Source organism: Streptomyces sp. NPDC003023 (assembly GCF_042888225.1).
GTDB lineage: Bacteria > Actinomycetota > Actinomycetes > Streptomycetales > Streptomycetaceae > Streptomyces.
On the sequence record NZ_JBIAPL010000002.1, the window covers coordinates 565,994 to 623,167 of the forward strand.

Sequence of the window (57,174 nt, forward strand, 5' to 3'; positions counted from 1 at the left end):
GCTGCTGGTTGTGCTGTTCGTCCCGGGTCAGCTGACGGGTTACTGGCAGACGGTTCTGATCGACCAGATCGCCGTCTACGCGCTTCTGGCCATCGGTCTGAACGTGGTGATCGGCTGGGCCGGTCTGCTGGACCTGGGCTTCGTGGCCTTCTTCGCGGTCGGTGCGTACAGCGCGGCGTTCTGGACGGGCAGTCTTCCGGTGGAGCCGCCGATCGTCCTGAACAACTTCCTGATCATTCCGGTGGCCGTGATCACCTGTCTGATCGCGGGCGTGCTGCTCGGTGCGCCGACGCTGCGGCTGCGTGGCGACTATCTGGCGATCGTGACGCTGGGCTTCCACGAGATCGTGTATCTGGTGGCGAAGAACGCGGACGGGGTCACTGGTGGTCCCGCCGGTGCCCGGCAGGTGCCGAAGTTCGAGGCGTTCGGATACCAGTGGACGCTGGAGAAGATGCCGTACTGGTATCTGCTGGTCGCCATCATCGTCGTTCTGATCATCTTCTTCGCGCGGCTGGAGCACTCCAGGGTGGGCCGTGCGTGGACGGCGATCCGCGAGGACGAGGTGGCTGCCGCGGCGAACGGTGTCGACACGGTCCGTTTCAAGCTGATGGCGTTCGCGATCGGTGCCTCGACCTCGGGTGTGGCCGGTGTCTTCTACGCGAGCAAGGTCGGGTACTTCAACCCGGAGAACTTCATCATCCTGAACTCCATCCTGGTGCTGGCCTACGTCATCTTCGGTGGCATGGGTTCCATCCCGGGTGTGCTGCTGGGTGCGGCGATCCTGGTGTGGCTGCCGGAGGTGCTCCGCGACTATGTGGACCCGGCGGACCGCTACATGTATCTGGGTGCGCTGCTGGTGGTCATGATGATCTACCGGCCGCAGGGTGTGTGGCCATCGCGCAGACGTCAACGGGAGTTGAAACTCGCGCAGGAAGGCGTCGGTGATGCCGATGCGATGACGGAGCCGGCGGGAGGTGCGGTCCGATGACGACGGATGTGACAAAGGGCGAGGCCGCGGTGGCCGGCGGTTCCGGGGCGGATGCGGACAATGTCCTCTCGGCTTCCGGTGTGACGCTGCGGTTCGGCGGTCTGACCTCGTTGGACAGTGTCGAGCTGGGGATGCGCCGCGGTGAGGTGCTGGCCGTGATCGGCCCGAACGGTGCGGGTAAGACCTCGCTGTTCAACTCGCTGACGGGTGTGTACAAGCCGCAGGAGGGACGGATCACGTTCCATCCGAGGGACGGCGACGACAAGGAGCTGCTGGGCAGCAAGCCCCACATCGTCAACCGGTTGGGTCTGGCGCGTACGTTCCAGAACATCCGGCTGTTCGCGGCGCTGACGGCGCTGGAGAACGTGAAGATCGCGGCGGAGACCCGGCTGAAGGCCGGTCCGGTGTCGATCATGCTTGGTCTTCCGAATGCCCGGAAGGCGGAGCGGGAGAGCGACGAGCGGGCGCACCGGCTGCTGAAGTTCGTTGGCCTGGAGAGCAAGCTCAACGAGATCGCGGGCAGTCTGTCCTACGGTGACCAGCGCAGTCTGGAGATCGCGAGGGCGCTGGCGACCGATCCGCAGGTGCTGCTGCTCGACGAGCCGGCGGCGGGTACGAACCCGACGGAGAAGCTGGAGCTGGAGCAGCTGATCCGCCGCATCAACACGGAGCTGGGCGTCAGTGTGCTGCTGATCGAGCACGACATGCGTCTGGTGATGTCGGTGGCGGACCGGGTGATGGTCCTCAACTTCGGCAAGAAGATCGCCGAGGGGACGCCGAGCGAGGTGCAGCAGCACCCGGCGGTCATCGAGGCGTACCTGGGCGTGTCGGCCACCGAGACGTCGGAGGCGTCGGAGGGGTCGGAGGTCTCGGAGGAGCCCGCGGAGCCGGCTGCGGCTGTGATCGCCGAGCAGAGCGGTCCGGTGGACGAGCCGGGTTCGGACGGTGAGTCCGGTTCGGACGCCGGGTCGGGTTCCGACGGTGAGTCCGGTTCGGACGCCGGGTCGGGTTCCGACGGTGAGTCCGGTTCGGACGAGGTGTCTTCGGACGAGGGGCCGTCTTCGGACGAGGCCGACTCGTCGGACGAGACGGCGCCGGGCGGTTCCGCGTCGGACGAGGAGAGCGGCAAGTGAGCACGACGACCGAACTCGAGAAGGGCGCCGGCGGTACCGGCGGCGCGCAGCAGACGCTCCTTGAACTCCGGGGTGTCCGGGTGTTCTACGGCGCCGTCGAGGCGATCAAGGGCATCGACCTGACCGTCCGCAAGGGTGAGATCGTCGCTCTGCTCGGCGGCAACGGAGCGGGCAAGACGACGACGCTGCGCACGATCTCCGGCATGCTTCAGCCGCGCCACGGCGAGGTGCTGCTGCACGACGAGCGCATCGACGGCATCAAGTCGCACGAGCTGGTGCGGTTCGGCATCAACCATGTGCCGGAGGGCCGCAGGGTCTTCGCGCGGATGACCGTGCGGGAGAACCTGGAGATGGGCGCCTACCGTTTCAAGTCGGCCGATGCGGCCGAGATGGATCGGGTGTTCACGCTCTTCCCGCGTCTGGCGGAGCGGCGGACCCAGCTCGCAGGCACTCTGTCGGGCGGTGAGCAGCAGATGCTGGCGATCGGCCGTGCCCTGATGGGCAAGCCGGAGCTGCTGCTGCTCGACGAGCCGTCGATGGGTCTGGCGCCGCTGATCGTGCAGCAGATCTTCGAGATCGTGGAGGAGATCAACAAGCAGGGCACGACGGTGCTGCTGGTGGAGCAGAACGCCACTCAGGCGCTGGCGCTGGCGAACCGCGGCTACGTCCTGGAGACCGGTGCGGTCGCGATGTCGGGTCCGTCGGCGGAGCTGCTGGCGGATTCCCGTATCCGGGAGGCGTACCTCGGTGAGGGCGCGGCCTGACGGTCGGTGAAGTCGGGCGGGGCCGGGAAGCGATGGCTTCCCGGCCCCGTGCCGTTTCCGCTCAGTCCCGGGGGACGTCGCGCAGCAGGCAGGTGAGCCGGGCGGTGCAGACGCGCTTGTCGTCCTCGTCGGTGATCACGATCTCGTACGTGGCGGTGGAGCGGCCGCGGTGGACGGGGGTGGCGACGCCGGTGACCTGGCCGGAGCGTACGCCGCGGTGGTGGGTGCAGTTCAGGTCGACGCCGACGGCGATCTTCGACGTGCCGCCGTGGAGCATCGAACCGACCGAGCCGAGGGTTTCCGCGAGCACCGCGGAGGCGCCGCCGTGCAGCAGGCCGTAGGGCTGGGTGTTGCCCTCGACGGGCATCGTTGCGACGACGCGGTCGGCGGAGGCCTCCGTGATCTGTACGCCCATCCGTTCGCCGAGGCTGCCGGCGGAGAACAGCGCGGGCAGGTCCACGCCGAGCGCTGCGTATTCGTCGATGACCTCTTGCGGGAACTTCACGGTGGTCTGCTCGCCCATGGGGCCGGCTCCGATCGTCGTACGGGGTGTCCCTAGTGCCTGAGCGAACGCTTAGGCGGTCGGTGATTGTTCCAGACGTACGATCACGGACTTGCTGGCGGGGGTGTTGCTGGTGTCCGCGGTGGAGTCCAGCGGGACCAGCACGTTGGTCTCCGGGTAGTACGCGGCGGCGCAGCCGCGGGCCGTGGGGTAGTGGACGACACGGAAGCCCGGGGCGCGGCGTTCGACGCCGTCCTTCCATTCGCCGACGAGGTCGGTGTAGGAGCCGTCGGCGAGTCCCAGTTCGCGGGCGTCCTCCGGGTTGACCAGGACGACCCTGCGACCGCCCTTGATGCCGCGGTAGCGGTCGTCGAGGCCGTAGATCGTGGTGTTGTACTGGTCGTGGGAGCGGAGCGTCTGCAGGAGCAGCCGGCCTTCGGGAATCTTCGGGTACTCGACGGGGGCGGCGGTGAAGTTGGCCTTGCCGGTGGTGGTGGGGAAGCTGCGTTCGTCGCGCGGGCCGTGGGGCAGGGTGAAGCCGCCGGGGCGGGCGATCTTCGCGTTGAAGTCTTCGAAGCCGGGCACGACGCGCGCGATGCGGTCGCGGATGGTGGCGTAGTCCTTCTCGAACTCCTCCCAGGGCGTGGCGGAGCCGGGGCCGAGCACGGCGCGGGCCAGGCGGGCGACGATGGCGGGTTCGGAGAGCAGATGGGGGCTCGCGGGCGGGAGGTTGCCGCGGGAGGCGTGGACCATGCCCATGGAGTCCTCGACGGTGACCACCTGACGGCCGCCGGCCTGGACGTCCTTGTCGGTGCGGCCCAGGGTGGGCAGGATGAGCGCGCGCCGGCCGGTGACGGCGTGCGAGCGGTTCAGCTTGGTGGACACGTGAACGGTCAGCCGGGCGCGGCGCATGGCGGCCTCGGTGACCGCGGTGTCGGGGCTCGCGGAGACGAAGTTGCCGCCCATGGCGAAGAACACCTTCGCCTTCCCGTCGCGCAGCGCCTCGATGGACCGGACGACGTCCAGACCGTGGTGGCGGGGCGGGGCGAAGCCGAACTCCTTCTCGAGGGCGTCGAGGAAGGCGGGGGCGGGCCGCTCGAAGATGCCCATGGTGCGGTCGCCCTGCACGTTGGAGTGGCCGCGTACGGGGCAGACACCGGAGCCGGGGCGGCCGATGTCGCCGCGCAGCAGGAGGAAGTTGACGATCTCGCGGATGGTGGCGACGGAGTGCTTGTGCTGGGTGAGGCCCATCGCCCAGCAGACGATGGTCCGCCGGGAGGCCAGAACCATGCGCAGGGCCTCTTCGATCTCGCCGCGGCCGAGTCCGGTCGCGGCGAGTGTCGTGTCCCAGTCGGCGGCCCGTGCGGCTGCCGCGTACTCCTCGTGGCCGTGGGTGTGTTCGCGTACGAACTGTTCGTCGACCGCGCCTTCGGTCTCGAGGATCAGCTTGCCCAGGAGCCGGAACAGTGCCTGGTCGCCGCCGATGCGGATCTGCAGGAACAGGTCGTTCAGTGCGGTGCCCTTGAGCATGCCCCGCGGGGTCTGCGGGTTCTTGAACCGCTCCATGCCCGCTTCGGGCAGCGGATTCACCGAGATGATCCGGGCGCCTGCTTCCTTGGCCTTCTCCAGGGCGCTGAGCATCCGCGGGTGGTTGGTGCCCGGGTTCTGCCCGGCGACGATGATCAGATCGGCCTGGTGCAGGTCGTCCAGTGAGACGCTGCCCTTGCCGATGCCGATGGTCTCCGTGAGCGCCGAGCCGGAGGACTCGTGGCACATGTTGGAGCAGTCGGGGAGATTGTTGGTGCCGAATTCGCGGGCGAACAGCTGAAGCAGGAACGCGGCCTCGTTGCTGGTGCGCCCGGAGGTGTAGAACAGCGCCTCGTCGGGGGAGTCGAGGGCGGTCAGTTCCTCCGCGAGGATCGCGAAGGCCCGTTCCCAGCTCACCGGCTCGTACCGGTCGGCGCCTTCCGGCAGGTACATGGGTCGGCTGATCCGGCCCTGCTGGCCCAGCCAGTAGCCGCTGCGGTTCGCGAGGTCGGACAGCGGGTGCGCGGCGAAGAACTCGGGGGTGACCCGGCGCAGGGTGGCTTCCTCGGCGACGGCCTTCGCGCCGTTCTCGCAGAACTCGGCCACGTGGCGCTTGTCGCCCTCGGGCCAGGCGCAGCCGGGACAGTCGAAGCCGTCCTTCTGGTTGACCTTGAGCAGGGTGCGGGCCGTGCGGCCCACGCCCATCTGCTGTTGGGCGACGCGCAAGGTGTGGCCGATGGCGGGCAGGCCGGCCGCCGCGTGCTGCGGGGCTGCGACCTGCGGGGCGTCCTGGACGGGATCCCCTGCGGGCGGCTTGCTGGCCATCGTGCTCTCCCTTGAGCCGTGCCTGTGCGATACGTCTGGTGCTGTGTGTCCGATCCTGTCACGCCCCTGCGACAGGTGCGGCGGCGAGGTCGCGACGGTCGGGAATGTCGGTGGTGCATGGCAGGATCGGGGGCGTGGCTGAGACGGCATCGAAGAAGACGGCAGACAACCGACCGCGCCTGCTCCTCATGGACGGGCACTCCCTGGCATACCGGGCGTTCTTCGCGCTGCCCGCGGAGAATTTCACGACCGCGAGCGGCCAGACGACCAATGCCGTCTACGGCTTCGCGTCGATGCTGGCGAACACCCTGCGTGACGAGGCGCCCACGCATTTCGCCGTGGCGTTCGACGTGTCCCGCAAGACCTGGCGGTCGGCCGACTTCCCGGAGTACAAGGCGAACCGTTCCAAGACCCCTGACGAGTTCAAGGGCCAGGTCGAGCTGATCGGTGAGCTGCTCGACACGATGAACGCGCGGCGGTTCGCCGTCGAGGGGTTCGAGGCGGACGACATCATCGCCACGCTCGCCACGCAGGCGGAGGCCGCCGGTTTCGAGGTCCTGATCGTCACCGGTGACCGGGATTCGTTCCAGCTGGTCAGCGAGCACACCACCGTGCTGTATCCGACGAAGGGCGTCTCGGAGCTCACCCGCTTCACCCCGGCGAAGGTGGAGGAGAAGTACGGCCTCACCCCGCGGCAGTACCCGGACTTCGCCGCGCTGCGCGGCGACCCGTCCGACAACCTGCCGGGCATTCCGGGTGTCGGTGAGAAGACGGCGACGAAGTGGATCAACCAGTTCGGTTCGTTCGCGGAGCTCGTCGAGCGGGCGGAGGAGGTCAAGGGCAAGGTCGGTCAGGCGCTGCGCGACCACTTGGAGGCCGTCAAGCTCAACCGCCACCTCACCGAGCTGGTGCGGGACGTGGAGCTGCCCGGCGGTGTGGCGGATCTCGAGCGTGCGCCCTACGACAGGACGGCGCTCAAGGGCTTCCTGGAGGTTCTGGAGATCCGTAATCCGAGCCTGCGGGAGCGGCTGCTCGCGGTCGACCCCGGTGCGGCGGAGGAGGAGCCCCCGGCTCCCGACGCCGGTGTGGAGCTCGACGGCAGCGTGATCGGCCCGGGTGAGCTGGCGTACTGGCTGGACCAGCACGGGCAGCAGCCGCTCGGTGTGGCCACCGTCTCGGCGTGGGCGCTGGGTGTCGGCAGCGTCAGTGAGATCGCGCTGGCCGCGGCCGGGGGCAAGGCCGCCTGGTTCGACACGACCCAGCTCGACGAGTCCGACGAGTCGGCGTTCGCCGCCTGGGCCCGCGACCCGTCCCGGCCGAAGGTCCTGCACAACGCGAAGGACGCCCTGCGGGTGTTCCCCGAGCACGGGTGGGAGATCGCCGGCATCACGATGGACACCGCGCTCGCCGCCTATCTGGTCAAGCCGGGGCGCCGGTCGTTCGCGCTCGACGCACTGTCCGTGGAGTACCTGCACCGGGAGCTGGCTCCGGCCGCCGCGGACGGACAGCTGGCCTTCGGCGCCGACGAGCAGGCTGAGGCCGACGCCCTGATGGCGCAGGCCCGTGCGGTCCTCGATCTCGGAGAGGCGTTCGACGAGAAGCTGCGAGAGGTCGGCGCGGCCGAGCTGCTGCACGATGTGGAACTGCCCACCTCTTTGCTGCTGGCCCGTATGGAGCGTCACGGCATCGCGGCGGACCGGGCCCATCTCGAGGCGATGGAGCTGCAGTTCGCGGGCGCCGTGCAGCAGGCGGTGAAGGAGGCGCACGCGGCGGTGGGCCACGAGTTCAACCTCGGCTCGCCGAAGCAGCTCCAGGAGGTCTTCTTCGGTGAGCTGAACCTGCCCAAGACGAAGAAGACGAAGACCGGTTACACGACGGACGCGGACGCGCTCGCGTGGCTGGCGGCGCAGACCGAGCACGAACTGCCGGTCATCATGCTGCGCCACCGTGAGCAGGCCAGGCTGCGTTCGACGGTCGAGGGTCTGATCAAGACCATCGCGGCCGACGGCCGTATCCACACCACCTTCAGTCAGACGGTCGCCGCGACGGGACGTCTGTCGTCCACCGATCCGAACCTGCAGAACGTGCCGGTCAGGACCGACGAGGGCCGTGCGATCCGCCGCGGGTTCGTGGTCGGCGACGGTTTCGAGTCGCTGATGACCGCGGACTACAGCCAGATCGAGCTGAGGGTGATGGCCCACCTGTCCGAGGACGAGGGCCTCATCGAGGCGTTCACCTCCGGGGAGGACCTGCACACCACCGTCGCCTCCCAGGTGTTCTCCGTGGAGCGGTCGGCCGTGGACGCGGAGATGCGGCGCAAGATCAAGGCGATGTCGTACGGGTTGGCCTACGGGCTTTCCGCGTTCGGGCTCTCCCAGCAGCTGAGCATCGAGCCGGCGGAGGCGCGGGTCCTGATGGACACGTACTTCGAGCGGTTCGGCGGTGTCCGGGACTACCTGCGGCGGGTCGTCGACGAGGCACGCGCGACGGGCTACACGGCGACGATGCTCGGCCGGCGGCGTTATCTGCCCGATCTGAACAGCGACAACCGGCAGCGGCGGGAGGCCGCCGAGCGGATGGCGCTCAACGCGCCGATCCAGGGCACCGCGGCGGACATCGTGAAGGTCGCGATGCTGAACGTGGACCGGGCGCTGACGGACGCGAAGCTCTCGTCCCGGCTGCTGCTCCAGGTCCACGACGAAATCGTGCTGGAGGTCTCGCCCGGGGAGCGTGAGGAGGTCGAGGCCCTGGTGCGCCGTGAGATGGCGTCGGCGGTGACGCTCAGGGCACCGCTGGACGTGTCGGTCGGCGCGGGCGCCGACTGGGAGTCGGCGGCGCACTGACCCCGTCTGTGCCCCGGGGCCGCGCCGTGCCTCAGTGCCGCGCTGTGCCCCGGTGCCCCGCCGTACCCCCGGGGTCGCGCCGTGCCCCGGGCCGGTCTGTGGCCCCGGCCGGGGCGCTTCCGGCCGGGGAGTTGCGCGCCCGGCGCGGGCGGGGCGCGTCACACGCCCGCGTGGTCCCGGTCGGTGGTGGCCGGCGCGGCCGGACGGCCGCGCTCCCGAAGGCGTACGGCCGTCGCGTACAGAACCAGTCCCGCCGCCAGCCCGGCACCCGCTCCGAAGCACGCGGTCGGGATGATGTCGAGCGGAGTCTCGATGCCGCCCCAGTACTGGTACCAGCGGACGCAGCGGTGCGCGACACCGGCCAGCACACAACCGGCCAGCAGCCCCGCCGCCGACATGCGCGCGCGGCGCGTGAGCGGCGGGAACGGCGGGGCGGCGGCCGGCATCGGCACCCGGCGCAGCGCGGTGACGGCGAACCACGTCAGCGCGACGAGCGCCACGGCCGAACTGCCGTACTGCGTGTACGTGTAGAGGGGGAAGCCCGCGACGACGTCGTCGAGCACCGGGAACATCCGCACGCCCCACCGGTCGAAGTGGGTGAACGCGTCCCATACGACGTGCGTGGCCGCCCCGGTCGCCGCGGAGACGTAGAACCACAGCGCCCGGGCCGGCGCCGCCCGGTCGGGTGCGGGCCGGCCGCGGAGGAGGGTGTGCACCCGTCCCTGCCACGCCGCCGGCAGGAGCGCCACCAACGGGTCGCGGACCAGCAGCCACAGGGCGACGAGAGCCGCGGTGATGGCGACGTCGACCGTGAGGACGCCCACGAGCCCGTGCGTCACGGTCCCGTACCGCATCGCGTCGGGAAGGACACTCGCCGCGAAGTACGTCGTGTCCGGCGCGAACGAGCCGAGGACGAGCGCCGAGGCGTACAGCGGACCGCGTGCCGTCCCGGTCCTGCGGATGCCGGGCAGAACCGCCGCGGCGTGGCTGAGTGTGAACGGCATGGCGTCGCCCCCGTGTGACCGTTGTTGATCAGTGGCGCCCAGTATGCGCGATGCCCGTGCCGCGGCACGGGACCGGAATCCTCGGCCGACGGGAGGTGGCGAAGTGGTGAAAACCGCTCTGGGCCCGGTGTTCCGACGTCTCAAGGTGCACTAGGGTCACGTGAGTCCGCGCTGGGGAGCGCGAGCAGTCGTCGATGGGGAGGGAACAGACGTATGGCAGCGCAATTCGGCCGCCGACTTCGCAGGGGTGCGACGACGACGGCCGTGGCCGCCGCGGCAGTGGCCGCACTGTCCGCGTCGCAGGCACCCGGTGTCGTGTCCGCCCCGTCCGGCACCGGCCAGGAAGCGGCGGACGCCACGCCGCCGCCCGGTACCCCGGTCACCGGCAACTCCCCTTACTACACGGACCTTCCGCCGCTGAACACTCCCGACAAACCGGGCACGTCGGTCGACCTTCCTGAACTTAGCGGGAGCGAGGCGGGGATACCCGCGTCCGTTCTGGCCGCCTACAAGCGGGCCGAGCAGACCATTGCCGCCTCCGACCCGGCGTGCCGGCTGCCCTGGCAGCTGCTCGCCGCGATCGGCAAGGTCGAGTCCGGCCAGGCCCGCGGCGGCAGGGTCGACGCCAACGGCACCACGCTCTCCCCGATCCGCGGCCCGGTCCTCAACGGCGTGGGCTTCGCGAACATTTCGGACACCGACAACGGTGCCTACGACGGCGACACGGTGTACGACCGTGCCGTCGGGCCGATGCAGTTCATCCCGCAGACGTGGGAGACGTGGGGCCAGGACGCCAACGCCGACGGCCGCAAGGACCCCAACAACATCTACGACGCGGCGCTGGCCGCGGGACGCTACCTCTGCGCCGGGGGCCGCGACCTCGGCAACAAGGCCGACCTGGACAGGGCGATCCTCGGCTACAACCATTCGCGGGAGTACCTGCGGACGGTGCTGTCCTGGTTCGAGTACTACAAGCGGGGCACGCACCAGGTTCCCGACGGTGCGGGTGTGCTGCCGGTGGGCGACGTTCCCGACAGTTCGGACCCGATGCCGACCCCGGCCCCTACGCCGAAGCCGAAGCCGAAGCCGAACGGTTCGAAGCCTGGTTCCCCCGCTCCGGACCGGGAGCCGTCGAAGCCGACGCCGCCTCCGTCGCAGCCCGACCCCGCGCCCACGCCGCCTCCGGCGACCAGGCCCCCCGCCCCCGTGTCGCGTATCGAGAACGCGGGCACCGGGCCGCTCACGGCCCGCACCGGCAGTGAGTTCACCGAGCGGGTCATGGTCCGTACGGAGAACGCCTACGGGGGTCCCGTCTCCAACACGGCGGTCAGATTCATGATCGTCGGCGAAACCGACACCCGCTTCGCCGACGACCGCACGGACGTCGTGGTGGCCACCGGCGACGACGGCACGGTCACCGCACCGGCGCTGTTCGCGGGGGAGCGGACCGGTCGTTTCACCGTGCGCGCCACGGTCGTCGAGCGGTCGCTGCCCGGCGTCGAGTTCACGGCGACGGTCACCGAGCGGGTGGCGGACAGCATCGTCAGGACCGACGAGAAGGCGCTCACGGCCACCACGGGCGGCGAGTTCGCGGACCTCATCCGCGTCAAGGCCGCCTGTGACGGTGTGGCCGCCTCCGGTGTCGCGCTCACCGCCACGATGATCTCCTCCAAGGAGGGCGGGGCGGAGAACGACAAGGGCCCGTACTTCAAGGGCGAGGGCGACACGGTCGTGCGTACGCTCACCGGACTCAGGACGGATGCCGACGGTCTGCTCGTGCTCCCCAGGGTCTACGCGGACGGCAACGCGGGCACCTTCCTGCTCCGGCTCACCGCGCCCGGCGGCGGCACCGTGGACATCGAGCTGACGGTGACCGCGCCGGCGAGCGAGGACCCGGCACCCTCGCCCTCTCCCACGCCTTCGCCTTCGTCGGCCGCCTGACGGCCTGACCGGAGCCCGTACGGTGCCGCCCCTGTCCCGTCCGGGACAGGGGCGGCACCGCGTGTTCTCTTCTTCCGGCCGCGTTGCTACGGTGCCCCAGATCTGACGCTCCATCAGCTCTGCGCACCGGGAGGCCGAAGCATGCGTGCCCTCGTCGCCGCCGCCGTCGGACTGGCCGCAGCGATCGCCCTCGGGCTCACCGTCACGGCGATCGGTACGCCCACCGGCGAGACCTCTCCGAAGCCCCTGCTGACCACCGTCCCCGGCCCGAAGAAGTAGGGGGCACCGTGCGCAGCAGAGCAGGACTCGTCCTCGTCGCCCTCGCCGTCTTCTTCGCCGCCCTCTCGCCGACGCTGCGCTGGTACGCCTTCCCGCGGCTCGCCAAGGTCCCTGCCGGCCAGTACCAGGAAATGGTGCTCGAGGCCCGGCCGGCGACCCTCCTCGACTACGGCACCCTCGAGGCGGAGCAGGTCGACAAGGTCACCATCGTCCAGACACTCAAGGGCAACGTCGAGGAGTCGGAGCGGATCGAACGCACGGCCGGCCGTGACATCGTCGTCTGGGACGCTCTCTCCTACGTCCAGGGCCCCGACGGCAGCATGGTGTCGCGGATCCCCGAGCGCTACATCTTCGACGCGCACACGCAGGAACCCGTGCACGCCACCGGCGAGTCGGTCGACGGCGACGCGGTGCGCCGCGAGGGCATCGAGTTCAAGTGGCCGTTCCTCACCGAGAAACGGGACTACGTCTACTTCGACGCCCAGGCCCGGACATCGGCGCCCATCCACTACAAGGGCACCCAGCGGTTCCGCGGCCTGGAGGTCTACTGCTTCGAGCAGACGATCCCCTGGACCAAGGTGCCGTACCCGAAGGAGATGCCCGTCCCGGGCATCGACGCGACCACGCTGGAGAAGCAGACGGGCACCACCCGCTGGTACACCACCAAGCGGATGTTCTGGGTGGAGCCCGTCACCGGAGCACCCGTGCGCGGGGAGGAGATCCACAAGGAGGAACTGCGCGGCGGAACCCTCCTCGGCGGCCGGGACAAGGTCACCGCCTTCGCCGGGCACGTCAGGATGCGCCCCGACTACATCGACTCGACCGTCGAACTCGTCACGTCCCAGCGCCGTCTCGTGCTGTTGCTGACCGCCTACCTGCCGTGGGGCTTCCTGGTCCTCGGCGGCACTCTCCTCGGGCTCGCCCTGTGGCTCGAGGCACGCGCCCGCCGACCCCGAACGGCGGCCGGCGGGGGTGCTCCCGAGCCGGCCGGGTCCTGAGCCGGCCGGGTCCTGAGCCGGTCGGGTCCTGAGCCGGTCGGGTCCTGAGCCGGTCGGGGCCCGAGCCGGTCGGGGCCTGAGCCCGCCGCGGGCGCGACCCGGGGCCTGCACGACCCGGTCCCGTCACGGCCTGGTTCTGGCCTTCGCGTACCGCGTGGGCTCGGCCGTGGAGGGGTCCTCCGGCCACGGGTGCCTCGGATAGCGGCCGCGCAACTCGGCGCGCACCGCCCGGTACCCCTCCCGCCAGAACGACGCCAGGTCCGCGGTGACAGCCGCGGGCCGCCCGGCGGGGGAGAGAAGGTGCACCAGCACGGGCACACCGGCCACCTCCGGCGACTCCCGCAGCCCGAACATCTCCTGCAGCTTCACCGCCAGCACCGGCTGCTCCCCGCCGTACTCGACGCGTATCCGGGAGCCGCTCGGCACCTCGATCCGCTCCGGTGCGAGCTCGTCCAGCCTGCCCGCGTCCCCGGTCGCCCACGGCAGCAGCCGCTGCAGCGCCCGGCCCGCCGGTATCCGGCCGAGGTCCGCACGCCGCCGTGCCCGTGAGAGCTCCGGCTCCAGCCACTCGTCGGCCGCCTCCAGCAACTCCGCGTCCGACACACCGGGCCACGGCGGGCCGAGCACGCGGTGCAGGAACGCCAGCCGCTCGCGCAGCCCCCGCGCCTCGCTCGTCCAGTGCAGGAGCCCGGGGCCCTCCCGCCGCAGGCCCTCGAGCAGAGCCCGGCGCACGAGCGCCGCGTCGGGATCACGCAGCGGCCGTACGGACAGTTCGACGGCACCCAGGCGCTCCACCCGCCGGGCGACGACGTCCCCGTCCTCCCAGTGGACCTCCTCACCGACGGCCAGGAGGCGGGAGGCGGCGTCGCGGGCGCCCTCCTCGTCGAGGACGGCTGCGAGCCGTACACGCGCCGACGCGGCGGTGGCCGGGCGGTCGGCGACGGCGACCGCGAGCCAGGGCGCGTCGCGCAGGCCCGACCCCGCGTCGAGAGCGCCGCCGGTACCCGAGACCATCAGATACGCCCCGTCCCCGCGGCGACGCGCCACCCGCTCGGGAAACGCGAGAGCCGTGACGAGCCCGGCCACCGCGTCGTCCCCGGACGGCCCCTCCGTGCGTGCCACGCTTCCCAGGGATGCCTCCAGACGGCGTGTCTCCGTCCGCCACCGCGCGCCGTACGCGTCGCCGCCGCGGCGGGCCGCGCGCCATGCACCGGTCAGGTCGTCCCCGTAATCGCGCGGCGGCTCGTCGCTCAGCAGCGCGACGACCTCGGCGGCGCGGCGGGAGCCCACCAGCCGGGCGCCGTCCAGGAGCGCGCGGGCCAGCCGGGGGTGGACGCCGAGCCGGGACATCCGGGCGCCTCGGTCCGTGGACCGGCCCGATCCGTCGACGGCGCCGATCGCGGTCAGCACGGAACGAGCGGCGGACATCGCCCCCGGCGGCGGTGCGTCCAGCAGCGCGAGGCCGGTCGCCTCCGGGTCGCCCCAGCAGGCGGCATGGAGGGCGAACGCCGTCAGGTCCGCCACCTTGATCTCCGGTGCCGGGAAACGGGGCAGCCGGGTGTGCTCCGCCTCCGTCCAGCAGCGGTACACGGTGCCGGGTCCCTCGCGGCCGGCCCGCCCCGCCCGCTGCCTCCCCGACGCCTGCGACGCCCGTACGGTCGTCAGCGCGCTCAGGCCCCGGGCGTGATCGGTGCGCGGCTCGCGCGCCAGCCCCGAGTCGACGACGACCCGCACGCCCGGCACCGTCAGCGACGACTCGGCGACCGAGGTCGCCAGGATCACCCGGCGGCCCTCACCGCCGGCGAGGACCGCGTCCTGGACCGCCGCGGGCGCCCGGCCGTGCACCTGGAGCACGTCCGCGTCCACCCCGGTGAGCTGCCCCGCCACCCGGCCGATCTCGCCGACACCCGGCAGGAAGCACAGGACGTCGCCGTCGCGTTCCGCGAGCGCCCTGCGCACCACCGACGCCACATGCGTCAGCTGCGCCGGGTCTACCCGCATCCCGTGCGGCGGCCGCACGGGGCGCACCGGCGGGGCCCAGACCACCTCGACCGGATGCGCGACGCCCTCGGCCCGCACCACGGGCGCGTCGCCGAGCAGTTCTGCCCAGCCCTCGGCGTCCGTGGTCGCGGACGCCGCCACGAGCCGCAGCTCGGGCCGCAGGGCCGCCCGTACGTCGAGCAGGAAGGCGGCGACGGTGTCGGCGTCCAGATGGCGCTCGTGGCACTCGTCGAGCATCACGACATCGACGCCCGCCAGCTCCTGGTCGCGCTGGAGCCTCTGCAGCAGCACGCCCGTCGTGACGACCTCGACCACTGTCTCCGGGCCGACCGCGCGCTCGCCGCGGACCGTGAAGCCGACTCGTCGCCCGACCTTCTCGCCGAGCAGCCACGCCATCCGGCGTGCCGCCGCCCGTGCCGCGATACGTCGCGGCTCCGCGACCACGACCCGTGCGCCTCCCTCGGCGAGCACCAGGGGCACCAGGGTCGTCTTGCCCGTGCCGGGCGGCGCGCACAGCACCGCCGTCCCGTGCCCGTCGAGCGCCGCCCGCAGTGCCGGCAGGGCGGCGCGTACGGGAAGGCCCAGTGCCTCGTCCCGTATCACGCCCGCTCGCAGACGAAGATCGCCGTCCCCGGGATCAGGTTGCCGCGCAGCGGCGACCAGCCTCCCCACTCCTGGCTGTTCCAGGCGGGCCACTCGGGCTCGACCAGGTCGATCAGCCGGAAGCCGCCGGCCACCACGTCGCGCACGCGGTCGCCGAGCGTCCTGTGGTGCTCCACATAGACCGCGCGACCCTTTTCGTCCTGCTCCACGTACGGGGTGCGGTCGAAGTACGAGGCGGCCACCGACAGTCCTTCTGGACCCGGCTCGTCGGGGAACGCCCAGCGGATCGGGTGCGTGACGGAGAAGACCCACCGTCCGCCTGGCCGCAGCACCCGCCCCACCTCGCGGAACACCGCGACCGGGTCCGCGACGAAGGGGACCGCCCCGTACGCCGAGCACGCCAGGTCGAAGGAGCCGTCCCGGAAGGGCAGCACGCCCGCGTCCGCCTGGACCAGCGGCACGTCTCCGCCGATGCGCAGCGCGTGCTGCAGCTGGCGGTGGGAGAGGTCCAGCGCCACGGGACGGGCGCCCTGGGCGGCGAGCCAGCGAGAGCACTGGGCGGCACCCGCACCGATCTCGAGGACGTCCTTGCCCTTCAGTGAGCCGGCCGGGCCGAGCAGCGCGGCATCCGCCTCGTCGAGCCCCTCGGGCCCCCACACGAACCGGTCGTCGCCCAGGAACGCTCCGTGTTCGCGCTGGTACTCGTCGGCGTTACCGTCCCACCAGCCGCGGCTGGCCCGGCTGCTCTCCGCTTCTCCTGTGTCACGGCGGGTCGCTTCCGGTTCGAAATCTTGGCTCATCGTCACCGTCGTTGTAGTTTGCGTTCCAGCGCGTCGACGCCGGGCCCTGAGAAGGGTTCATCATGGCCTCGGCGGACAAGAGTTGTGCCGGGATTGTGGGTCTTCCGCCCCGGGTGTGCGCCTTCGCGCATTGACCCTGTCCGGCTGCCCCCGTATGCTACAAGTTGCGCTGCGGGCCTGCGTGCCTCGGACCGAGCAGGCCGCGCTCGCATCTGTATGTGTCCCTCGGTTCACGAGGCATCTCCAGGATCCTTCGGATCCACGGATCGGTGCTTCCTAGGCTGTCCGGCTTCTGCAGCTGCGATACAAGGCTCTCGGCGTAGCAGTACCTACGACTTCAATGTCCGCACCGGAGCCCTTTCCCACATGACGAGCAGCACCGAGACCACCGCCACCACCCCGCAGGTTGCGGTCAACGACATCGGTAACGAGGAAGCCTTCCTCGCCGCGATCGACGAGACGATCAAGTACTTCAACGACGGCGACATCGTCGACGGCGTCATCGTGAAGGTCGACCGGGACGAGGTCCTGCTCGACATCGGTTACAAGACCGAAGGTGTCATCCCGAGCCGCGAGCTCTCGATCAAGCACGACGTCGACCCGAACGAGGTCGTCAAGGTCGGCGACGAGATCGAGGCCCTTGTCCTTCAGAAGGAGGACAAGGAAGGCCGCCTGATCCTCTCGAAGAAGCGCGCCCAGTACGAGCGTGCCTGGGGCACCATCGAGAAGATCAAGGAAGAGGACGGCATCGTCACCGGCACCGTCATCGAGGTCGTCAAGGGTGGTCTCATCCTTGACATCGGCCTCCGTGGCTTCCTGCCGGCCTCCCTCGTCGAGATGCGCCGCGTCCGCGACCTCCAGCCCTACGTGGGCAAGGAGCTCGAGGCGAAGATCATCGAGCTGGACAAGAACCGCAACAACGTGGTCCTGTCCCGCCGTGCCTGGCTCGAGCAGACCCAGTCCGAGGTTCGCCAGACGTTCCTCACCACCCTGCAGAAGGGTCAGGTCCGCTCCGGCGTCGTCTCTTCGATCGTCAACTTCGGTGCGTTCGTGGACCTGGGCGGCGTCGACGGTCTCGTCCACGTCTCCGAGCTGTCCTGGAAGCACATCGACCACCCGTCCGAGGTTGTCGAGGTCGGCCAGGAAGTCACCGTCGAGGTTCTCGACGTCGACATGGACCGCGAGCGTGTCTCCCTGTCGCTGAAGGCGACGCAGGAGGACCCGTGGCAGCAGTTCGCCCGGACCCACCAGATCGGCCAGGTCGTCCCGGGTAAGGTCACCAAGCTCGTTCCGTTCGGTGCGTTCGTCCGCGTCGACGAGGGCATCGAGGGTCTGGTCCACATCTCCGAGCTGGCCGAGCGCCACGTGGAGATCCCGGAGCAGGTCGTCCAGGTCAACGACGAGATCTTCGTCAAGGTCATCGACATCGACCTCGAGCGTCGTCGCATCAGCCTCTCGCTGAAGCAGGCCAACGAGTCCTTCGGTGCCGACCCGGCCTCGGTCGAGTTCGACCCGACGCTGTACGGCATGGCCGCGTCGTACGACGACCAGGGCAACTACATCTACCCCGAGGGCTTCGACCCCGAGACCAACGACTGGCTCGAGGGCTTCGAGACCCAGCGCGAGGCGTGGGAGACGCAGTACGCCGAGGCGCAGCAGCGCTTCGAGCAGCACCAGGCCCAGGTCATCAAGTCCCGCGAGGCCGACGAGGCCGCCGCTGCCGAGGGCGGCACCGCTGCCCCGGCCGGCGCCCCCGCCGGTGCGACCGGTGGCTCCTACTCCTCGGAGTCGGACGACAACTCCGGCGCCCTGGCGTCGGACGAGGCGCTTGCCGCCCTGCGCGAGAAGCTCGCCGGCGGCCAGAGCTGACGCTCTGTCCCGGTAGCTGAACAGCTGAAGTAAGGCCCGCTCCCCCTGGGGGAGCGGGCCTTACCGCGTTCCGGACGGGTCACGGCTCAGGGGTCTCCGGGCCGTCACGGCTTCCGGCGGCTCTTTCGTGGGGATCAGACCGGATCGGGTCCCCTCACGCCCGCAGGGCGTAGGGGGTCTGGTGCCGTGCGTCGCGATGCGGAGGAGGGAGCCCACGCGGAGGGGGCGCCTCCCATGCCCGGAGGGCCGTGCGGGAGTCGGAGACCGTGGGGGTACCTCCCGCGCCGAATGCCGCGGGGGAGTGCGGTGCCAGGGCACGCGAGCCCGGCACGAGCCGAACGAGCAGCCTCAGGGCGTGACCGCGATGTTGGTCAGGCCCCGGCCTCCGGTGACGGTGTTGCTCGCGTAGACCGTCGTCCGGCAACTCGAGCTGTGGTTGGTGACGTTGATGGCGAGTTGCCTGGAACCGGTGGCGCCGCGCAGATCGGAGTCGTTGCCGCGGAAGACGGTGCCGCAGCCCCAGCCGCTCTGCTGTGTGTGCGTCTCGAAGCCGTTGTTCGTGGTGTTCCTGCCGGTGTTGTTCTCGACGAGGACGTTGTTGCCCTTCACATCGACCCAGGAGTCGTCGTAATTGGCGCCGGTCAGGCCGCGGCCGTCGAACGTGTTGCCGATGATCTTCGCGCCGGTCGTGCCCTCCTTGATGTCGACGGCCTCGCCGCCGACGTCCGGGCCGATGATGTTGTTCAGGATCTGCGCGTTGTCGCTCCGGTCGGAGGTGCCGCCGGCCGAACCGACATAGACGCCCTCTCCCATGCCCCTGCCGTCGTTGCCGGTGTCGTGGATCCGTGAGTTCTTGATGACGCCGTCGCGGCTGGACCTGCGGAAGTGGACGCCCTCCATGTCGAGGCCGTGGACGGTCACCGAGTCGATCACGACCCCGTCGGCGGTGTCCGTCACGATGCCCTTCTGCCCGCCGGTGACGGTGATGCCCTTGACGGTCCAGTACGAGGCGCCGTTGAGGTGGAGCCCGTAGCCGCCTCCGGCCTTGAGCACGGCGCGAGACGAGCCTGTCAGCGTGATCCGGGAGCCGGACGTGCCGTCCACGGTCGCTTTGAAGTTCCCGCTGTAGGTGCCGTCGGCCAGTTGGATCGTGTCGCCGGGCCGGGCCGCCGTGAGCGCCGCCTTCAGCTCGGAGGCGTTGTCCACGTCGATGACCGACGCGGCATCGGCCCGGGTGGCACCGGCCGGGGTGGCCAGCAGGGACAGCCCGCCCACGGCGAGAGCGGAGGCGAGCAGGGAAGGGAGGAGCTTGCTGGTGCGCATGGGGGGTGCCTTCCAGTCGGTCCGAAAGGAGTCGTTCCCGTACATGAACAACGGGTGTGTGTCTGAACGTGCGCGTTGCTCCGTGACGGTAGGGACGGGGTACAGGGGTGTCAAGGTCCGTACCAGAACGCCGACGGTGTGAGCAGGCGCCCCGAACTGCCTGTCGCAGAAGGAGTGTTCGACTCCGGGCGGCTTCACGTCGGCGCCGGAGGGCGCGGGAACGGGAATGCGCATGCGCCACCGCACGTTCTTGTCTTCGAACATGAGGAGGAGCGGTAACCGTGCTGGATCCGCAGGATTTGTACGAGTGGGAGCCGAAGGGCCTCGCGGTCGTCGACATGGCGCTCGCGCAGGAATCGGCCGGCCTGGTCATGCTGTACCACTTCGACGGCTACATCGACGCGGGAGAGACCGGCGAGCAGATCGTCGACAACCTCCTTGAGACGCTTCCCCACCAGGTTGTCGCGAGGTTCGATCACGACAGGCTCGTGGACTACCGGGCCCGCCGCCCGCTGCTGAACTTCCGGCGCGACCGCTGGGCCGGTTACGACACCCCCTCACTGGAGGTCCGTGTCGTCCAGGACGCCACCGGCGCACCGTTCCTGCTGCTCTCCGGTCCTGAACCGGACGTCGAGTGGGAGCGGTTCGCGGCCGCCGTCGGCCAGATCGTCGAGCGGCTGGGCGTGCGCCTGGCGGTGAACTTCCACGGCATCCCCATGGGCGTACCGCACACCCGTCCCGTCGGCATCACCCCGCACGGCAACCGCACGGACCTCACGCCCGGGCACCGCAGCCCGTTCGACGAGGCCCAGGTCCCGGGCAGTGCGGAGGCACTCGTCGAGTACCGCCTGATGCAGGCGGGTCACGACGTCCTCGGCGTCGCCGCGCATGTGCCGCACTACGTGGCCCGCTCGTCGTACCCGGACGCGGCACTGACCGCGCTGGAGACCATCACGGCCGCCACGGGCCTGGTCCTGCCGGCGGTGGCGCACTCGCTGCGGACGGAGGCGCACCGCACCCAGACCGAGATCGAGCGGCAGATCGGTGAGGGCGACGAAGAGCTCGTGGCCCTGGTGCAGGGGCTGGAGCACCAGTACGACGCGATGGCGGGTGCCGAGACCCGCGGCAGTCTTGTGGCGGAGGCGGTGGACCTGCCGTCGGCGGACGAGATCGGCAGGGAGTTCGAGCGCTTCCTGGCCGAACGCGAGGGCGACGCGTAGACGGCGGCCGGCTCCGGTGACGCCCTGGAGGCTCGCGTAGGCTGCGGGCCATGCTGACAGTGGGTCTGACCGGCGGTATCGGCGCCGGTAAGAGCGAAGTGTCCCGGCTGCTGGTCACCTACGGGGCGGTCCTCGTCGACGCCGACAGGATCGCCCGCGAGGTCGTCGAGCCCGGCACGCCGGGGCTCGCCGCCGTCGTCGAGGCCTTCGGCCCCGGGGTGCTCACCGCCGACGGCACCCTGGACCGTGCCGGGCTCGGTTCGATCGTGTTCGCCGACCCCGAGCGCCTCGCCACCCTGAACGGCATCGTCCACCCGCTGGTCGGTGCCCGTTCCCGCGAGTTGGAGCAGGCGGCCGGCCCCGACGACGTGGTCGTGCACGACGTACCGCTGCTCACGGAGAACAAGCTCGAGTCCCTCTACGATCTGGTGGTCGTCGTGGACGCCTCGCCCGGCACGCAGCTGGACCGGCTCGTGCGGCTGCGCGGGATGACGGAGAGCGAGGCGCGTTCGCGGATGGCCGCGCAGGCCACTCGCGAGCAGCGGCTGGCCGTCGCCGACCTCGTGATCGGCAACGACGGGCCGCTGGAGAAGCTGGAGCCGCAGGTCCGCCAGGTGTGGGCGGAGCTGGTCCGGCGTGCCGGGAGCCGCCGGAAGCGGCCGGAATAGCGCCGTCCCGCTCTGTGTTGGAAGGGCCGGGGCATGGGAAGGATGCGAGCGTGTCGAACAGGAACCCGGAAACCGACGTCATCGACTACCGCGCCGCCGAGCAGTTGCTCGCCGCGCGGGATCCGCGCGGGGCCGTCAAGCTGCTCGACTCGGTGATCGCGGCCCATCCGGAGAACACGGCGGCCCGGCTGCTGCGCGCCCGTGCCTTCTTCGCCGCTGCTCAACTGCGCCCCGCGGAGCTCGAGTTCGAGCTTGTCCTCGAGCGCGAGCCGGACAACGCGTTCGCCCACTTCGCCCTCGCCCGCACCTTCGAGCGGGCGGGCAGGCCGGAGCAGGCCAAGCGCCACTTCCGATTGGCGGCGGCCCTGGACCCGAATCCGGAGTATCTGAAGGCTGCCCGCTTCGACACCGAGTGAGTGCGGGCGGCATGCGAGTGGGCGGCACGAGTGCGCGCCGAGCGGGCGCGGAACGCGCCGCGTGACACGGGCGCGGGGCGCTCAGCCGCGGTCCGGATCGTAGGGCGGGACGTCGGGGCCCGGCTGATAGTGCGGGCCCTGCCGGATGTGGCGCACCACCATCACCAGGTCGACGGCCACGACGACGAGAAGCACCCCGCACGCGGCGGCCCAGCCGGGCCGCTCGGCGAGCGCGAACGCGACCGTGCCCCCCGCCGTCCACACGACGCCCCACACGGAGAGCCAGAACCGCAGCCGCAGGGGACTGCGCGCGGTCGTCGGTTCACTCCCAGTACGCGGCATCACATCTCCCCCTCCAGGATGCACCCGTCGGCGCCTCCGGGCAGCGGTGTGAAGGGGTGGGGCATGGCCTCGGAGGGCATAACGGTCATACCGTGGTATCAGAGACCGCCCCGGACGTGAGGGGGTGCCACGATGGTCGAGGAGCTGGCAGTGGCCGGCGTCACAGCGGCGACCGGCATTGCGGCCTACGTGATGGCCGCGGCGCGAGTCGTCAAGCAGTACGAGCGCGGTGTGGTCTTCCGGCTGGGACGCCTGCGCGAGAACGTGCGGCGACCCGGATTCACCATGATCGTTCCGGCCGTCGACCGGATGCGCAAGGTCAACATGCAGATCGTGACCATGCCCGTTCCGGCTCAGGAAGGCATCACCCGTGACAACGTCACGGTGCGCGTGGACGCGGTCGTCTACTTCCGTGTGATCGACGCGGCCAACGCCGTCATCGAGGTGGAGGACTACCGCTTCGCCGTGTCGCAGATGGCACAGACGTCCCTGCGCTCCATCATCGGCAAGAGCGATCTGGACGATCTGCTCTCCAACCGCGAAAAGCTCAACCAGGGCCTCGAGCTGATGATCGACAGCCCGGCCGTCGGCTGGGGCGTGCAGATCGACCGGGTCGAGATCAAGGACGTGTCGCTGCCGGAGGCCATGAAGCGCTCGATGGCGCGGCAGGCGGAGGCGGACCGTGAGCGGCGGGCGCGCGTCATCAACGCGGACGCGGAACTCCAGGCGTCGAAGAAGCTGGCCCAGGCTGCCGGCGAGATGTCCCAGCAGCCCGCCGCGCTCCAACTGCGCCTGCTGCAGACAGTGGTGGCGGTGGCGGCCGAGAAGAACTCGACGCTGGTGCTGCCGTTCCCGGTGGAGCTGCTCCGGTTCCTGGAACGTGCGGCGCAGCAGCCGTCCGGTACGGGGAGTGCGGAGGCGCCGCAGGCGCCGGGGACAGACGGCGCGCGACGGGAGGCAGACGATCCGCGACTCGAGGAGGGCGAGGCGCCACCGGAGGTGATCGGTCCGGGGTTCGAGGAGGGTGAGGTGCCACCGGAGGCGATCGGTCCGGGGCCGGACGAGGGCGAGGCGCCACCGGAGGTGATCGGTCCGCTGTCGGACCGCAGCGGCGCGCGCGGTGACAACGACGGGATGCCGCCCCTTGTCACCGGGCCGGGCACGACCGCGTAGCGGTCTTCCCCGCCGGACTGGCCCTGTAAGGGAAACGCCAGGTCACAGCGGGGCCGGGCCGCAATGTCAGACCCCGCCCGTAAGGTCATGAACGGACCGCGACCCCGCGGTTCGTCCGGACCTGGTGGGAGGGAGTGACCTGATGACGACCGTGACCGCGGCCGCCGCCGTCTTCCTGCCCGCCGCGGTGCCCCGGGAGGGCCGGATCGCGTTCTGGCACCCGGACGGACGCCCGCCGCAGGGAGCGAACGGCGAGATCAGCGTCGTCGACGCCCCCCAGGGCGAGGATCAGAGGGGCATCCGCAGCGTCACCGTCCCGGCCGTGCTCATGTCCGTGACCGACGCCGCCCCGCTCCTGATCACCGCCCGGCACGATCCCGCAGCCCACCCTGCCGCGGCCTGCTGGGGCGCGGCCGCGCTGCACGCCCTCAACCTCGTCGCGCGCGGCAGACTGCTGCCCGGGCTCACGCCCTCTGACCACGACGCCTGGCGGGCCGGCCCGCTCGACGCCGACGACATCGCGCAGCTGCGGGCCATCGCCGCCGCCATGCCGTACGAGGCGCACGCCTGCCCTGTCGAGGAGCCCCGGCCGTTGCGGCTCCCGGAGCCGGAGGCCCTGGTGCGCGCGTTCTTCGACGCCGTGGCCGACAGCCTGCCGCGCACACCTGCCGCCGAGTACGCGGCGGGTGCGCCCTTCGCGGCGGCCGCGCCGCAGCATCTTCCGGCAGCCCGCGAGTGGGCGGCAGAAGCCGCCGCCGGGATGGACGCGGGCGTGCGGGTCTCCCTGCGCCTCGACCTCTCCGCCTACGACCTCTTCGACACCCCCGCGGACGACGCAGCGGAGCGCAACGCCGGATCCGCACTCGTCCAGGTGCACAGCCTTGCCGACCCGACCCTCGTCATGGACGCGGCTCGGCTCTGGGAAGGGGTCGGCGACGATCGGTTCGGGCCGCGGGCCCGCATCGACACGGTGCTGGCGCTGCGCCGCGCCGCCCGTGTCTGGCCGCCGCTGGCCGGGCTGCTGGAGCGGGACGTGCCGGACGTCCTGCCGCTGACGGAGGACGAGCTGTACGAGCTGCTCGGACCGGGCGCCGCCCGGCTGGACGCGGCGGGAGTGGCCGTGCACTGGCCCAAGGAGCTCGCCCGTACGCTCACCGCCGCCGCGGTCGTCCGCTCGGCGCCCGGCTCCGCCACCGACGGCACGCCCTTCTTCGACAGCGCCGAACTGCTCAGGTTCGACTGGCAGCTGGCTCTCGACGGCGACCCGCTGAGCGAGCACGAGATGGACGCCCTCGCCGAGTCGCACCGCCCCATCGTGCGGCTGCGCGACCGGTGGGTCGTCGTGGACCCGGACCTCGTGCGCAAGGCGCGCAAGCGAGAGCTCGGCCTCCTGGAGCCGGTCGACGCCCTGGCGGTGGCTCTGACCGGTACGGCGGAGGTCGACGGCGAGACGGTCGAGGCCGTGCCCACGGGCGCGCTGGCCGCCCTGCGCGACCGTCTCACCGCGGCGACCGCGCCCGCCGAGGCACCTCAGGGACTGCGGGCCACGCTGCGCGACTACCAACTGCGGGGACTGGCCTGGCTGGACCTGATGACGTCCCTCGGCCTCGGCGGCTGCCTCGCCGACGACATGGGCCTCGGCAAGACCGTGACCGTGATCGCCCTGCATCTTCGCCGCGCCCGCAACGAGCCGACGCTGGTCGTGTGCCCGGCCTCGCTGCTCGGCAACTGGCAGCGGGAGATCGCCCGCTTCGCGCCGGGCGTTCCCGTACGGCGCTTCCACGGCACGGACCGCGCCCTCGGCACGCCGGACGGCGGGTTCGTCCTGACCACGTACGGCACCATGCGCGGCAGCGCGGAGGAACTGTCCGCGCACACCTGGGGGATGGTCGTCGCCGACGAGGCCCAGCATGTGAAGAACCCGTTCTCCGCGACCGCCAAAGCCCTGCGGACGATCCCCACCCCGGCCAGGGTCGCTCTCACCGGCACGCCCGTCGAGAACAACCTCTCCGAGCTGTGGGCGCTGCTGGACTGGACGACCCCCGGGCTGCTCGGCCCGCTCAAGGCGTTCCGCTCCCGCCACGCCCGCCTGGTGGAGAACGGCGAGGACGAGGACGCCGTGGAGCGGCTCTCCCGGCTCGTCCGCCCGTTCCTGCTGCGCCGCAAGAAGTCCGACCCGGGCATCGTGCCCGAGCTGCCGCCGAAGACGGAGTCGGACCACCCCGTGCCGCTCACCAGGGAGCAGGCATCCCTGTACGAGGCAGTGGTCCGGGAGACGATGGCGGCCATCGAGGCCGCGGAGGGCATCGCCCGCCGCGGCCTGGTGATGAAACTGCTCACGGCCCTCAAACAGATCTGCAACCACCCCGCCCAGTTCCTCAAGGAGTACGGCGCGGACCACGGCACGCCGTACGGGAGCGGTGCCGACGGCAGGAGAGGAGCCGACGGGGGGAGCGGGGCCCGCTCCGTCCGGCTGGCCGGGCGGTCCGGCAAGCTCGCGCTGCTCGACGAGCTTCTCGAGACGATCCTGGCGGAGGACGGCTCCGTGCTGGTCTTCACGCAGTACGTGTCCATGGCCCGTCTGCTCTCCGCGCATCTCTCGTCCCGCGCGATCCCCAGCCAGCTCCTCCACGGAGGGACGCCGGTCGCGGAGCGCGAGCGCATGGTCGACCGCTTCCAGTCCGGCGAGGTACCGGTGTTCATCCTCTCGCTCAAGGCGGCGGGCACCGGGCTGAACCTCACCAGGGCGGGCCACGTCGTCCATTACGACCGATGGTGGAACCCGGCGGTCGAGGAGCAGGCGACCGACCGCGCCTACCGCATCGGCCAGACCCAGCCGGTGCAGGTCCACCGCCTCGTCACCGAGGGGACGGTCGAGGACCGCATCGCCGAGATGCTGGCCGCCAAGCGAGCGCTGGCCGACGCCGTGCTGGGATCCGGCGAGGCGGCTCTGACCGAGCTCACCGACCGGGAACTGGCCGACCTGGTCTCCCTCCGGAGGGCGTCATGACCCCCCGGGCGGGCACCGGCCCGCGCCGCCGGCCGGGCCCGCCGGAGGGCCCCCAGCACGACGACCGGCGCCGTACGTTTCCCGCGCTTGACCCGCTCGCCGGGGAGGAGACCGCGGCGACGTGGTGGGGCAACGCCTGGGTGGAGGCACTCGAGGACACCGCCCTCGACCCGGCCCGCCTGGTGCGCGGCCGCGCCTACGCCGCCCGGGGGCACGTCGCCGCGATCACGGTGACGCCCGGCAGGGTCATGGCGTACGTACAGGGCAGCCGGCCCCGTCCGTACCGCACGGAGATCCGCCTGCGCACCCTCACCGACGACGACTGGGACGACTTCCTGAGCGCGGCGGCGGCCCGCCCCGACCACATCGCGGCACTCCTCGACAAGGACGTCCCGCAGGCGCTCGCGAGCGCCGCGGAGCTGCTGCCGACACCCGGCGACCTGATCCCCGACTGCTCCTGTCCGGACGACGGCTACCCCTGCAAGCACGCCGCGGCGCTCAGCTACCAGACCGCCAGGCTGCTCGACGAGGACCCGTTCGTGCTGTTCCTGATGCGCGGCCGCGGTGAACGCGAGATCCTCGCGGCGCTCTCCCGCCGCAACGCGACCCGCTCCGCGGCCGAGCACAGCGCGGCCGCGTCCGCGGCGCCGGTGGCCACCGTGCCCGCGAGTGAGGCCGTCGCCCCCAAGGCCGCGCTGCCGCCCCTGCCACCGCCGTTCCCCGTTCCGGCGCGCCCCGGCCGTCCACCGGCTTACCCGCACGCGCCCGGCGCGCCCGACCCGCTCGCCCTGGACCTGCTGGCCGGTGAGGCCGTCGGACGCGCCCACGCCCTCCTGACCACCGGCCGTGACCCCGTCGCCGCGCTCACCCGCTGGCAGGACGCGGTCCGGCTGGCCGCCGCCCACCCGGGTTCCGGCCTGACCGCCTCCACCCGTGCCCTGTACCGCGACCTCGCCACCGCGGCCGACCGCACGCCCACCGACCTGGCACGGGCCGTCGCGGCCTGGCGGCAGGGCGGACCGGCGGCCCTCTCCGTGCTGGAGGAGCCGTGGGACCCGCCCGCGGGCCCCTTCGACCGTGCCCGTCCCGCCCTGGCCGCCGCGGACTTCCCGGGCTTCAGGCCCTGGCGCAACCATCTCTCCGCCCGCTCGCTGCAACTGCGCCTCGGCCGCGACGGCCTCTGGTACGGGTACGAGTCGGACCCGGACCGCGAGGACTGGTGGCCGCGCGGCACGCCCGACACCGACCCGGTCGGGGCGCTCGCCGCGCTGCTCGGGAGGTGACGTCGGACCGGCCCCGGCAGCGCGGTAAAAGCGGCGGCCGGGAAGCCGGGACGGGGAGGCAGTGGCTGGCGTGGCCTCAGAAGTCCGCCAGAGTCGGTTCGTCCAGCCTGGCCACAGAGTCCTGCGCGTAGGCCTCGATGTAGGCGTCGCGGATCCGCTCGATCCTGCCGTCGCGCTCACGCGCCTCCCCGGCGGGATACAGGAGGATCAGCTCGTACGACCGTTCCCGCTCGATCACACCGTTGGAGTCGCGCCACTGGCCGCGGCCCTCCTGGACGGTCAGCCCGTCCGGGAAGCCGGGCGTGACGTGCCGGTCGATGAACGCCATGAACTGCCGGTCCGTCACATCGGGCCCACCGTCGGGCCGTTCGGTGCCGAAGAACAGGCGCGTCTCGATGTACGCCTCACCACGCGCCGCCGCCACGGCCGTTGCCGGGGGCCTGCCGGCCCGATCGTCGTCCAGGGTCGCCTGCGCGGCCGGCGCGCCCACGGCGAGCACCGCGACCGCGGCCCCGGCGACGGCGAGGAGGGCGCGCTGCCGCACCGGCCGCGGCGTGGTCGGGCGGCTGAACAGCTTCATCGGGGTCCGCACGTCGGGGTCCTTCCGTCAGGGCGAGCGCCCCGGCGTCCACCGGGGCGCGACCACTCTGGCGACCGTGACGGCCCCCTCGCCCGCGCGGACACCCGCTGGACCCGGAATCCACCCGCACGAGTGCCTCCGCGGAAGCGGAAGCCGAAGCGGAACCGGAAGCGGAACCGGACGGGGGAGGGCTCACTGTGCCCGGCGCCGGAGCCACCGCCCGGTGCGGATCGCGCACCCGATGGAGTGAATGCCGCATTCGGCAGAACCGATGGGGCCGCGCGGCGTTAATTCCGGTGCGGGCGAGTGTCCCGTGGAATTCCCTTCTGAAGGCAGGCAACCCATGAGGCAGGTTCACCGAAAGGGCCTGGCGACCGTGATGCTCACGGGCGGCGCACTGGCGATGGCGACCGGGTACGCCCAGGCGGACTCGGGTGCGCACGGCTCCGCCGTCGGGTCTCCCGGCGTGCTGTCCGGCAACGCGGTTCAGCTTCCCGTGCACGTCCCGGTGAACGTGTGCGGCAACACCGTCAACGTCGTCGGACTGCTCAACCCGGCCGCGGGCAACACCTGCGCCAACGTGTCGCACGGCGACAGCGGCCACGACGGCGACAGCGGCACCGGGCAGCACGACGGCGGCTCGCAGGGATCGGAAGGCGGCTCGGGCTCCGACACGGACGGCGGCTCCAACACCGGCGGCGGCGCCCACGCGGGCGGCACGGCGGAAGGCTCCCCGGGCGTCCTGTCGGGCAACGGTGTCCAGCTCCCCGTGGACGTGCCGGTCAACGTGAGCGGCAACTCCGTCAACGTCGTCGGCATCGGCAACCCCGCGGTCGGCAACACCTCGGTGAACGTCTCCGGCAAGCCGCCGGTCGAGGAGGCGCCCAGCACCCCGCCGAAGGCCGCGCCCGAGCAGCCGGCCCAGGACGAGGAGGCTCCGAAGCCGTCCGCGGGCTCGCTCGCCCACACGGGATCCGACGAGCTCGCCTTCGCGGTGCCCGCGGGCGCGACGATGATCCTCGGCGGCCTCGTGCTGTACCGCCGCTTCCGCCCCTCCCAGGAGTCCTGAAGCGCGTTGCGGAAGTCCCTTCCGCGGACTTCGTCCGATAGGTGCCCCGGGGCCCGCGACGCCCGGCGCGCACACTCGCCGCGTTGTCGGAGTCATCCAGGTACTCCAGTACGAGGATGACCCTCCGCCTTGCGATTGCGCGCACCAGAACCGCGGGCTCCGCCCTGCGGGCGGACGGCGCTGCTTTCGCGACACGCTTCAGTCCGCTTCCGTCCCGTCAGGGTGCGGCCGCCAGGACGCCAGCACGGCATCGATGCTTTCCGCCACGCGCCCCCGTGCCGTGTGGCGGGACATGCCCGACATCAGCAGCGCGTCGTAGTCGGTGTCGAGGTGCCGTACGGATGCCCGTACCGCGGCCGTGACCGCTCCCCTCTCCAGGGAGCGGCCCGCCGCGGTGCGGCCCACGCGTCCGCTGCCGCGCGCGGAGGCGTGCGCGGCGATCTCGGCGGCGCGCCCCCCGGGGCAGCCCGGGAACAGCCGCCGTATCTCCGCCGCCAGTTCGGCGGAGAACCGCACGTCCTCGACGGCCCGGCGCGCCGCGTCCCGCTCACGGCGCCGTGCCCTCGCCTCCGCGTCGGCAAGGCACGCCGATTCCGCGAGGGCGATCGCCGCCTCCTCGACGAGCAGGCCCTGGCGCTCGTACCGGCCGCGGCGGCGGTCGGGACGGAGTACGACCGCCCAGAGAGAACTCGCCTCCCTGGCCCGCCGTGTGAGCGCGGCGTCACCCCTCGGCAGGTACACCAGGTGCCCGAGATCGGCGCACTCCAGGCAGACCGGCCCGCCGTGCTCGAGAACATGCATCGGGAACGGGCCCCTGTGGCACTCCGGGCAGTGCCTGCCCTTGAGCGGTCGGATCACCACCAGGTCCATGTCAGGTACGTACCCACCGGATAGGCTCCGCTCCCATGACGCTCAACTGTGCCGTGCTCGACGACTACCAGGGTGCCGCGCTCACCATGGCGGACTGGTCCTCGCTCGCCGGCGCCGTCGAAGTGCGTTCGCTGCGGGACCACTTCGGGTCCGAGGAAGAGGTCGCCGCGGCGGTCGGCGACTGCGAGATCCTGGTGGTGATGCGGGAGCGGACGCCGTTCCCCGCATCGCTTCTCGACCGGCTGCCGCGGCTGCGGCTGCTGATCACCTCCGGCATGCGCAACGCGTCCATCGATCTCGAGGCCGCGGCGCGCAACGGGGTGACCGTGTGCGGTACCGCGAGCAACTCCGAGCCGCCCGCCGAACTGACCTGGGCGCTCATCCTGGGCCTGGCACGCCATGTCGTCCAGGAAGGCGGCGCCCTGCGCGACGGCGGGTCCTGGCAGTCCACGATCGGAACGGATCTGCACGGGCGGACGCTCGCGCTCCTCGGGCTCGGGAAGATCGGCGCGAAGGTCGCGGCGGTCGGCCGGGCGTTCGGCATGGACGTCATGGCGTGGAGCCGGAACCTCACCGACGCACGGGCCGCGGAGCACGGCGTCGTACGGGCCCGATCGCTCAATGAGCTCGTCGAGGCCGGGGACTTCGTCTCCGTGCATCTGCAGCTCGGCGAGAGCACCCGCGGTCTGATCGGCGCCGACGAGCTGAAGCGGATGCGCCGCACGGCCTACCTCGTCAACACCTCGCGGGCCGCGATCGTCGACCAGGAGGCGCTGGTGCGGGCGCTGCGCGAGGGCCAGATCGCCGGAGCGGGCGCCGACGTCTTCGACCAGGAGCCGCTGCCCGCCGACCACCCGCTGCGCACGGCCCCGAACTTCCTCGGGCTGCCGCACCTCGGTTACGTCACCCGCCGCAACTACGAGGGGTACTTCGGGCAGGCGGTCGAGGACATCTCCGCCTACCTGGCGGGCAGTCCGGTCCGTACGCTCGCCGCGCCGCCCGTGCACCCGTCCTAACGCACACTCGGCGCCGCGGCGCCGATGAACTCCGACAGCGTCTCCCGCGCCTGCTCGGAACGGAGCGAGCGGTCGGCTTCGTCAGGTGCCTCGTGCATGCAGTTGGTGATCTCGAACGCGGATGCCGCGAGCGCCAGCGTCTGCGGATCGTCACACACCAGCTGCACCCTGATGAGTGCCTGGTGGGCGCCCGACCGCAGCCGGTACGAGTCGATGCGCGACTCTTCGGCGAGGGCGCTGTCCGGGAAGTCCCGCGCACGGTGCCAGCGGTCGTTCTGGCCGCGCCGGTAGTCGACGAGTGCACCGGCGAAGGAGCTGTACGCGGAGATCCGTTCCTGGCGAAGCTGTTCCGCCCGGGCGAGTACGGCGCCGCGTTCGGCGCTCTGGCGCTGGAAGAAGTGGGTCGCCGCCGAACCGAGCAGGGTGCCGACGACCGCGATGACCGCTGTCCACATGTACTGCTCCCGGGCTTCGAACGTGATCCTGGTGTTGCCGCCGTGCCGTTGGCCGCACCGGAGTGCGCGGCAAGCTGCATCAGATCATCGCAGTGGAGATGCGCGTCAAGCCCGCGGGGGGACTACTGGCGGTAGCCGGCCAGGAATCGGCCGATGCGGCCGATCGCGGCGTCGAGGTCGTCGGCGTAGGGGAGCGTGAGGATGCGGAAGTGGTCCGGGCGTGGCCAGTTGAAGCCCGTGCCCTGTACCACCTGGATCTTCTCGCGCAGCAGCAGGTCGAGCACGAACCTCTCGTCGTCGTGGATGGGGTGCACCTTGGGGTCGATGCGGGGGAAGGCGTAGAGGGCGCCCTTCGGTTTCACGCACGAGACGCCGGGGATCTCGTTGAGCCGCTCCCAGGCGCGCTCGCGCTGCTCGTGGAGCCTGCCGCCGGGGGCGACGAGTTCCCGGACGGACTGCCGCCCGCCCAGCGCGGCCTGGATGGCGTACTGGGCCGGGGCGTTGGCGCACAGCCGCATCGAGGCGAGCATGGTCAGGCCCTCGATGTAGTCGCGGGCGTGCTGCCTCGGGCCGCTGACGACCAGCCAGCCCGAGCGGAAGCCGGCGACGCGGTACGTCTTGGAGAGGCCGCTGAAGGTGAGTACGACAAGGTCGGGAGCGAGCGCGGCGGCGGTGTGGTGGACGGCGTCGTCGTACACGATCTGGTCGTAGATCTCGTCGGCGAACACCATGAGCCGGTGGCGGCGGGCAAGGTCGAGAATCCCCTCGACGATCTCCCGCGGATAGACCGCGCCGGTCGGGTTGTTGGGGTTGATGATCACGACGGCCCGGGTGCGGTTGGTGATCTTCGACGCCATGTCGTCGAGGTCCGGGTACCAGTCCGACTCCTCGTCGCACAGGTAGTGCACCGCCTTGCCGCCGGCCAGCGTGGTCACCGCGGTCCACAGCGGGAAGTCGGGGGCAGGGATGAGGACTTCGTCGCCGTCCTCCAGCAGGGCCTGCACCGCCATGGAGACCAGTTCGGAGACACCGTTGCCGAGGAAGACGTCGTCGACGTCCACGTCGGTGAGACCGAGGGCCTGGTAGCGCTGGGCGACGGCGCGGCGGGCCGAGAGGATGCCGCGCGAGTCGGTGTAGCCGTGGGCCTGGGGGAGCATCCGGATCATGTCCTGGACGATCTCCTCCGGCGCCTCGAACCCGAAGAGCGCGGGGTTGCCGGTGTTGAGGCGCAGGACGCTGTGGCCGGCCTCCTCGAGTGCGTTGGCGTGCTCGATCACCGGGCCGCGGATCTCGTAGCAGACCTCGCTGAGCTTGCTCGACTGCCGGAATTCCATGCCGTGGCCCTCCCAGGACTGAATGCGTACTTGGTTTTACCAAGTTGGAGCTTGGAAAGTCCAACAACATGTCTAGACTGCGTCGCATGCCACCTCGTCAGACCCGCCGCCGGAGCTACGACCAGTACTGCGCCGCCGCCCGTGCCCTGGACGCCGTCGGCGACCGCTGGACCCTGCTCGTCGTCCGTGAACTGCTGGCCGGTCCCCGCCGTTACACGGACCTGCACGCCGATCTGCCCGGCGTGAGCACCGACGTCCTGGCGTCCCGGCTGAAGGACATGGAACGGGACGGGCTCGCCACCCGCCGCCGGCTGCCGCCGCCGTCCGCGGCGTACGTCTACGAACTGACCGGGCACGGCCGCGGTCTGCTGCCCGTGCTGACCGCGCTCTCCGAGTGGGGCGGCCCGGCCCTGGCCGAGCGGCGGCCCACCGACGCGGTGCGGGCCCACTGGTTCGCGATCCCGCTGCTGCGGGCGCTGCCGTCACCGCGCCGGACCGCCGTCGTCGAGGTCCGGCTGGACGAAGGCGTCTTCCACCTGCGGCTCGGCGACGACGCCCCCTTCCCCTACGGCGACGGTCCCGCCGACGCGCCCGACGTCCGCCTCACCCTCGACCCGGACACCTGCACCGCAATCGCCGCGGGCGAACTGACCCTCGCGGACGCGGTGGCCGCCGGGCGGGCCCTGGCGGAGGGCGACCCGGCAGTCGTCGGAGTCCACGGTGCTCCGGGTATTCCCTCCAAGATCACGCCGATCGGATAGCGTGAGACGGTTTGCCGGAGCGAGGACTCGAAGGGGACTGGCATGCGTGGTTTCAGGTTCAGGGGAAAGCGGTTCGACGCGCGTACGGCGCTGATATCCATAGGCTGCGTGGCGGCGCTGGCGGTCGTCCCGTCCGCGGCCGACGCCACACCCGGCAGCGGCGTCACGGGAACGGTCCTCGCGCAGGGGACGTCGGCGGGCAGCCTGAAGGTGAGCACCAAGGGCCGCACCGACGTCGTGGTCCGCACCCTCACCATCGCCCCCGGCGGCTCGACGGGCTGGCACCACCACCCCGGCCAGGTGCTCGCCGTCGTGAAGTCCGGCACCCTGACCCGGACCCTGGACGACTGCTCACTCGAGGTCACCGAGCCCGGCGGCGTGATCCTCGAGCCGGCCGGCGCCCTCCACCGCCACATCGGCCGCAACCTGGGCACGGAGCCGGTCGTGCTGTACGTGACGTACTTCATGCCCGCCGGCAGCCCCCTCTCGGTCGACGAGGACGCGCCGGCCTGCGAGGACGGCGCAGCGACGACCGGGCGATGATGGGTGCGTGCGACTAGAGGCGATCACCTGGGAGCGGTTGACGGAGGAGCTCGCCGAGCGCGCCCTGAGGACCGGGGCGGACGACGGCAGTCCCTGGCTGCGCATCGGAGTCGACGGCGCGCCCGCCGCGCGGCCCGGTGAACTCGCCGAGCGGGTCGGCGACGCGCTGCGGCTGCGCGGCAGGGAAGCGGCCGTCGTGGGCACGGGCGGTTTCCTGCGGCCGGCCTCGCTGCGGTTCGAGTACGGCCGCCACGACCCCGACACGTACTACAACGGCTGGTTCGACACGGGCGCCCTGTGGCGGGAGGTCTTCGGGCCGCTCGAGGCAGGCGGCACCGGACGCGTGCTGCCCGACCTGTGGGACCCCCGCACGGACCGGGCGACCCGCAGCGCCCACGTCGTACTGCCGCCCGGCGGGGTGCTGTTGCTGCACGGCCCGTTCCTGCTCGGGCAGTGGTTCCCGTTCGACCTGAGCGTGCACCTGCGGCTCTCGCCGGCCGCCCTGGAGCGCCGCACGGACGAGAGCGAGCGCTGGACGCTCCCGGCGTACGCGCGCTACGAGGAGGAGACCGGGCCCGGCGACGCGGCGGACGTCCTCGTACGGGCGGACGATCCGCGGCACCCGGCATGGTCCCGCCGATGACCCCGGGCCCCCGGCCTCGGCCCGCGTCACGCCCGGCCGGCCCTCACCGCCGCCGCCCGGCCGGCCGTCACCGCCCCGGCCCGGTCTGTCTCACGGCCGGCCGCCGGTCAGTGTGACCGCCTCCGCCCCGGCGCGGCAGCCCTCCTCGGCCGCCGCACGGGCGTCCGCACCCGCCAGCCGCGCGGCGAGGAACGCTCCCGTGAAGGCGTCGCCCGCGCCCGTCGTGTCCAACGCCTCTGCGGCACACGGCGGGACGCGGGCGCTCACCCGCCCGCCCTCTGCGACCAGTGCCCCGCGGGGCCCCAGCGTCACCACGGTCAGCGGAGCCAGGCGGCTGAGCTTCGCGGCCGCGTCGGCCGGGTCGGGAAGGCCGGTCAGCAGCCGTGCCTCGTCGGCGTTGGGGAGCAGTACGTCCACGCCGTCCAGGACCGACAGCATCCGCTCGACTCCCAGTTCGCCGATGAAGCCGGCGGAAGCGGGATCGACGCTCACCGTGACCCCTCGCTCCCGAGCGACGCCCATCGCCAGCAGTGCCGTCGCCCGGCTGGTGCCGGAGAACAACAGGTAGCCGGACAGGTGCAGATGGCCGACCCCGTCGAGCATCGCGGCGGACCAGTCCGCCGGACACAGGCGGAGCACGGCGCCGCTGTCACTGAGGAACGTCCGCTCCGCGGTGCGGTCGACGAGCGCGACGACCGTGGCGGTCGGGACCTCGTCGTCGGGCACCAGGAGCGGCCGTACGCCGGCGGCCCGTAGCCGGGTGGCGTGCCACTCCAGGTCGGCGACGCCCGCGCGGGCCAGCAGTCGCACATCGTGGCAGCCCCGGTGCGCCGCCCAGCACGCCACGTTGGACCCGGCCCCGCCGGGCAGGATGCTGATCCGCGCGGCCGTGTCCGTGCCGCGGGTGAGCGGCGCGCTGTGCCGGGCGACGACATCGGTGACGACGTCGCCCATGACGAGGAGCCCCGTCATGCGCGGGCCGCTGCGATCCGGGCCGCCAGCCCGACATTGCCGCGCACCGCGGCGAGGTTGGCCTCGAGCGACGCGCCGCCCGTGTACCGCGTCAGCCGTTCGAGGAGGAACGGCGTGACGGCCTGACCTGTGACGCCCTCTTCCCGTGCCTCGTCGAGCGCCCTGGCCAGCACGCGGTCGTGCAGAGCCGGATCAAGTTGCGCGGTCACCGGGACGGGATTGGCCACGATCAGTGCCGAGGACGGCTCCGCGACCTCGTCCATCGCCCGCATCACGGCGGCGACCTCGTCGGGGGAGTCGACCGTCCAGTCGACCGGTTCCCCGGAAGAGGACAGATAGAAGCCGGGGAAGTGGCCGGTCCGGTAACCGATCACCGTGACGCCGAGGGTCTCCAGCCGCTGCAGTGTGGCCGGGACGTCGAGGATCGACTTGACGCCCGCGCAGACCACGGTGATGCCGACCTGGGCGAGCAGCCGCAGATCGGCCGACTCGTCCTGTGTCTCCGTCCACCCCCGGTGCACGCCGCCGAGCCCGCCCGTCGCGAAGACGCGGATGCCGGCCCTGTTCGCGAGGCACGCCGTCGCGGAGACGGTCGTGGCGCCGCTCGCTCCTTTCGCCAGGGCCGGAGCGAGGTCGCGGTGGCCCAGCTTGCGTATGTCCTCGTCACCCGCGACCCGCTCCAACTCGGCCTTGGTCAGACCGATGCGGGCCCTGCCGTCGAGCACGGCGACGGTCGCAGGGACGGCTCCGCCGGAGCGGACGAGGGCCTCGAGTTCCTCCGCGACGGCCAGATTCCGCGGACGGGGCAGCCCGTGCGCGATGATCGTCGACTCCAGGGCGACGACGGGCGCGCCGGAGCCGAGCGCCTCCCGGACCTCTTCTGACACGGTGACGGCGTTGGTGAGTGCGTTGGTGCGTGCGTTGGTGAGTGCGGGCTTCGCCATGTCCCATCCCTGGCGCGGCGGCCACCGACGCAAACATCCGGCCGGGGAACTGGCTTCCGGTGCCCGCCACGGGCGCCGCTCACGCCCGGGCGAGCGCCCTTCGCACCGTCAGCCCCGCCATCGGCAGCAACAGGAGCACCCCCGCCACGTTCAGCCAGCCGTACCCGGCCTGCGCGACCACCAGACCCGCCGCCGCGCCGCCCACACCCGCCGCCGCGTTCGACGTCAGGTCGGAAAGGCCCTGGACCGCTGCCCGCGTGGGCTGCGGGACTGACTCGGTGAGCAGCGTGGAGCCGGAGACGAGCCCGGCCGACCAGCCCAGCCCCAGCAGGAACAGGCCCGCCGCGGTCTGCCCGTGGCTCGCGCCCGCCGTCCCGGCGAGCAGCGCGGCAGCGCACAGCAGGCCCGCCGCGAGTCCGATCACCGCGAGCCGGCCCAGACGGTCGGCGAGCCAGCCCATCACCGGTGAGAAGGCGTACATCCCGGCGATGTGGACGCTGATCACCAGCCCGATCAGCTCGATGCCCGCGCCGTGGTGGCTGAGTGCGACAGGGGTCATCGACATGATCGACACCATGGCGGTGTGCGACACGGCCACGGTCACCAGAGCCAGCCGGGCCATGGGGGAGTCGCGCACGGCCCGCAACCCCGCCTTCAGCGACCGGCTCTCGGGGGAGCGGTCGTCGGCGGACATCGCCCGCGCCGTGAGCAGAGGGTCGGGACGCAGCAGGACGAGGACGAGCGCCGCGGCGGCGACGAACACCCCGGCGGCCCAGAGGAACGGCCCCGCGGCCGCCGGAATGCCCAGTCCCGACACGCTCCGGCCGGCCGGGGAGGCGATGTTGGGTCCGAGTACCGCGCCGATCGTCGTCGCCCACACGACGGTGGAGATGGCCCGCGCCCGGCGCTCGGGCTCGGCGAGGTCTGCCGCGGCGAACCTGGCCTGCAGATTCGCCGAGGACGCGGCACCGAAGCCGGCCATGCCGGCAAGCAGCAGGGGGAAGTTGTCGACGACGGCGGCCACGACGACCACGCCGGCGCCGAGCGCCCCGATGAGATACGCCAGAACCAGTCCCGGACGGCGGCCCCGTGCGGTCATCAGCGCGGCGAGCGGCACGGACAGGAGCGCGGTACCGGCGACGGTCGCGGTCGGGGCGAGCCCGGACAGTGCCTCCGTACCGCTGACCTGCTCCGCGAGCACCGAGGCCAGTGCGATACCGGTGGCGACCCCGAGGCCGCCGAGGATCTGGCTCACGATCAGCACGGTGTTGACACGTCTGCGTATCGAGGGCAGGTCGATACGGGCGGAGGCGTCCTTGGGTATCTCGGGAATGTCAGGAGCGTCAGACGTCGTGGTCACTGACGCAGTGTGTCAGAACAGCGGCTGCGGCAGAACGCCCTCGAGTGCCAGCAGTTGCCGCTTGGTCTCCAGCCCGCCGCCGAAGCCCCCGAGACCGCCACCCGACTCGACCACCCGGTGGCACGGCACCACGACCGGCAGCGGATTCGACCCCATCGCCGCGCCCACGGCCTGAGCCGCGCCGGGCTGCCCGACACGGGCGGCGAGCTCCCCGTAGCCGACGACCGACCCGAACTCCACCCCAGCCAGCAGCTCCCGCAGCACCTGCCGGTTGAAGCCTGCCGTGAGCGACCAGTCAAGCGGCAGGTCGAAGCCGTGCGACGTACCCGCGAAGTAGGCCTCGAGCTGGCGTATCGGTTCGGCGAGCCGGCCCGTCGTCTCCTCGACGGGCTCGGCTCCCAGACGGCCGGCCAGCTGTCCCAGTGCCCGGTCGCGCACGGCCGGGCCGGCGTGGAAGGTCACGCAGACCAGGCCCTCGTCGGTCGCGGCGAGGAGCAGGGGACCGATGTCCGTGCCGAGTACCGCCCACTCGAAGGTCTTCCTGCCCGAGGTCGTCATACGGACAACGGTACGACCGGGCACTGACAGCCGGGCCGCCGAACGGCTCAGCCCACCGCGTCTCTGACGACGTCCGGCTTGTTGGTGATGATGCCGTCGACCCCGTAGCCGGCCACCCGCTCGGCCGCCGCCGCGTCGTTCACGGTCCATGTGCTGACCCGCAGCCGCTTGCCGTGCGCGCCCTTGAGCGCGTGCACAGCGGCGACGTACTCGCCGGTGAGGGTGGAGTACGGCGGGTTGATCTGGTCGGTGAACTCGGCGTACGACGGCAGCTCGGCCACCGAGGGCGTGCCGAGGAAGCCGGTCGTGACGTCGGGGCGCTGCTGGTGCACCGACCTGATGCTGTTCGCGCCGAAGCTCTGGATGACGAGCCGGCTGCGGACGTGGCGCCGGTCGAGCCAGCCCGCCTCCTCGAGCACCCGCAGCGTGTCCTTCTCGATGCCCGGGTAGAGCTCCGGCTTCTTGATCTCGAGCAGCAGCTTCTGGTGGTTGTCGTCCACACGGTCGAGGTACTGCTCCAGCGTCGGCACCCGCAGGCCCGCCCACCGGGGTCCGAACCAGCTGCCCGCGTCCAGGGTGGCGATCTCCGCGGCGGTGAAGTCCTTGACCTTCCACGGCGCGCGGTCGGGGAAGACCTGTTCCACGTCGGTGGTCCGTGCGAGTGAGTCGTCGTGCACGACGACGAGTTCGCCGTCCTTGGTGCGCTGGACGTCGTTCTCCACCCAGGCGAAGCCCATCTCGTCGGCGAGGTCGACCGCCTCGAGGGTGTTCTCCGGCGCGTAGGCGGACGCGCCGCGGTGGGCGATCACCTTCGGTCCGTCCTCGTGGTCCGCTGCGGTCAGTTCCGTGCCTCCGGCGGTCAGTTCCGCTCCCACGGCGGAACCGGGCAGGACCAGCGCGGTGAGTCCCAGAGTCGTGGCGGCCAATGCTGCGACGGTGCGTGCGTACACGGCGTTCATCCTCACGTCGTCGGATCCCGGACGGCCCGAGAGTGACAGTCCACGGCCAACGAAGCACAGGCGAAGTATGGCCACAACGTGAACGGCCGTACCTCGGGCACCACTCGGGGGAGAAGGGTCGACAAATCTCCTCCCAGGCGTTTGCCTGGACTTCCGCGAGCCGTACCCTCGCCCAGAACCAGACGTTCCATCAGAGATCGCGGGGTACGCAGGGGCGGCGGGGGACGGTACGGAACGAAGGGTGCAGGGGATGCAGGGCACGGTGGACGGATTCGGCTACGGCCTCGTCACCCCGGTGGCGGCGTATCTGATGGCATGCCTGGGAGGCGCCCTGGGGCTGCGGTGCACCGCCAGGGCGGTACGCGCGGAGGGCTCGTTCCGGCCGGGCTGGCTCGCGCTGGGCGCGACGGCGATAGGTTCCGGCATCTGGAGCATGCACTTCATCGCGATGATGGGTTTCAGCGTGGAGGAGGCGCCCATCGGCTACGACAGGGCGACGACGTTCGCCAGCCTGGCCGCCGCGATCCTGATGGTCGGTACCGGGATCTTCATCGTCGGGTACCGGGGTGCGACCCGGATGTCCCTGATCACCGGGGGCACGATCACCGGACTCGGCGTGGCGTCCATGCACTACCTGGGAATGGCCGGAATACGGCTTCCGGGCCACATCGAGTACGACACCGTGACCGTCGGGCTCTCGGTGGTGGTCGCCGTCGTCGCGGCCACCACAGCGCTGTGGGCGGCCGTGTCGGTGAGCGGATTCATGGCGAGCCTGGGCGCGAGTCTGGTGATGGGCCTCGCCGTGAGCGGTATGCACTACACGGGGATGGCCGCCGTGAGCGTCCGCCTCCACGAGGTGGTCGACGCGGCCGCGGTCACCGATCCGCCCGTCGGGGCTCTCGCCCCGGTGCTGGTCGGTCCCGCGGTGTTCCTGCTGCTCGCCGCGGTCGTGGTCATGTTCGACCCGCTGCTGGTGATGGGGGAGCCGGACGGGCGTCCTCATGGCGCCGGCCGGGCTCTGCGGCCCGACATGGCGGCCGTGACGCACCGGCGGCCCGCGGCCTGGGCCGCCGACCCGGGCCGCCGTGACCACCGGACGGGCGGCCGCCTCGGCGGCGACCGTCCCTGAGCCGGTCGGGCCGTCCCTGAGCCGGGCCCGTCCATCGGGCCCGCCGGGCGGCTCGTTGAACCGGCTGGTCCGGGCCGGGCCGCGCTCGTTCAGGACCCGACTGTCGGTGGCGGGTCGTACGGTGGTTGCATGCGGCCCGTTTCCAAGATCGAACGTACGGTGGCGCCCTTCGAGGTCGTCAGCCACTTCCAGCCCAGCGGCGACCAGCCGACGGCCATCGCAGAGCTGGACCGGCGCATCCGCGCCGGCGAGAAGGATGTCGTCCTGCTCGGCGCGACCGGCACGGGCAAGTCGGCCACCACCGCCTGGATGATCGAGAAGCTCCAGCGCCCCACCCTGGTCATGGCGCCGAACAAGACCCTGGCCGCCCAGCTGGCGAACGAGTTCCGCGAGCTCCTGCCGAACAACGCGGTGGAGTACTTCGTCTCGTACTACGACTACTACCAGCCCGAGGCGTACGTCCCGCAGTCGGACACGTACATCGAGAAGGACTCCTCGATCAACGAGGAGGTCGAGCGGCTGCGCCACTCCGCGACGAACTCGCTCCTCACCCGTCGCGACGTCGTCGTGGTCGCCTCCGTCTCCTGTATCTACGGCCTGGGCACCCCGCAGGAGTACGTGGACCGGATGGTCCAGCTCAAGGTCGGTGACGAGATCGACCGGGACCAGCTGCTGCGCCGCTTCGTCGACATCCAGTACGCCCGCAACGACCTGGCCTTCCAGCGCGGCACCTTCCGCGTCCGCGGCGACACCATCGAGATCTTCCCGGTCTACGAGGAGCTCGCCGTCCGTATCGAGATGTTCGGGGACGAGATCGAGGCGCTGTCCACCCTCCACCCGCTCACCGGCGAGATCCTCAGCGAGGACCAGTCGCTGTACGTGTTCCCCGCCACCCATTACGTGGCGGGACCCGAGCGGATGGAGAAGGCGGTCAACGGGATCGAGGCGGAGCTGGAGCAGCGCCTCGCCGAGCTGGACAAACAGGGCAAACTGCTGGAGTCCCAGCGGCTGCGCATGCGCACCACGTACGACATCGAGATGATGCGGCAGATCGGCTCCTGCTCCGGCATCGAGAACTACTCGATGCACTTCGACGACCGCGAGCCCGGCTCCCCGCCGAACACCCTCCTCGACTACTTCCCGGAGGACTTCCTTCTCGTCATCGACGAGTCGCACGTCACGGTCCCCCAGATCGGCGCGATGTACGAGGGCGACGCGTCCCGCAAGCGCACGCTCGTCGACCACGGCTTCCGGCTGCCGTCCGCGCTCGACAACCGTCCGCTGAAGTGGGAGGAGTTCAAGGAGCGCATCGGGCAGGCCGTCTACCTGTCGGCCACCCCCGGGGCGTACGAACTGTCCCGCGGCGACGGTTTCGTCGAGCAGATCATCCGCCCCACCGGCCTCGTCGACCCCCAGGTCGTCGTCAAGCCCACCGAGGGGCAGATCGACGACCTCGTGCACGAGATCCGCGAGCGCACGGAGAAGGACGAGCGTGTCCTGGTCACCACCCTGACCAAGAAGATGGCAGAGGACCTGACGGACTACTTCCTCGAGCTCGGCATCCAGGTCCGCTATCTGCACAGCGACGTGGACACCCTGCGCCGCGTCGAGCTGCTGCGGGAGCTGCGCGCCGGAGAGTACGACGTCCTGGTCGGCATCAACCTCCTCCGTGAGGGACTGGACCTGCCGGAGGTGTCGCTCGTGGCGATCCTCGACGCCGACAAGGAGGGCTTCCTGCGCTCCGGCACCTCCCTGATCCAGACCATCGGCCGCGCGGCGCGCAACGTCTCCGGCCAGGTCCATATGTACGCGGACAAGGTCACGGCGGCGATGGAGAAGGCCATCGAGGAGACGAACCGCCGTCGCGAGAAGCAGATCGCGTACAACAAAGAGAAGGGGATCGACCCGCAGCCGCTGCGCAAGAAGATCAACGACATCGTGGCGACCATCGCCCGCGAAGAGGTCGACACCGAGCAGCTGCTGGGCACGGGGTACCGCCAGGCGAAGGCCGACAAGCCCGGCAAGGGAGCCAAGGCGCCGGTCCCGGCCCTGGGTTCCGGCACGGCCGCCGGCCGCAAGGGCGCGGTGCTGAGTGACCGCCCCGCGACGGAACTGGCCGGAATCATCGAGGAGATGACCGACCGGATGCGGGCGGCCGCCGCGGAGCTCCAGTTCGAGGTGGCGGCCCGACTGCGCGACGAGGTGAGCGAGTTGAAGAAGGAGCTGCGCCAGATGAAGGAGGCGGGACTCGCCTGAGTGCCGTACTCTCCGGGCCCGCCGTGCGGGATGTGACGGCGCGCATGCCTGGTGTGTTGCAAGACCGACACAAAAACGGCCCTCCGCACCTCGCTGTCGGTGCGACTGCGTAGGGTGCTGGGACGACCGCACACATGGGCGGTGGCAAATCGCGAGAAGGGGACAGCGCGTGACGGTCAACATGACCAAGGGTCAGGCCATCAGCCTGCAGAAGAGTGACGGGGGCACCCTCACGGCGGTGCGGATGGGCCTCGGCTGGCAGGCAGCGCCCCGCCGCGGTCTGTTCGGCTCGCGCACCCGGGAGGTCGACCTGGACGCCTCCGCGGTGCTGTTCGCCGACAAGCAGCCGGTGGACGTGGTCTTCTTCCGCCACCTCGTCAGCGACGACGGTTCGGTCAAGCACACCGGTGACAACCTGGTCGGCGGCGCCGGTTCCGGCGGCGACGACGAGGCGATCCTCGTCGACCTGCAGCGGGTGCCGGTCCACATCGACCAGATCGTCTTCACGGTGAACTCCTTCACCGGCCAGACGTTCCAGGAGGTGCAGAACGCCTTCTGCCGCATCGTCGACGAGACCAACGGCCAGGAGCTCGCCCGTTACACGCTCGACGGCGGCGGCCAGTACACCGCGCAGATCATGGCGAAGGTGCACCGCGCCGGCGCCGGCTGGCAGATGACGGCCCTCGGCAACCCGGCCAACGGCCGTACGTTCCAGGACCTGATGCCCGCGATCCTGCCGCACCTGTAGGCAACGGGTTCCGAGTCGACCGCAGCTCCCGGAGGCACAGCCGCCGGGAGCTGCCCGCGTACCAACCGCACACAGCAGAAAACCGAGGGGACAGAGCGATGACGGCCGAGCTGGTCCGGGGGCAGAACCACCCCTTGCCCGACACCCGCCTGGAGATCCGGGTCTCGGCCGGTCATCCGGTCGTCGCCTGCGCCACCTGCTCCGACGGCCAGGGGGCGGTGCGCGAGGAGTGGGTGGCCCACCCCGGTGCCCCGGTCCTCGCCGGCGTGGAGGTACCGGAGCGCGTGGAGCAGTCACCCCGGTACGCCGTCGACCTGGCCGCGGTGCCCGACCAGGTGCAGCGGATCGACGTACTGCTCGCGCTCCCCGCGGGCACCGGCGGACCCGACCGCTTCGGCGCCACCGCGGCGCCCTTCGTCGCCGTCATGGGGACGGACGGCTCCGAGCTGGTCAACTTCACCATCACGGGCCTCGAAAGCGAGACGGCGCTCGTCGCGGTCGAGCTGTACCGCCGCCAGGGCGCGTGGAAGGTCCGTGCGATGGGCCAGGGGTACGCGGGTGGTCTCTCCCAACTGCTTTCCGACCAGGGCCTGCCCCAGGCCGAGCGGACAGCGGCGGCCATCCAGGAGGCCGCCGTGCCCCGGCCCGCCCGCGCGGAGCCGGTTCGGCTGCGCACGGCGGGCGAGGCCGCGGGCGCGGCGGCGTCCGGCCCGGACCAGCCGTCCGCCGCGGACGCCACGCTCGCCGAAGGCCGCACCGGGGCCCAGGCCGCCGCCGGCTCCGGACCGCAGCAGACGCCCGCCCCGGACGCCCCGCAGATGCCGGGCGGCCCCATCAACTACGCCCATCCGCGCAGGCAGTCGGCGCCTCCACCGCCGGCTCCCGCCGCGGCGCCGGCCGAACCCGGCCGCCCCGCCCCGCCCGTGGCGGGCGACGCGAGCGGCTGGTCCATGGAGGAGCGCCTCTACAACCAGGTCTGGGGGATGTTCGAGGACCTCGCCCGCACCGTCGCCGCGTACCGAAGTGCCGTCGAGTTCGCCGAGTCCCGCATGGACAAGGAGCTCGACCACGTCCTTTCCGACCCGCGCAGCCGTATCGGCAGCACCGGGGACGCCGCGAGGGCGGCGGCACGCGCGAAGTGCGAGCAGCTGACCGACCAGGCCCGTCAGGTCCTGGACCGTGACCTGGCCCAGCTGACCGCGGAGTCGGCGGTCGTCGAGCCGGCGCTGCCGCCGGCTCTCGCGCGCTGGGACAACCCCTGCTGGCACGCCTACCGGGTCCCCATGGAGAACCCGATGGCGCTGCGGATCGGCGACCTCCATCTGCCGGAGAGCCCCGAGCTGCGCATTCCGTGCCTGGTGCGGCTGCCGCTCGAGCGCGGCCTGTGGGTGGACAGCGGACGTTCGAGTTCCGACGCCGCGATGGCCATGGACGACACACAGTTGCGACGTCTCGCCGTCGACTCGGCGGTGGCTCTCGCCGCCCGCCTGCTCGCGGTACACGCACCCGGCGAGTTCACCGTCCACGCGATCGACCCGGCGGGCACGGCCGCCGCGTCGCTGGCGCCGCTGGTCGACTCGGGGGCCCTCGCGGGCCCGCCGGCCGCGGGTGCGCAGGGTGTGAGCTCGGTCCTCGCCAAGCTCACGGAGCGGGTCGACCTGGTGACGATGGCGGTCCGCGCCGGCGCCGCCGATTCGCTTCCACCGGACCTCGACACCGCCGAGCAGTTGCTGATCGTCAACGACTTCCCGCACGGTTTCGACGACCGGGCGGTCACCCAGCTGCGCTATCTGGCGGACGAGGGCCCGGCGGTCGGCGTCCACCTGATGATGATCGCGGACCGTGAGGACGCCACCGCCTACGGGCCGGTCCTCGACCCGCTGTGGCGTTCGTTGCTGCGCGTCACACCGGTCACCGACGATCACCTGGTCGACCCCTGGGTGCGCCACGCCTGGACGTACGAGCCGCTGACCGTGCCGGCAGGCAGCGATGTGCTGCGCCAGGTGCTGGCCAGGGTGGTGGAGGCCCGACGGTCCTGGCGCGGCTGATCGGGCCGTTGACCGAACAAGGCTTCTGACCTGGGGACTTGGGGTCGACTTTACCTTCTCCTTTACCTTTCCTTGGTCTTTCCTGTACTGTTCTTTACGCGGAGGGGAGTACTCCCGATCTTGCGGCGTGCCCGTCAATACGGACCGACAGAGAAGTCCCGGGGCGCCGGCCCGGCGGTGGTGACCGCCCGGGTGGAGGAGACCTCCGGCAGCGACGACGCTGATAAGTAGCCGTACGACGCCGGAGGCGCAGTGGACGTTTCAATGAACATCTGGGTGCTGACCATTCTCGGTCTCAGTGCCCTCATCGCCATCGACTTCTTCATCGGGCGCAAGCCCCACGACGTCTCGATCAAGGAAGCCGGCATCTGGACCGTGGTCTGGATCGTGCTGGCCGCGTTCTTCGGCCTCGGCCTGCTGTTCGCCGGCGAGAGCCAGGCGTCGGGCGAGTTCTTCGCGGGCTTCATCACCGAGAAGTCCCTGAGTGTCGACAACCTCTTCGTCTTCGTCCTGATCATGGCGAAGTTCTCTGTGCCCTCGCACCTCCAGCAGCGGGTGCTGCTGATCGGTGTGCTGATCGCGCTCGTGCTGCGAGCCGTGTTCATCGCCGCCGGTGCGGCGATCATCGCCAGCTTCTCCTGGGTCTTCTACATCTTCGGCGCGTTCCTGATCTACACCGCCTGGAAGCTCATCCAGGAGGCGCGCTCGGACGACGACGAGGACGAGTTCGAGGAGAACAGGCTCCTCAAGTCGATCGAGCACCGCTTCGGAGTCGCCGACAAGTACCACGGCACGAAGCTCTTCATCCGAAACAACGGCAAGCGCATCCTGACGCCGCTGATGGTGGTCATGCTCGCCATCGGCACCACCGATGTGCTCTTCGCGCTCGACTCCATCCCGGCGATCTTCGGCCTGACCCAGGACCCGTACATCGTCTTCACCGCCAACGCCTTCGCCCTCATGGGACTGCGGCAGCTGTACTTCCTGATCGGCGGACTGCTCAGGAAGCTGGTCCACCTCAGCTACGGGCTGTCGGTGATCCTCGGCTTCATCGGCGTGAAGCTGGTGCTGCACGCTTTGCACGAGAGCGGGGTGCACGTCCCGGAGATCTCCATCCCGGTCTCGCTGGCCGTCATCTGCGGTGTCCTCGTCCTCACGACGGTCACCAGCCTGATCGCGTCCAAGAAGCAGGCGGAGCGGGATGCCGCGGCAGCCGCCGAGAAGGACAGCGTCGAGGCCTGACGGCACAGCGGGCACCCGGTCCGCGCTCCACGCGCAGCACTCCATCGGCGGGTGCGGACGGCAGCGGCCGTCCGCACCCGCCGGTGCCTCTTCCGGCCGCGAAAGGCCACCAATCCACTGTCGCCACGGCTCCGAATACGGTTGCGTACGACAACTGCTGCCCGCCGGTCGGTTTTCCAGCCCCCGACGCCGACGCGCCGCCGAACCCGAGGACGTGATGGCCATCCCCATTCGTACAGGCGCGAAGGACCCCACGCCCGTGCCCGCGCTGCGCCTCGACCGGCCCGCCGGGCCCGCGAAGGCCGCCGTCCTGCTGCTGCACGGCGGCCGGGCCGACGCGCTGGGTCCGCCGCCCGCGGTGAACCTGCCCGCCGCGCGGATGCGGCCCTTCGCGCGTTCCATCGCCCGTGCCACGGCTGAGGACGGCGTGGCGCTGGGCCGGGTCCGCTACGGCCGTCGCGGCTGGAACGGCGACCGGGCAGACGCGGGCCGTGACGCGCTGCGGGCGCTCGACGAGCTGGAGGCCGTCGCCGGCGCAGTTCCCACGGTCCTGGTCGGCCACTCGATGGGCGGACGCGCCGCCCTCCATGCCGCCCGCCACCCGCTGGTGACGGCCGTGATCGGTCTCGCCCCCTGGTGTCCGGCGGAGGAGCCGGTCGCACACCTGGCCGGTACCCGCGTCGTGCTGCTGCACGGAGGCAGGGACCGGGTGACGGATCCCCGTGAGACCTGGGGTTTCGCCACCCGGGCACGGGCGGCGGGTGCGGAGGTCCACGCGCTGTCGGTGCCGGGCGGCGACCACGCGATGCTGCGCGGCGCCGCGAGGTGGCACATGCTCACCACGGAACTGGTCGTGGGCCTGCTGGAGCTCGGGACGTTCCCACCGGGCACCGGGCACGGGTTCGCACCCGTGGACTGCTGAGACGACCGGCCGCGGCCTCGCGGGCCGCGGCCGCAGCGGCTACCAGCCGCGTTCGCGCCACTGTGCGAGGTGGGGCCGCTCCTCGCCCAGGGTGGTGTCCTTGCCGTGGCCCGGGTAGACCCAGGTCTCGTCGGGGAGCACCGCGAAGAGCTTCTCCTCGACGCCGTCCAGCAGGCCGGTGAAGGCCTTCGGGTCCTGGTTCGTGTTGCCCACGCCGCCGGGGAAGAGACAGTCGCCGGTGAAGACGTGCGGGTGTCCGTGCGGGTCGTCGTACACGAGCACGATCGACCCCGGCGTGTGGCCCACGAGGTGCCGGGCCTTCAGCTCGACACGCCCCACGCTGATCGTGTCCCCGTCGTCCACCGGTACGTCGGTCGGGACGGGGATGCCCTCCGCGTCGTGCCGGCCGGCGTAGGTACGCGCGCCGGTCGCCCGGACCACGTCCCCGAGGGCCTGCCAGTGGTCGCCGTGGCGGTGGGTGGTGACGACGGAGGTGATGGAGTCGTCGCCGATCAGCCGCAGCAGTGTGTCCGGCTCGGCGGCGGCGTCGATCAGCAGCTGCTCGCCGGTGGTCCGGCAGCGCAGCAGATAGGCGTTGTTGTCCATCGGTCCGACCGCGACCTTGGAGATCATCAGGTCGGCGAGCTCGTGCACGTCCGCCGGGCCGCCGACCTTCACCGCTCCGCTGTATGTCATGCGTCTCAGCCTATAGCGCGGGCAGTACGGGCAGCGGGCCGCCTGCGCACTCCAGAAGGGCGCCGTCGCGGCGGCCCGACAGCCAGCCCAGCACGTCGGCGGGGGAGCCGGAGACGGTGACCGGGTCTCCGGCCGTTCCACCGGTGCTCCACTCGCCGCCGCCCGCGAGGACACGGGTCGGCACAACGTCCGGGCGGCCGCTCCAGCGGTCCGCGAGGAACGCCGTCTCCCGCTCGGTGAACTCCTTCGGCAGGTCCTCCAGCTCGTATCCGATGCCGAGGTCGACATGGTGCAGCTCGACCTCGACGAGGCGGCGGAAGGGGACGCGGGCTGCGCGATCGGTCACACCGTTGCGCAGTTCGACGGTGCGCTCCCAGTCGCCGGGGGCGGCGCACGCCTCCTGGAAACGGGCCGCCGTGGCCCGCAGGTCGTCGAGCTGCTCACCGAGCGGGCGCGGTGCGTCACGCTCGATGTCGGCGTCGCGGGCCTCGCCTGTGACATACATCGGCCGGCCCTCGAGAACATTTACGAGCGCGTCGGCGTTACGGGAGATGTGGGCAAGCACATGGCCGCGGGTCCAGCCCGGCAGCCGTGACGGCGAGGCGACGCCGGCGTTGTCCAGTCGGGCGGCCGCGGTGACGAGCCGGTCCGTCGCTTCACGTAGAGAGCGCAGGTCGCTCACGGGATCGATCATGAGGTCGACCCTAGCTCCGCCCACTCGATCGGGTGAAGGTATCGGCGCACGGTCATAAATCGAATGCGCGTGCTATACGCTCGATGGAGGCATCCTTGAAAGTCAGGCATCCATCTTCTGGCCGCCCCCGAAGGCCGAGTCTCGGTCCGGGACGGGGCTGTGCCCCCGCTTCTACTCAGAAAGGTGCGGACCGGCGTGGCCGACCGTCTCATCGTTCGTGGCGCTCGCGAGCACAACCTGAAAAACGTCTCGCTCGACCTCCCGCGTGACTCCCTCATCGTTTTCACCGGGCTTTCGGGGTCTGGCAAGTCGTCCCTCGCGTTCGACACGATCTTCGCCGAGGGGCAGCGTCGGTACGTCGAGTCGCTCTCCTCCTACGCCCGGCAGTTCCTCGGTCAGATGGACAAGCCGGACGTCGATTTCATCGAGGGGCTCTCTCCGGCCGTCTCGATCGACCAGAAGTCGACCTCGCGCAACCCGCGCTCCACGGTCGGCACGATCACCGAGGTCTACGACTATCTGCGCCTGCTGTTCGCGCGGATCGGCAAGCCGCACTGTCCGGAGTGCGGCAGGCCGATCTCTCGGCAGTCGCCGCAGGCCATCGTCGACAAGGTGCTGGAGCTGCCGGAGGGCAGCCGCTTCCAGGTGCTCTCCCCGCTGGTGCGCGAGCGCAAGGGCGAGTTCGTCGACCTCTTCTCCGACCTGCAGACCAAGGGCTACAGCCGGGCGCGCGTCGACGGGAAGACCGTCCAGCTCTCCGAGCCGCCCACGCTGAAGAAGCAGGAGAAGCACACCATCGAGGTGGTCGTCGACCGCCTGACGGTGAAGGACTCCGCCAAGCGCCGGCTGACCGACTCGGTGGAGACCGCGCTGGGGCTCTCCGGCGGCATGGTCGTGCTCGACTTCGTCGACCTCCCGGAGGACGACCCCGAGCGCGAGCGGATGTACTCGGAGCACCTGTACTGCCCGTACGACGATCTGTCCTTCGAGGAGCTCGAGCCGCGCTCGTTCTCCTTCAACTCGCCCTTCGGCGCCTGCCCCGACTGCACGGGCATCGGTACGCGCATGGAGGTCGACCCGGAGCTGGTCGTCCCCGACGAGGAGAAGTCCCTCGACGAGGGCGCGATCCACCCCTGGTCGCACGGCCACACCAAGGAGTACTTCGGGCGGCTGATCGGCGGACTCTCCCAGGCGCTCGGCTTCGCCACCGACATGCCCTGGGCAGGGCTGCCGCAGCGCGCCAAGAAGGCCCTCCTCCACGGCCACAAGACCCAGGTCGAGGTGCGCTACCGCAACCGTTACGGGCGGGAGCGCGCCTACACCACGCCCGCGTTCGAAGGCGCCGTGCAGTTCGTCAAGCGGCGGCACTCCGAGGCGGAGAGCGACTCCAGCAGGGAGCGCTTCGAGGGCTACATGCGTGAGGTGCCCTGCCCCACCTGCGAAGGCACCCGCCTCAAGCCGATCGTGCTCGCGGTCACCGTGATGGAGAAGTCCATCGCCGAGGTGTCCGCCATGTCGATCAGTGAGTGCGCCGAATTCCTCGGCAGGCTCAAGCTCAACGCCCGCGACAAGAAGATCGCCGAGCGGGTGCTCAAGGAGGTCAACGAGCGGCTTCGCTTCCTGGTCGACGTCGGCCTGGACTACCTGTCGCTCAACCGCGCCGCAGGCACCCTGTCGGGCGGCGAGGCCCAGCGCATCCGGCTCGCCACCCAGATCGGCTCCGGCCTCGTCGGCGTGCTCTACGTCCTCGACGAGCCGTCCATCGGCCTGCACCAGCGGGACAACCACCGGCTGATCGAGACCCTCGTCCGGCTGCGCGACATGGGCAACACCCTCATCGTCGTCGAGCACGACGAGGACACCATCAAGGTCGCCGACTGGGTCGTCGACATCGGCCCCGGCGCGGGCGAGCACGGCGGCAAGGTCGTGCACTCCGGCCCCTTGCGGCAGATGCTCACCAACAAGGAGTCGGTGACCGGACAGTACCTGTCCGGGAAGCGGTCCATCCCGACGCCGGAACTGCGCCGCCCCGTCGACCCGACGCGCCGGCTCACCGTGCACGGAGCGCGGGAGAACAACCTGCGGGACATCGACGTCTCGTTCCCGCTCGGCGTGCTCAGCGCCGTCACCGGCGTCTCCGGCTCCGGAAAGTCGACCCTGGTCAACGACATCCTCTACACCCACCTCGCCCGCGAGCTGAACGGCGCGAAGTCGGTGCCGGGGCGGCACACCCGTGTCGACGGCGACGATCTCGTCGACAAGGTGGTCCACGTCGACCAGTCGCCCATCGGCCGGACCCCGCGGTCGAACCCGGCGACGTACACAGGCGTCTTCGACCACGTCCGCAGGCTGTTCGCGGAGACGATGGAGGCCAAGGTCCGCGGCTACCTGCCCGGCCGCTTCTCCTTCAACGTCAAGGGCGGCCGCTGCGAGAACTGCTCCGGCGACGGCACCATCAAGATCGAGATGAACTTCCTGCCGGACGTGTACGTGCCGTGCGAGGTCTGCCACGGGGCGCGGTACAACCGGGAGACCCTGGAGGTCCACTACAAGGGCAAGTCCATCGCCGAGGTGCTGGACATGCCGATCGAAGAGGCGATGCACTTCTTCGAGGCCGTCCCGACCATCTCCCGCCACCTGCGCACCCTCAACGAGGTGGGCCTCGGATACGTGAGGCTCGGCCAGTCCGCGCCGACCCTCTCGGGCGGCGAGGCACAGCGTGTGAAGCTCGCCTCCGAGCTTCAGAAGCGCTCCACGGGCCGTACGGTCTACGTCCTGGACGAGCCGACCACCGGTCTCCACTTCGAGGACATCAGCAAGCTGATCAACGTGTTGTCGGGGCTCGTCGACAAGGGCAACACCGTGATCGTCATCGAGCACAACCTCGATGTGATCAAGACGGCGGACTGGGTCGTCGACATGGGGCCCGAGGGTGGCAGCGGCGGCGGTCTGGTGATCGCCGAGGGCACTCCGGAGCAGGTCGCCGGCGTACCGGCCAGCCACACCGGCAAGTTCCTGCGCGACATCCTCGACGCTGAGCGGATCAGCGACGCGTCGGCGGCGGTGCCGGCGGCACGGAAGCCGGCGAAGAAGGTCACTGCGAAGAAGGCGGCAGCGAAGAAGACGGCGGCTTCGCGAGCGCGGAAGGGCTGACGACCGGCTCGACGGGGCGGGGCGGGCGGTATGAGCGGGTCCGTCTGCGGGCTCCCGCCCGCCCCGCCCTTCCGGCGCAGAAGCGCCCCGAACAGGGTTCGGCCCCAGCCGCGTTGGGCCCCGAACTCCCGGGCCGAGCCGGGCAGCGCGCGGCGCCGGAGCCCCGCTCGTCAGCCTCGGGCTCACGCCCCGGCCCGTCGGACGCGCCAAGCCCAGGTCCGAGCACTGGCCCGGGCGCCGGGTCAAGCCGGGTCCGGGCGCCGGGCCTGAGTCCGGGCCCGCCCCGTCACGCGGCGGGGCCGCACAGCCGTGACCACGGACAGGGGGTACGACCTGACCGGGCGCCGTCGTCCGTGCCGTCCAGCCGCCCCGGGCGTCGGCGGGGAGACTTGCGCCGGTATCGTCGGATCCGGCAGCGCGCGACCCGCGTCCCGCACCACGACGAACCGAACCATGGAGTCCCCATGCCCCCGACCGCCCGTCGTACCGTCCTGAAGGGTGCCGCCCTCGCCGGGGCCGCCGGGCTCGGGGTCGCCGGCTGTTCCACCGAGTCCAAGCTCGGGCACGCGGAGGTGCCGACCCCCACCGCCCCCGTCGACCTCGGTGCCGCGGACGCCGTACCCGTCGGCGGCGCCAAGCTGTACCGGGAGCAGCGCCTGATCGTGCACTGCCCGGCGAAGGGCCAGTACAAGGCCTTCAGCGCCCAGTGCACCCATGCCGGCTGCGTCCTCGACAAGGTGGAGGGCACCGAGGGCAACTGCCCCTGTCACGGCAGCCGCTTCGACGTGACGACCGGCAAGGCGCTGCAGGGCCCGGCCACCGTGCCGCTGCCCGAGGTGCCGATCAGGGCGGAGGGCGGCAAGCTCGTCGCCGGCCCGGACGCCTAGGAAGCGGCCGCCGGGTCAGTCCCAGGCCCAGTCGATCCCCAGGATCCCCGGCCGTACCCCCTGCTCCACCAGGTGCACCGTGCGGTGCCTCCCGCTGAGTGTGAGGTCGGTGCGTGCGCTGCGCGGCGCCCCTGCCGTCGCCTGCGCGAAGCGGTGGCAGCGTACGGGCAGCGCGCCGTCGTCGAAACGCACCTGGAGCACGTACTGGCCTCCCGCGAAGCTGAAGCCGCGTACGTACTCGGCGCTCGGGCCGCCGGTGCCGTCCTCGAAGGAGTAGCCGAACAGATAGGTCTCGCCCGCCCGCAGTCGTGCGTCGAAGAGCAGCTCCGCGACCACCACGCCGCTGGGGCGGTCCCAGCGCACCCGGCCGGTGCGGCAGTTCTCCAGCGCGCCGACCTCCACGCGGGCCGGGTCACAGCCGGGGTCCCCGTGGTGGATGGCGAGATAGCGGTCGATGCCGTCGCGGTGCGCGCGCACCACCTGCTGGGACTCCCTGCCCTGCAGTTGGCGGCCCGCCCCGATCCGCACGCGTTCCTGGTGGCCCACGGTGTGCAGGCCGCCGTCGGCCGGTGAGTCGAGGCCGCCGATGAGCCGCTCCACGACGCCGGACCGGTCCACCAGCGAGCGGTAGGTCCGGCCCGCGGGGCGCTCGACCTCGGTGCGCGCGTCGGCGCCCGTACCGAGCAGCCGGAGCAGGGAGTTCCCCGGCAGTTCGAGGACCTCCTCCAGGGCGCGGACGGCGCGCAGGGATTCGGGGCGCTGCGGTCGGCGGACACCCTGCTGCCAGTAGCTGAGGCTGGTGACACCCAGCTTGATCCCGCGGTGCGCGAGGTGGTGCTGCACACGCTGGAGCGGCAGACCGCGCACGGCGAGCGCGGCGCGCAGCGCCAGGTGGAAGGGGCCGGTGTTCAGCACCTGCGCCAGGTCGGCTTCGGCGTGGCCCATGGGACTCTCCGGACGTGAACTGGGGGACTGGGGACTGGGGACTGGGACTGGGACTGGGGACTGGGGACTGGTGGATGGAGGAGACGGAGGAGACGGGGGACGGGGCGGGTACGGCTGGGCGATCGAACGGACGACGTCTCGTGTTCGGTGAACGTTCACGTGGGTTTTCGGCCGCTGGGGGTGGGCGGCGCAGGCTCTCCAGGTGCGGCAGGCGGTGGCGTTCACATCCACACCGCACCGTTCACAGGGCCGTGCTGTTCCGCATTGAAGCGTGTTGACCCGTCTCCGACAAGCAATGATGCTCAACCGCAGCGTCCGGACGCGCTCCTCCATCCCCACGCCCCCGCCTCGGGAGGAACGCGATGCGCAACAAAAGGAACAAGCCTCGCACGTCCAGAACAGGCAGGAGATGGCCCGCCGCCGCGGCCGTACTCCTGTCCGCTCTCTTCACTGTGTCGTACACCACCGCGACACCCGCCGCCGCGGACGACTCGTGGCGGACGCTGAACTACGAGATGCAGGCCCAGGAGAAGTCCAACTGGTGCTGGGCGGCTGGCGGCAACTCCATCGCCACCTACTTCGGCCGCAACTACAGCCAGAACCAGTTCTGCAACGCGGCCTTCAACCGCGCCCAGGGCTACGACTGCCCCAACTGGCAGGCGACGCTCGGCAACGTGCAGACCGGTCTGAGCTGGGCCGGCATAAGCCCCGGCTCGTATGTGAACGGCTGGCTGAACTACACGACCGTGCAGACCGAGATCAACAACAACCGGCCCGTCGAGACCCGTATCCAGTGGTCCAGCGGTGGCGGTCACATGCAGGTGCTCTACGGATACGACTCCGGTTACGTCGCCTGGGGCGACCCCTGGCAGTCGAGCAACCGCTACAACTGGGCGACCCACGCCTGGTACGTCGACAACCACGACTTCTCGTGGACCCACTCGCTGTACCGGATCGGGGCGTGAGCGCGATGACGACCAACCGACGCACCGGCCGTGCCGCCGCTCTCGTCACCGCCGTGGTACTGGGCACCCTCGCCCCCGCCGCCGACGCCCTCGCCGCCTCCGGCCCGAGCGTTCCGCCGGCTCCCGCGGCCGCCTCCGCCGCCGACCGTGCCGCGGCGGACCGTGCGGCCGCCGCTCCCGCCACGCAGCAGACGCTGTCCCGCTTCTTCTCCCGTGACGGCGCCGTCTCCGCGGCGACGGCCGACCCGCGGGTGGAGAGCGGCAGCGTGCCCGTCTACATGCTGTCCGCCGGTTTCGTGGCGGGGAAGCCGGGCGCTCCCGTCGCCGAGCTCCGCTTCTTCGCCAGCCGCGCGGTCTCCTCCGACGGGCAGAAGGCGTCCGTGTGGTCGGTGCGGCAGGACGGGAAGTGGCAGGTGGTGAACATCGCCACCGGCGACGACGAGATCCGCTACGGCAGGCACGGCGCCGCCGCACTGCCCGGCGGGACGGTCTTCCAGGAGCCGCAGATCAACGCCTGGTACGTCACCAAGGGCAACAAGGTGCTGCCGTTGGACGAGGACGCCCGGAACGCGATCGGCCGCGACGGCAGCACGCTGACCGCCTACCAGGACCGCGTCGAGGACGCGTACGCGGACAAGCTGCCCGGGTCGGAGTACGCGAAGAAGGGCGCGGCGGGCGGATACGGGCCGGCGGCCGCGCCCGCCCCGGCGCCCGCGGCCCCGCCGGCCGCAGAGGCCGCCGCCGACGGGACTGTGCAGGCGGCGGACCGGGTCGTCACCCCTCTCTCCGCGGTGGCGGGTACGGGTGCGCTGCTGGCGCTCGCCCTCTGCGGTGCGACCGTCGGCCGGCGCAGGCGCCGTGCCGGAGCACCGGCCGGGCGGCAGGCCTGACCGCCGCCCCTTGCGAGCCGTGAACCGCCTGACCGACGGTTCGCCCGGCGCCCGGTTCGCCCCACGACCAGTTCGTCGGGCGAACCGGTCCGTCCGGCACGCGGCTCGCGCGACCGGCGCTTCACCTGTCCGCGAAAGCCGCCTGAGCAGCGGCCTGTACGCGGCGCACGGACGCACCGTGTTCCCGCGTCCGGCCCCGCGCGGGCGCACCCCGGTGGCCGGCCCCGACCCCGGGCCGGCTACTGGTCATGTACCTGGCGGGCAGTGCCCGCTCTGTCACCGCCCGCCAGTAGGGTGGACGGCATGGCCGACCCCTCCAGCTACCGCCCCAAGCCGGGACAGATCCCCGACTCGCCGGGGGTCTACAGGTTCCGGGACGAGTACCGCCGGGTGATCTACGTGGGCAAGGCGAAGAGCCTTCGCCAGCGCCTCGCGAGCTACTTCCAGGACCTGGCGAATCTGCACCCCCGCACCCGGACCATGGTGACCACCGCTGCCTCCGTGGAGTGGACGGTCGTCTCCACCGAGGTGGAGGCGCTCCAGCTGGAGTACTCCTGGATCAAGGAGTACGACCCCCGCTTCAACGTGAAGTACCGCGACGACAAGAGCTATCCGTACCTGGCGGTCAGTCTCGACGAGGAGTTCCCGAGGGTGCAGGTCATGCGCGGCGCCAAGAAGAAGGGCGTGCGCTACTTCGGCCCGTACGGGCACGCCTGGGCCATCCGCGAGACCGTCGACCTGATGCTGCGGGTCTTCCCCGTGCGCACCTGCTCCGCGGGCGTCTTCCGCAACCATGTGCAGAAGGGCCGCCCCTGTCTGCTCGGCTACATCGGCAAGTGCTCCGCGCCCTGCGTGGGCCGGGTCACTCCCGAGGAGCACCGCGAACTGGCCGAGGAGTTCTGCGACTTCATGACCGGCCGGACCGGCACCTACATCCGCCGTCTCGAGAAGCAGATGATGGCCGCCGCCGACGAGATGGAGTACGAGAAGGCCGCCCGGCTGCGCGACGACATAGAGGCCCTC

49 protein-coding genes (2 of these 49 only partly in view) are annotated in these 57,174 nt (G+C 71.4%); 30 read left to right on the forward strand and 19 right to left on the reverse strand.

Annotated features, from left to right (window positions below):
• The 3 genes in view from ACFYV1_RS10785 to ACFYV1_RS10795 are tightly spaced (each overlapping or abutting the next) and all read left to right on the forward strand, a layout consistent with a single transcriptional unit that may run on beyond the window.
• Positions 1-988: the 3' portion of a branched-chain amino acid ABC transporter permease gene (locus tag ACFYV1_RS10785; RefSeq protein ID WP_389395081.1), read on the forward strand. Its footprint begins 371 nt before the window's first position; the window shows 988 of its 1,359 coding nt (coding positions 372-1,359); its start codon lies beyond the left edge, outside the window; the stop codon is at positions 986-988.
• Positions 985-2,121, forward strand: a complete 1,137-nt coding sequence (locus ACFYV1_RS10790; RefSeq protein ID WP_389395082.1) for an ABC transporter ATP-binding protein — start codon at positions 985-987, stop codon at positions 2,119-2,121. Before ACFYV1_RS10785 ends, ACFYV1_RS10790 begins: the two co-directional genes overlap by 4 nt.
• Positions 2,118-2,885: an ABC transporter ATP-binding protein gene (locus tag ACFYV1_RS10795; RefSeq protein ID WP_389395083.1), complete on the forward strand. Its 768-nt coding sequence runs from the start codon at positions 2,118-2,120 to the stop codon at positions 2,883-2,885. Before ACFYV1_RS10790 ends, ACFYV1_RS10795 begins: the two co-directional genes overlap by 4 nt.
• A 61-nt stretch (positions 2,886-2,946) precedes the next feature.
• On the opposite strand, the gene ACFYV1_RS10800 is transcribed toward ACFYV1_RS10795, so the two are convergent.
• Positions 2,947-3,408: a PaaI family thioesterase gene (locus ACFYV1_RS10800; RefSeq protein ID WP_389395084.1), complete on the reverse strand. Its 462-nt coding sequence runs from the start codon at positions 3,406-3,408 to the stop codon at positions 2,947-2,949.
• 51 nt (positions 3,409-3,459) lie between these two features.
• A complete protein-coding gene (locus tag ACFYV1_RS10805) occupies positions 3,460-5,739 on the reverse strand; it encodes an FdhF/YdeP family oxidoreductase (RefSeq protein WP_389395085.1) in 2,280 nt (759 codons plus the stop codon).
• Between the two features lie 134 nt (positions 5,740-5,873).
• Here ACFYV1_RS10805 and polA point away from each other — a divergent pair, with 134 nt between their 5' ends.
• Entirely contained in the window at positions 5,874-8,582 is a 2,709-nt protein-coding gene (gene polA / locus ACFYV1_RS10810) for a DNA polymerase I (protein WP_389395086.1), read from the forward strand.
• A 158-nt stretch (positions 8,583-8,740) separates the two neighbouring features.
• On the opposite strand, the gene ACFYV1_RS10815 is transcribed toward polA, so the two are convergent.
• Positions 8,741-9,586 (reverse strand): DUF4184 family protein, encoded by an 846-nt coding sequence (locus ACFYV1_RS10815; RefSeq protein WP_389395087.1) that lies wholly within the window; start codon positions 9,584-9,586, stop codon positions 8,741-8,743.
• 213 nt (positions 9,587-9,799) lie between these two features.
• On the opposite strand from ACFYV1_RS10815, the gene ACFYV1_RS10820 reads away from it, so the two are divergent.
• From ACFYV1_RS10820 to ACFYV1_RS10830, 3 genes are all read left to right on the forward strand, one after another.
• A complete protein-coding gene (locus ACFYV1_RS10820; protein ID WP_389395088.1) occupies positions 9,800-11,527 on the forward strand; it encodes a lytic transglycosylase domain-containing protein in 1,728 nt (575 codons plus the stop codon).
• A gap of 141 nt (positions 11,528-11,668) precedes the next feature.
• Complete coding sequence (locus ACFYV1_RS10825) at positions 11,669-11,806, forward strand: SPW_0924 family protein (protein ID WP_389395089.1); 138 nt, start codon at positions 11,669-11,671, stop codon at positions 11,804-11,806.
• Positions 11,807-11,814: 8 nt separating this feature from the next.
• Entirely contained in the window at positions 11,815-12,804 is a 990-nt protein-coding gene (locus ACFYV1_RS10830) for a DUF3068 domain-containing protein (RefSeq protein WP_389395090.1), read from the forward strand.
• 123 nt (positions 12,805-12,927) lie between these two features.
• Here ACFYV1_RS10830 and hrpB read toward each other — a convergent pair whose 3' ends face one another.
• Positions 12,928-15,408 carry an ATP-dependent helicase HrpB gene (gene hrpB, locus ACFYV1_RS10835; RefSeq protein WP_389395091.1) on the reverse strand — a complete coding sequence of 827 codons (2,481 nt, stop codon included), beginning with the start codon at positions 15,406-15,408 and terminating at the stop codon, positions 12,928-12,930.
• Positions 15,405-16,208, reverse strand: a complete 804-nt coding sequence (locus ACFYV1_RS10840; RefSeq protein ID WP_389395092.1) for a class I SAM-dependent methyltransferase — start codon at positions 16,206-16,208, stop codon at positions 15,405-15,407. The genes hrpB and ACFYV1_RS10840 overlap by 4 nt, the downstream gene beginning before the upstream one ends.
• 366 nt (positions 16,209-16,574) lie before the next feature.
• On the opposite strand from ACFYV1_RS10840, the gene rpsA reads away from it, so the two are divergent.
• Positions 16,575-18,077 (forward strand): 30S ribosomal protein S1, encoded by a 1,503-nt coding sequence (gene rpsA / locus ACFYV1_RS10845; protein ID WP_389395093.1) that lies wholly within the window; start codon positions 16,575-16,577, stop codon positions 18,075-18,077.
• Positions 18,078-18,425: 348 nt separating this feature from the next.
• Here rpsA and ACFYV1_RS10850 read toward each other — a convergent pair whose 3' ends face one another.
• Positions 18,426-19,400 (reverse strand): right-handed parallel beta-helix repeat-containing protein, encoded by a 975-nt coding sequence (locus ACFYV1_RS10850; RefSeq protein WP_389395094.1) that lies wholly within the window; start codon positions 19,398-19,400, stop codon positions 18,426-18,428.
• A 281-nt stretch (positions 19,401-19,681) separates the two neighbouring features.
• Here ACFYV1_RS10850 and ACFYV1_RS10855 point away from each other — a divergent pair, with 281 nt between their 5' ends.
• Genes ACFYV1_RS10855 through ACFYV1_RS10865 form a run of 3 tightly spaced genes read left to right on the forward strand, consistent with a single transcriptional unit; the run spans position 19,682 to position 21,704 of the window.
• Complete coding sequence (locus tag ACFYV1_RS10855) at positions 19,682-20,620, forward strand: PAC2 family protein (RefSeq protein WP_389395095.1); 939 nt, start codon at positions 19,682-19,684, stop codon at positions 20,618-20,620.
• Between the two features lie 50 nt (positions 20,621-20,670).
• Positions 20,671-21,288 carry a dephospho-CoA kinase gene (gene coaE / locus ACFYV1_RS10860; protein ID WP_389395096.1) on the forward strand — a complete coding sequence of 206 codons (618 nt, stop codon included), beginning with the start codon at positions 20,671-20,673 and terminating at the stop codon, positions 21,286-21,288.
• A gap of 50 nt (positions 21,289-21,338) precedes the next feature.
• Positions 21,339-21,704, forward strand: a complete 366-nt coding sequence (locus ACFYV1_RS10865; RefSeq protein WP_389395097.1) for a tetratricopeptide repeat protein — start codon at positions 21,339-21,341, stop codon at positions 21,702-21,704.
• Positions 21,705-21,785: 81 nt separating this feature from the next.
• On the opposite strand, the gene ACFYV1_RS10870 is transcribed toward ACFYV1_RS10865, so the two are convergent.
• Positions 21,786-22,046 carry a DUF6343 family protein gene (locus ACFYV1_RS10870; RefSeq protein ID WP_389395098.1) on the reverse strand — a complete coding sequence of 87 codons (261 nt, stop codon included), beginning with the start codon at positions 22,044-22,046 and terminating at the stop codon, positions 21,786-21,788.
• Between the two features lie 132 nt (positions 22,047-22,178).
• On the opposite strand from ACFYV1_RS10870, the gene ACFYV1_RS10875 reads away from it, so the two are divergent.
• The 3 genes from ACFYV1_RS10875 (at position 22,179) to ACFYV1_RS10885 (ending at position 27,512) form a co-directional block, all read left to right on the forward strand.
• Positions 22,179-23,219, forward strand: a complete 1,041-nt coding sequence (locus ACFYV1_RS10875) for a slipin family protein (RefSeq protein WP_389395099.1) — start codon at positions 22,179-22,181, stop codon at positions 23,217-23,219.
• A 142-nt stretch (positions 23,220-23,361) separates the two neighbouring features.
• Entirely contained in the window at positions 23,362-26,229 is a 2,868-nt protein-coding gene (locus ACFYV1_RS10880) for a DEAD/DEAH box helicase (RefSeq protein ID WP_389395100.1), read from the forward strand.
• Positions 26,226-27,512: an SWIM zinc finger family protein gene (locus ACFYV1_RS10885; RefSeq protein ID WP_389395101.1), complete on the forward strand. Its 1,287-nt coding sequence runs from the start codon at positions 26,226-26,228 to the stop codon at positions 27,510-27,512. Before ACFYV1_RS10880 ends, ACFYV1_RS10885 begins: the two co-directional genes overlap by 4 nt.
• A 76-nt stretch (positions 27,513-27,588) precedes the next feature.
• Here ACFYV1_RS10885 and ACFYV1_RS10890 read toward each other — a convergent pair whose 3' ends face one another.
• The gene (locus tag ACFYV1_RS10890) at positions 27,589-28,092 is read right to left on the reverse strand and encodes a DUF3574 domain-containing protein (protein ID WP_389395287.1); all 504 of its coding nucleotides are present in this window, start codon (positions 28,090-28,092) and stop codon (positions 27,589-27,591) included.
• A 343-nt stretch (positions 28,093-28,435) separates the two neighbouring features.
• Between ACFYV1_RS10890 and ACFYV1_RS10895 the strand changes: the two genes are divergently transcribed.
• Positions 28,436-29,161, forward strand: coding sequence for a chaplin (locus ACFYV1_RS10895; RefSeq protein WP_389395102.1), 726 nt, complete (start codon positions 28,436-28,438; stop codon positions 29,159-29,161).
• Between the two features lie 198 nt (positions 29,162-29,359).
• Here ACFYV1_RS10895 and ACFYV1_RS10900 read toward each other — a convergent pair whose 3' ends face one another.
• Entirely contained in the window at positions 29,360-30,031 is a 672-nt protein-coding gene (locus ACFYV1_RS10900; protein WP_389395103.1) for a DUF2293 domain-containing protein, read from the reverse strand.
• Positions 30,032-30,066: 35 nt separating this feature from the next.
• Between ACFYV1_RS10900 and ACFYV1_RS10905 the strand changes: the two genes are divergently transcribed.
• Complete coding sequence (locus ACFYV1_RS10905) at positions 30,067-31,047, forward strand: D-2-hydroxyacid dehydrogenase family protein (protein ID WP_389395104.1); 981 nt, start codon at positions 30,067-30,069, stop codon at positions 31,045-31,047.
• On the opposite strand, the gene ACFYV1_RS10910 is transcribed toward ACFYV1_RS10905, so the two are convergent.
• Both ACFYV1_RS10910 and ACFYV1_RS10915 read right to left on the reverse strand, forming a co-directional pair.
• Positions 31,044-31,502, reverse strand: a complete 459-nt coding sequence (locus ACFYV1_RS10910) for a hypothetical protein (protein ID WP_389395105.1) — start codon at positions 31,500-31,502, stop codon at positions 31,044-31,046. The genes ACFYV1_RS10905 and ACFYV1_RS10910 overlap by 4 nt on opposite strands.
• Before the next feature lie 122 nt (positions 31,503-31,624).
• Complete coding sequence (locus ACFYV1_RS10915; protein WP_389395106.1) at positions 31,625-32,836, reverse strand: pyridoxal phosphate-dependent aminotransferase; 1,212 nt, start codon at positions 32,834-32,836, stop codon at positions 31,625-31,627.
• A gap of 68 nt (positions 32,837-32,904) precedes the next feature.
• Between ACFYV1_RS10915 and ACFYV1_RS10920 the strand changes: the two genes are divergently transcribed.
• Genes ACFYV1_RS10920 through ACFYV1_RS10930 form a run of 3 tightly spaced genes read left to right on the forward strand, consistent with a single transcriptional unit; the run spans position 32,905 to position 34,783 of the window.
• Positions 32,905-33,597, forward strand: coding sequence for a winged helix-turn-helix transcriptional regulator (locus ACFYV1_RS10920; RefSeq protein WP_389395107.1), 693 nt, complete (start codon positions 32,905-32,907; stop codon positions 33,595-33,597).
• Positions 33,598-33,639: 42 nt separating this feature from the next.
• On the forward strand, positions 33,640-34,140 hold the full coding sequence (locus ACFYV1_RS10925) for a cupin domain-containing protein (RefSeq protein ID WP_389395108.1): 501 nt from the start codon (positions 33,640-33,642) through the stop codon (positions 34,138-34,140).
• Positions 34,141-34,147: 7 nt separating this feature from the next.
• Complete coding sequence (locus tag ACFYV1_RS10930; RefSeq protein WP_389395109.1) at positions 34,148-34,783, forward strand: uridine kinase; 636 nt, start codon at positions 34,148-34,150, stop codon at positions 34,781-34,783.
• 90 nt (positions 34,784-34,873) lie between these two features.
• On the opposite strand, the gene ACFYV1_RS10935 is transcribed toward ACFYV1_RS10930, so the two are convergent.
• The 5 genes from ACFYV1_RS10935 to ACFYV1_RS10955 all read right to left on the reverse strand — a co-directional run bounded on the left by ACFYV1_RS10935 (position 34,874) and on the right by ACFYV1_RS10955 (position 39,567).
• Complete coding sequence (locus ACFYV1_RS10935; RefSeq protein WP_389395110.1) at positions 34,874-35,755, reverse strand: carbohydrate kinase family protein; 882 nt, start codon at positions 35,753-35,755, stop codon at positions 34,874-34,876.
• Positions 35,752-36,699 (reverse strand): pseudouridine-5'-phosphate glycosidase, encoded by a 948-nt coding sequence (locus ACFYV1_RS10940; protein WP_389395111.1) that lies wholly within the window; start codon positions 36,697-36,699, stop codon positions 35,752-35,754. The genes ACFYV1_RS10935 and ACFYV1_RS10940 overlap by 4 nt, the downstream gene beginning before the upstream one ends.
• 79 nt (positions 36,700-36,778) lie before the next feature.
• On the reverse strand, positions 36,779-38,059 hold the full coding sequence (locus ACFYV1_RS10945; RefSeq protein ID WP_389395112.1) for an MFS transporter: 1,281 nt from the start codon (positions 38,057-38,059) through the stop codon (positions 36,779-36,781).
• Between the two features lie 12 nt (positions 38,060-38,071).
• A complete protein-coding gene (locus tag ACFYV1_RS10950) occupies positions 38,072-38,617 on the reverse strand; it encodes a methylated-DNA--[protein]-cysteine S-methyltransferase (protein ID WP_389395113.1) in 546 nt (181 codons plus the stop codon).
• 47 nt (positions 38,618-38,664) lie between these two features.
• Positions 38,665-39,567: a glycerophosphodiester phosphodiesterase gene (locus ACFYV1_RS10955; RefSeq protein WP_389395114.1), complete on the reverse strand. Its 903-nt coding sequence runs from the start codon at positions 39,565-39,567 to the stop codon at positions 38,665-38,667.
• 259 nt (positions 39,568-39,826) lie between these two features.
• On the opposite strand from ACFYV1_RS10955, the gene ACFYV1_RS10960 reads away from it, so the two are divergent.
• The 6 genes from ACFYV1_RS10960 (at position 39,827) to ACFYV1_RS10985 (ending at position 47,921) form a co-directional block, all read left to right on the forward strand.
• On the forward strand, positions 39,827-40,705 hold the full coding sequence (locus ACFYV1_RS10960; protein WP_389395115.1) for an MHYT domain-containing protein: 879 nt from the start codon (positions 39,827-39,829) through the stop codon (positions 40,703-40,705).
• Between the two features lie 129 nt (positions 40,706-40,834).
• Positions 40,835-42,961 (forward strand): excinuclease ABC subunit UvrB, encoded by a 2,127-nt coding sequence (gene uvrB, locus ACFYV1_RS10965; protein ID WP_389395116.1) that lies wholly within the window; start codon positions 40,835-40,837, stop codon positions 42,959-42,961.
• Positions 42,962-43,130: 169 nt separating this feature from the next.
• Entirely contained in the window at positions 43,131-43,709 is a 579-nt protein-coding gene (locus tag ACFYV1_RS10970) for a TerD family protein (protein ID WP_005318943.1), read from the forward strand.
• 98 nt (positions 43,710-43,807) lie between these two features.
• Entirely contained in the window at positions 43,808-45,757 is a 1,950-nt protein-coding gene (locus tag ACFYV1_RS10975) for a TerD family protein (RefSeq protein WP_389395117.1), read from the forward strand.
• Positions 45,758-46,009: 252 nt separating this feature from the next.
• Entirely contained in the window at positions 46,010-46,999 is a 990-nt protein-coding gene (locus ACFYV1_RS10980; RefSeq protein ID WP_389395118.1) for a TerC family protein, read from the forward strand.
• A gap of 217 nt (positions 47,000-47,216) precedes the next feature.
• The gene (locus tag ACFYV1_RS10985; protein ID WP_389395119.1) at positions 47,217-47,921 is read left to right on the forward strand and encodes an alpha/beta hydrolase; all 705 of its coding nucleotides are present in this window, start codon (positions 47,217-47,219) and stop codon (positions 47,919-47,921) included.
• 39 nt (positions 47,922-47,960) lie between these two features.
• On the opposite strand, the gene ACFYV1_RS10990 is transcribed toward ACFYV1_RS10985, so the two are convergent.
• The gene (locus ACFYV1_RS10990) at positions 47,961-48,617 is read right to left on the reverse strand and encodes an MBL fold metallo-hydrolase (protein WP_389395120.1); all 657 of its coding nucleotides are present in this window, start codon (positions 48,615-48,617) and stop codon (positions 47,961-47,963) included.
• A 10-nt stretch (positions 48,618-48,627) separates the two neighbouring features.
• On the reverse strand, positions 48,628-49,311 hold the full coding sequence (locus ACFYV1_RS10995) for a maleylpyruvate isomerase family mycothiol-dependent enzyme (RefSeq protein ID WP_389395121.1): 684 nt from the start codon (positions 49,309-49,311) through the stop codon (positions 48,628-48,630).
• 195 nt (positions 49,312-49,506) lie between these two features.
• Here ACFYV1_RS10995 and uvrA point away from each other — a divergent pair, with 195 nt between their 5' ends.
• Both uvrA and ACFYV1_RS11005 read left to right on the forward strand, forming a co-directional pair.
• Positions 49,507-52,464, forward strand: coding sequence for an excinuclease ABC subunit UvrA (gene uvrA / locus ACFYV1_RS11000; RefSeq protein WP_389395122.1), 2,958 nt, complete (start codon positions 49,507-49,509; stop codon positions 52,462-52,464).
• 464 nt (positions 52,465-52,928) lie between these two features.
• On the forward strand, positions 52,929-53,351 hold the full coding sequence (locus tag ACFYV1_RS11005; RefSeq protein ID WP_389395123.1) for a Rieske (2Fe-2S) protein: 423 nt from the start codon (positions 52,929-52,931) through the stop codon (positions 53,349-53,351).
• 15 nt (positions 53,352-53,366) lie between these two features.
• On the opposite strand, the gene ACFYV1_RS11010 is transcribed toward ACFYV1_RS11005, so the two are convergent.
• Entirely contained in the window at positions 53,367-54,296 is a 930-nt protein-coding gene (locus tag ACFYV1_RS11010) for a hypothetical protein (RefSeq protein ID WP_389395124.1), read from the reverse strand.
• A 362-nt stretch (positions 54,297-54,658) separates the two neighbouring features.
• Here ACFYV1_RS11010 and ACFYV1_RS11015 point away from each other — a divergent pair, with 362 nt between their 5' ends.
• The 3 genes from ACFYV1_RS11015 to uvrC all read left to right on the forward strand — a co-directional run.
• A complete protein-coding gene (locus tag ACFYV1_RS11015) occupies positions 54,659-55,261 on the forward strand; it encodes a papain-like cysteine protease family protein (RefSeq protein ID WP_389395125.1) in 603 nt (200 codons plus the stop codon).
• A gap of 5 nt (positions 55,262-55,266) precedes the next feature.
• Positions 55,267-56,151 (forward strand): hypothetical protein, encoded by an 885-nt coding sequence (locus ACFYV1_RS11020; RefSeq protein WP_389395126.1) that lies wholly within the window; start codon positions 55,267-55,269, stop codon positions 56,149-56,151.
• A gap of 303 nt (positions 56,152-56,454) precedes the next feature.
• Positions 56,455-57,174: the start of an excinuclease ABC subunit UvrC gene (gene uvrC / locus ACFYV1_RS11025; RefSeq protein ID WP_389395127.1), read on the forward strand. 1,293 nt of this gene lie beyond the right edge of the window; only the first 720 of its 2,013 coding nucleotides appear in the window; it begins with the start codon at positions 56,455-56,457; its stop codon lies beyond the right edge, outside the window.

Coding starts and splice junctions, on each gene's coding strand:
- ACFYV1_RS10790 (WP_389395082.1), top strand. CDS start 985: ATGACGACGGATGTGACAAAGGGCGAGGCCGCGGTGGCCGGCGGTTCC.
- ACFYV1_RS10800 (WP_389395084.1), bottom strand. CDS start 3,408: ATGGGCGAGCAGACCACCGTGAAGTTCCCGCAAGAGGTCATCGACGAA.
- ACFYV1_RS10805 (WP_389395085.1), bottom strand. CDS start 5,739: ATGGCCAGCAAGCCGCCCGCAGGGGATCCCGTCCAGGACGCCCCGCAG.
- ACFYV1_RS10815 (WP_389395087.1), bottom strand. CDS start 9,586: ATGCCGTTCACACTCAGCCACGCCGCGGCGGTTCTGCCCGGCATCCGC.
- ACFYV1_RS10820 (WP_389395088.1), top strand. CDS start 9,800: ATGGCAGCGCAATTCGGCCGCCGACTTCGCAGGGGTGCGACGACGACG.
- ACFYV1_RS10825 (WP_389395089.1), top strand. CDS start 11,669: ATGCGTGCCCTCGTCGCCGCCGCCGTCGGACTGGCCGCAGCGATCGCC.
- ACFYV1_RS10840 (WP_389395092.1), bottom strand. CDS start 16,208: ATGAGCCAAGATTTCGAACCGGAAGCGACCCGCCGTGACACAGGAGAA.
- rpsA (WP_389395093.1), top strand. CDS start 16,575: ATGACGAGCAGCACCGAGACCACCGCCACCACCCCGCAGGTTGCGGTC.
- ACFYV1_RS10850 (WP_389395094.1), bottom strand. CDS start 19,400: ATGCGCACCAGCAAGCTCCTCCCTTCCCTGCTCGCCTCCGCTCTCGCC.
- coaE (WP_389395096.1), top strand. CDS start 20,671: ATGCTGACAGTGGGTCTGACCGGCGGTATCGGCGCCGGTAAGAGCGAA.
- ACFYV1_RS10870 (WP_389395098.1), bottom strand. CDS start 22,046: ATGCCGCGTACTGGGAGTGAACCGACGACCGCGCGCAGTCCCCTGCGG.
- ACFYV1_RS10875 (WP_389395099.1), top strand. CDS start 22,179: ATGGTCGAGGAGCTGGCAGTGGCCGGCGTCACAGCGGCGACCGGCATT.
- ACFYV1_RS10880 (WP_389395100.1), top strand. CDS start 23,362: ATGACGACCGTGACCGCGGCCGCCGCCGTCTTCCTGCCCGCCGCGGTG.
- ACFYV1_RS10885 (WP_389395101.1), top strand. CDS start 26,226: ATGACCCCCCGGGCGGGCACCGGCCCGCGCCGCCGGCCGGGCCCGCCG.
- ACFYV1_RS10890 (WP_389395287.1), bottom strand. CDS start 28,092: ATGAAGCTGTTCAGCCGCCCGACCACGCCGCGGCCGGTGCGGCAGCGC.
- ACFYV1_RS10895 (WP_389395102.1), top strand. CDS start 28,436: ATGAGGCAGGTTCACCGAAAGGGCCTGGCGACCGTGATGCTCACGGGC.
- ACFYV1_RS10900 (WP_389395103.1), bottom strand. CDS start 30,031: ATGGACCTGGTGGTGATCCGACCGCTCAAGGGCAGGCACTGCCCGGAG.
- ACFYV1_RS10905 (WP_389395104.1), top strand. CDS start 30,067: ATGACGCTCAACTGTGCCGTGCTCGACGACTACCAGGGTGCCGCGCTC.
- ACFYV1_RS10910 (WP_389395105.1), bottom strand. CDS start 31,502: ATGTGGACAGCGGTCATCGCGGTCGTCGGCACCCTGCTCGGTTCGGCG.
- ACFYV1_RS10915 (WP_389395106.1), bottom strand. CDS start 32,836: ATGGAATTCCGGCAGTCGAGCAAGCTCAGCGAGGTCTGCTACGAGATC.
- ACFYV1_RS10920 (WP_389395107.1), top strand. CDS start 32,905: ATGTCTAGACTGCGTCGCATGCCACCTCGTCAGACCCGCCGCCGGAGC.
- ACFYV1_RS10925 (WP_389395108.1), top strand. CDS start 33,640: ATGCGTGGTTTCAGGTTCAGGGGAAAGCGGTTCGACGCGCGTACGGCG.
- ACFYV1_RS10935 (WP_389395110.1), bottom strand. CDS start 35,755: ATGACGGGGCTCCTCGTCATGGGCGACGTCGTCACCGATGTCGTCGCC.
- ACFYV1_RS10940 (WP_389395111.1), bottom strand. CDS start 36,699: ATGGCGAAGCCCGCACTCACCAACGCACGCACCAACGCACTCACCAAC.
- ACFYV1_RS10950 (WP_389395113.1), bottom strand. CDS start 38,617: ATGACGACCTCGGGCAGGAAGACCTTCGAGTGGGCGGTACTCGGCACG.
- ACFYV1_RS10960 (WP_389395115.1), top strand. CDS start 39,827: ATGCAGGGCACGGTGGACGGATTCGGCTACGGCCTCGTCACCCCGGTG.
- uvrB (WP_389395116.1), top strand. CDS start 40,835: ATGCGGCCCGTTTCCAAGATCGAACGTACGGTGGCGCCCTTCGAGGTC.
- ACFYV1_RS10975 (WP_389395117.1), top strand. CDS start 43,808: ATGACGGCCGAGCTGGTCCGGGGGCAGAACCACCCCTTGCCCGACACC.
- ACFYV1_RS10985 (WP_389395119.1), top strand. CDS start 47,217: ATGGCCATCCCCATTCGTACAGGCGCGAAGGACCCCACGCCCGTGCCC.
- ACFYV1_RS10990 (WP_389395120.1), bottom strand. CDS start 48,617: ATGACATACAGCGGAGCGGTGAAGGTCGGCGGCCCGGCGGACGTGCAC.
- ACFYV1_RS10995 (WP_389395121.1), bottom strand. CDS start 49,311: ATGATCGATCCCGTGAGCGACCTGCGCTCTCTACGTGAAGCGACGGAC.
- ACFYV1_RS11005 (WP_389395123.1), top strand. CDS start 52,929: ATGCCCCCGACCGCCCGTCGTACCGTCCTGAAGGGTGCCGCCCTCGCC.
- ACFYV1_RS11010 (WP_389395124.1), bottom strand. CDS start 54,296: ATGGGCCACGCCGAAGCCGACCTGGCGCAGGTGCTGAACACCGGCCCC.
- ACFYV1_RS11015 (WP_389395125.1), top strand. CDS start 54,659: ATGCGCAACAAAAGGAACAAGCCTCGCACGTCCAGAACAGGCAGGAGA.
- ACFYV1_RS11020 (WP_389395126.1), top strand. CDS start 55,267: ATGACGACCAACCGACGCACCGGCCGTGCCGCCGCTCTCGTCACCGCC.